Source organism: Algoriphagus sp. (assembly GCF_039969895.1).
In the GTDB taxonomy this organism is placed as follows: domain Bacteria; phylum Bacteroidota; class Bacteroidia; order Cytophagales; family Cyclobacteriaceae; genus Algoriphagus.
Genome location: NZ_JBDVMZ010000023.1, coordinates 1 through 57,671, shown reverse-complemented (window position 1 = coordinate 57,671; position 57,671 = coordinate 1). Strand labels below are relative to the sequence as shown.

At 41.8% G+C, this 57,671-nt stretch carries 53 protein-coding genes and 1 pseudogene (1 of these 54 running past the window's edge); 34 read left to right on the top strand and 20 right to left on the bottom strand.

All coding sequences use genetic code 11. The features are described from left to right. From ABJH64_RS17435 to ABJH64_RS17415, 5 genes are all read right to left on the bottom strand, one after another. Positions 1–1,368, bottom strand: partial view of a RagB/SusD family nutrient uptake outer membrane protein gene (locus ABJH64_RS17435; RefSeq protein ID WP_348276906.1) — the 5' portion only. Its footprint begins 6 nt before the window's first position; 1,368 of the gene's 1,374 nt are visible here — the first part of the coding sequence; its start codon is at positions 1,366–1,368; its stop codon lies beyond the left edge, outside the window. A gap of 4 nt (positions 1,369–1,372) precedes the next feature. Next, the gene (locus ABJH64_RS17430) at positions 1,373–1,504 is read right to left on the bottom strand and encodes a hypothetical protein (protein WP_348276907.1); all 132 of its coding nucleotides are present in this window, start codon (positions 1,502–1,504) and stop codon (positions 1,373–1,375) included. 143 nt (positions 1,505–1,647) lie between these two features. Further along, on the bottom strand, positions 1,648–4,848 hold the full coding sequence (locus ABJH64_RS17425) for a SusC/RagA family TonB-linked outer membrane protein (RefSeq protein ID WP_348276908.1): 3,201 nt from the start codon (positions 4,846–4,848) through the stop codon (positions 1,648–1,650). A 24-nt stretch (positions 4,849–4,872) separates the two neighbouring features. After that, a complete protein-coding gene (locus ABJH64_RS17420; RefSeq protein ID WP_348276909.1) occupies positions 4,873–6,588 on the bottom strand; it encodes a hypothetical protein in 1,716 nt (571 codons plus the stop codon). 266 nt (positions 6,589–6,854) lie between these two features. Then, a complete protein-coding gene (locus ABJH64_RS17415; protein WP_348358230.1) occupies positions 6,855–7,046 on the bottom strand; it encodes a hypothetical protein in 192 nt (63 codons plus the stop codon). Positions 7,047–7,435: 389 nt separating this feature from the next. Here ABJH64_RS17415 and ABJH64_RS17410 point away from each other — a divergent pair, with 389 nt between their 5' ends. Continuing rightward, positions 7,436–7,675 (top strand): helix-turn-helix transcriptional regulator, encoded by a 240-nt coding sequence (locus ABJH64_RS17410; protein ID WP_348276911.1) that lies wholly within the window; start codon positions 7,436–7,438, stop codon positions 7,673–7,675. Between the two features lie 4 nt (positions 7,676–7,679). Here the strand turns inward: ABJH64_RS17410 and ABJH64_RS17405 are convergent, their stop codons facing one another. Next, the gene (locus ABJH64_RS17405; RefSeq protein WP_348276912.1) at positions 7,680–8,192 is read right to left on the bottom strand and encodes a hypothetical protein; all 513 of its coding nucleotides are present in this window, start codon (positions 8,190–8,192) and stop codon (positions 7,680–7,682) included. Continuing rightward, on the bottom strand, positions 8,192–9,247 hold the full coding sequence (locus ABJH64_RS17400; RefSeq protein WP_348276913.1) for an XRE family transcriptional regulator: 1,056 nt from the start codon (positions 9,245–9,247) through the stop codon (positions 8,192–8,194). The genes ABJH64_RS17405 and ABJH64_RS17400 overlap by 1 nt, the downstream gene beginning before the upstream one ends. 247 nt (positions 9,248–9,494) lie before the next feature. Between ABJH64_RS17400 and ABJH64_RS17395 the strand changes: the two genes are divergently transcribed. Genes ABJH64_RS17395 through ABJH64_RS17380 form a run of 4 tightly spaced genes read left to right on the top strand, consistent with a single transcriptional unit; the run spans position 9,495 to position 13,423 of the window. Then, entirely contained in the window at positions 9,495–10,469 is a 975-nt protein-coding gene (locus ABJH64_RS17395; RefSeq protein ID WP_348334646.1) for a hypothetical protein, read from the top strand. A gap of 5 nt (positions 10,470–10,474) precedes the next feature. Further along, on the top strand, positions 10,475–12,145 hold the full coding sequence (locus ABJH64_RS17390; protein WP_348334645.1) for a ThiF family adenylyltransferase: 1,671 nt from the start codon (positions 10,475–10,477) through the stop codon (positions 12,143–12,145). Then, positions 12,142–12,606, top strand: coding sequence for a Mov34/MPN/PAD-1 family protein (locus tag ABJH64_RS17385; RefSeq protein WP_348273789.1), 465 nt, complete (start codon positions 12,142–12,144; stop codon positions 12,604–12,606). Before ABJH64_RS17390 ends, ABJH64_RS17385 begins: the two co-directional genes overlap by 4 nt. Then, positions 12,599–13,423 carry a DUF6602 domain-containing protein gene (locus tag ABJH64_RS17380; protein ID WP_348273790.1) on the top strand — a complete coding sequence of 275 codons (825 nt, stop codon included), beginning with the start codon at positions 12,599–12,601 and terminating at the stop codon, positions 13,421–13,423. The genes ABJH64_RS17385 and ABJH64_RS17380 overlap by 8 nt, the downstream gene beginning before the upstream one ends. Before the next feature lie 106 nt (positions 13,424–13,529). Here ABJH64_RS17380 and ABJH64_RS17375 read toward each other — a convergent pair whose 3' ends face one another. The 6 genes from ABJH64_RS17375 to ABJH64_RS17350 all read right to left on the bottom strand — a co-directional run bounded on the left by ABJH64_RS17375 (position 13,530) and on the right by ABJH64_RS17350 (position 22,543). Beyond that, positions 13,530–14,228: a hypothetical protein gene (locus ABJH64_RS17375; RefSeq protein ID WP_348273791.1), complete on the bottom strand. Its 699-nt coding sequence runs from the start codon at positions 14,226–14,228 to the stop codon at positions 13,530–13,532. Further along, positions 14,212–15,564 (bottom strand): dGTP triphosphohydrolase, encoded by a 1,353-nt coding sequence (gene dgt, locus ABJH64_RS17370; RefSeq protein WP_348273792.1) that lies wholly within the window; start codon positions 15,562–15,564, stop codon positions 14,212–14,214. The genes ABJH64_RS17375 and dgt overlap by 17 nt, the downstream gene beginning before the upstream one ends. Before the next feature lie 21 nt (positions 15,565–15,585). Further along, positions 15,586–17,004, bottom strand: a complete 1,419-nt coding sequence (locus ABJH64_RS17365) for a restriction endonuclease subunit S (protein WP_348273793.1) — start codon at positions 17,002–17,004, stop codon at positions 15,586–15,588. A 1-nt stretch (position 17,005) separates the two neighbouring features. Then, the gene (locus ABJH64_RS17360) at positions 17,006–18,469 is read right to left on the bottom strand and encodes an N-6 DNA methylase (RefSeq protein ID WP_348273794.1); all 1,464 of its coding nucleotides are present in this window, start codon (positions 18,467–18,469) and stop codon (positions 17,006–17,008) included. 6 nt (positions 18,470–18,475) lie between these two features. Beyond that, positions 18,476–21,709 carry a type I restriction-modification system endonuclease gene (hsdR, locus tag ABJH64_RS17355; protein ID WP_348273795.1) on the bottom strand — a complete coding sequence of 1,078 codons (3,234 nt, stop codon included), beginning with the start codon at positions 21,707–21,709 and terminating at the stop codon, positions 18,476–18,478. Between the two features lie 150 nt (positions 21,710–21,859). Continuing rightward, a complete protein-coding gene (locus ABJH64_RS17350) occupies positions 21,860–22,543 on the bottom strand; it encodes a hypothetical protein (protein WP_348299183.1) in 684 nt (227 codons plus the stop codon). 396 nt (positions 22,544–22,939) lie between these two features. Between ABJH64_RS17350 and ABJH64_RS17345 the strand changes: the two genes are divergently transcribed. Both ABJH64_RS17345 and ABJH64_RS17340 read left to right on the top strand, forming a co-directional pair. Further along, entirely contained in the window at positions 22,940–23,182 is a 243-nt protein-coding gene (locus tag ABJH64_RS17345) for a hypothetical protein (RefSeq protein ID WP_348273797.1), read from the top strand. Between the two features lie 122 nt (positions 23,183–23,304). After that, entirely contained in the window at positions 23,305–23,604 is a 300-nt protein-coding gene (locus ABJH64_RS17340) for a DUF3892 domain-containing protein (RefSeq protein ID WP_348273798.1), read from the top strand. A gap of 230 nt (positions 23,605–23,834) precedes the next feature. Here the strand turns inward: ABJH64_RS17340 and ABJH64_RS17335 are convergent, their stop codons facing one another. The 3 genes from ABJH64_RS17335 to ABJH64_RS17325 form a co-directional block, all read right to left on the bottom strand. After that, positions 23,835–24,815 carry a zincin-like metallopeptidase domain-containing protein gene (locus ABJH64_RS17335; RefSeq protein ID WP_348273799.1) on the bottom strand — a complete coding sequence of 327 codons (981 nt, stop codon included), beginning with the start codon at positions 24,813–24,815 and terminating at the stop codon, positions 23,835–23,837. Positions 24,816–25,241: 426 nt separating this feature from the next. After that, positions 25,242–25,712, bottom strand: coding sequence for a JAB domain-containing protein (locus tag ABJH64_RS17330; protein WP_348299181.1), 471 nt, complete (start codon positions 25,710–25,712; stop codon positions 25,242–25,244). 454 nt (positions 25,713–26,166) lie between these two features. Beyond that, positions 26,167–27,081 carry a helix-turn-helix transcriptional regulator gene (locus ABJH64_RS17325; protein WP_348274188.1) on the bottom strand — a complete coding sequence of 305 codons (915 nt, stop codon included), beginning with the start codon at positions 27,079–27,081 and terminating at the stop codon, positions 26,167–26,169. Positions 27,082–27,533: 452 nt separating this feature from the next. On the opposite strand from ABJH64_RS17325, the pseudogene ABJH64_RS17320 reads away from it, so the two are divergent. From ABJH64_RS17320 to ABJH64_RS17310, 3 genes and pseudogenes are all read left to right on the top strand, one after another. Continuing rightward, positions 27,534–28,514: pseudogene (locus tag ABJH64_RS17320) on the top strand (aldo/keto reductase). A gap of 10 nt (positions 28,515–28,524) precedes the next feature. Next, positions 28,525–28,914, top strand: coding sequence for a cupin domain-containing protein (locus ABJH64_RS17315; protein ID WP_348274189.1), 390 nt, complete (start codon positions 28,525–28,527; stop codon positions 28,912–28,914). Between the two features lie 10 nt (positions 28,915–28,924). Next, positions 28,925–29,974, top strand: a complete 1,050-nt coding sequence (locus ABJH64_RS17310; protein ID WP_348274190.1) for an NAD(P)-dependent alcohol dehydrogenase — start codon at positions 28,925–28,927, stop codon at positions 29,972–29,974. A gap of 242 nt (positions 29,975–30,216) precedes the next feature. Here ABJH64_RS17310 and ABJH64_RS17305 read toward each other — a convergent pair whose 3' ends face one another. The 3 genes from ABJH64_RS17305 to ABJH64_RS17295 form a co-directional block, all read right to left on the bottom strand. Continuing rightward, a complete protein-coding gene (locus ABJH64_RS17305) occupies positions 30,217–30,846 on the bottom strand; it encodes a hypothetical protein (protein ID WP_348274191.1) in 630 nt (209 codons plus the stop codon). 198 nt (positions 30,847–31,044) lie between these two features. Next, positions 31,045–31,752 (bottom strand): LytTR family DNA-binding domain-containing protein, encoded by a 708-nt coding sequence (locus ABJH64_RS17300; protein ID WP_348274192.1) that lies wholly within the window; start codon positions 31,750–31,752, stop codon positions 31,045–31,047. Beyond that, positions 31,749–32,747 carry a sensor histidine kinase gene (locus ABJH64_RS17295; protein ID WP_146915549.1) on the bottom strand — a complete coding sequence of 333 codons (999 nt, stop codon included), beginning with the start codon at positions 32,745–32,747 and terminating at the stop codon, positions 31,749–31,751. Before ABJH64_RS17295 ends, ABJH64_RS17300 begins: the two co-directional genes overlap by 4 nt. A 425-nt stretch (positions 32,748–33,172) precedes the next feature. On the opposite strand from ABJH64_RS17295, the gene ABJH64_RS17290 reads away from it, so the two are divergent. The 20 genes from ABJH64_RS17290 (at position 33,173) to ABJH64_RS17195 (ending at position 55,338) form a co-directional block, all read left to right on the top strand. Beyond that, complete coding sequence (locus tag ABJH64_RS17290; protein WP_348274193.1) at positions 33,173–34,258, top strand: alpha/beta fold hydrolase; 1,086 nt, start codon at positions 33,173–33,175, stop codon at positions 34,256–34,258. 26 nt (positions 34,259–34,284) lie between these two features. Next, positions 34,285–34,734, top strand: a complete 450-nt coding sequence (locus tag ABJH64_RS17285; protein WP_348274194.1) for a nuclear transport factor 2 family protein — start codon at positions 34,285–34,287, stop codon at positions 34,732–34,734. Between the two features lie 18 nt (positions 34,735–34,752). Further along, a complete protein-coding gene (locus tag ABJH64_RS17280; RefSeq protein WP_348274195.1) occupies positions 34,753–35,196 on the top strand; it encodes a nuclear transport factor 2 family protein in 444 nt (147 codons plus the stop codon). Between the two features lie 12 nt (positions 35,197–35,208). Beyond that, positions 35,209–35,817 (top strand): flavodoxin, encoded by a 609-nt coding sequence (locus tag ABJH64_RS17275; protein ID WP_348274196.1) that lies wholly within the window; start codon positions 35,209–35,211, stop codon positions 35,815–35,817. A gap of 37 nt (positions 35,818–35,854) precedes the next feature. Then, positions 35,855–36,283 carry a helix-turn-helix transcriptional regulator gene (locus ABJH64_RS17270; RefSeq protein WP_348274197.1) on the top strand — a complete coding sequence of 143 codons (429 nt, stop codon included), beginning with the start codon at positions 35,855–35,857 and terminating at the stop codon, positions 36,281–36,283. 84 nt (positions 36,284–36,367) lie between these two features. After that, a complete protein-coding gene (locus ABJH64_RS17265) occupies positions 36,368–37,219 on the top strand; it encodes an aldo/keto reductase (RefSeq protein ID WP_348274198.1) in 852 nt (283 codons plus the stop codon). Between the two features lie 44 nt (positions 37,220–37,263). Beyond that, entirely contained in the window at positions 37,264–38,871 is a 1,608-nt protein-coding gene (locus ABJH64_RS17260) for a carboxylesterase family protein (RefSeq protein WP_348299180.1), read from the top strand. 59 nt (positions 38,872–38,930) lie between these two features. Next, a complete protein-coding gene (locus ABJH64_RS17255) occupies positions 38,931–40,838 on the top strand; it encodes a PQQ-dependent sugar dehydrogenase (protein ID WP_348274709.1) in 1,908 nt (635 codons plus the stop codon). A 136-nt stretch (positions 40,839–40,974) separates the two neighbouring features. Next, the gene (locus ABJH64_RS17250; RefSeq protein WP_348274710.1) at positions 40,975–42,222 is read left to right on the top strand and encodes a PQQ-dependent sugar dehydrogenase; all 1,248 of its coding nucleotides are present in this window, start codon (positions 40,975–40,977) and stop codon (positions 42,220–42,222) included. Positions 42,223–42,286: 64 nt separating this feature from the next. Further along, a complete protein-coding gene (locus ABJH64_RS17245; RefSeq protein WP_348274711.1) occupies positions 42,287–43,396 on the top strand; it encodes an aldo/keto reductase in 1,110 nt (369 codons plus the stop codon). An 84-nt stretch (positions 43,397–43,480) separates the two neighbouring features. Beyond that, positions 43,481–44,371 carry an alpha/beta hydrolase gene (locus ABJH64_RS17240; protein WP_348274712.1) on the top strand — a complete coding sequence of 297 codons (891 nt, stop codon included), beginning with the start codon at positions 43,481–43,483 and terminating at the stop codon, positions 44,369–44,371. A 21-nt stretch (positions 44,372–44,392) separates the two neighbouring features. Continuing rightward, entirely contained in the window at positions 44,393–46,633 is a 2,241-nt protein-coding gene (locus tag ABJH64_RS17235; protein ID WP_348274713.1) for a molybdopterin cofactor-binding domain-containing protein, read from the top strand. 115 nt (positions 46,634–46,748) lie between these two features. Next, positions 46,749–47,207 (top strand): (2Fe-2S)-binding protein, encoded by a 459-nt coding sequence (locus ABJH64_RS17230; RefSeq protein WP_184495562.1) that lies wholly within the window; start codon positions 46,749–46,751, stop codon positions 47,205–47,207. 12 nt (positions 47,208–47,219) lie between these two features. After that, positions 47,220–49,490: a molybdopterin cofactor-binding domain-containing protein gene (locus tag ABJH64_RS17225; RefSeq protein WP_348274714.1), complete on the top strand. Its 2,271-nt coding sequence runs from the start codon at positions 47,220–47,222 to the stop codon at positions 49,488–49,490. 170 nt (positions 49,491–49,660) lie between these two features. Further along, complete coding sequence (locus tag ABJH64_RS17220) at positions 49,661–50,842, top strand: cysteine desulfurase family protein (protein ID WP_348274715.1); 1,182 nt, start codon at positions 49,661–49,663, stop codon at positions 50,840–50,842. Between the two features lie 65 nt (positions 50,843–50,907). Then, on the top strand, positions 50,908–52,092 hold the full coding sequence (locus ABJH64_RS17215) for an XdhC family protein (protein ID WP_348274716.1): 1,185 nt from the start codon (positions 50,908–50,910) through the stop codon (positions 52,090–52,092). A gap of 47 nt (positions 52,093–52,139) precedes the next feature. Continuing rightward, complete coding sequence (locus ABJH64_RS17210) at positions 52,140–52,379, top strand: MoaD/ThiS family protein (RefSeq protein WP_348274717.1); 240 nt, start codon at positions 52,140–52,142, stop codon at positions 52,377–52,379. Continuing rightward, on the top strand, positions 52,379–53,407 hold the full coding sequence (locus ABJH64_RS17205) for a HesA/MoeB/ThiF family protein (protein ID WP_348274718.1): 1,029 nt from the start codon (positions 52,379–52,381) through the stop codon (positions 53,405–53,407). The genes ABJH64_RS17210 and ABJH64_RS17205 overlap by 1 nt, the downstream gene beginning before the upstream one ends. Positions 53,408–53,537: 130 nt before the next feature. Next, the gene (gene moaA / locus ABJH64_RS17200; protein ID WP_348274719.1) at positions 53,538–54,521 is read left to right on the top strand and encodes a GTP 3',8-cyclase MoaA; all 984 of its coding nucleotides are present in this window, start codon (positions 53,538–53,540) and stop codon (positions 54,519–54,521) included. Between the two features lie 61 nt (positions 54,522–54,582). Further along, positions 54,583–55,338: a sulfite exporter TauE/SafE family protein gene (locus ABJH64_RS17195; RefSeq protein WP_348274720.1), complete on the top strand. Its 756-nt coding sequence runs from the start codon at positions 54,583–54,585 to the stop codon at positions 55,336–55,338. A gap of 183 nt (positions 55,339–55,521) precedes the next feature. Here ABJH64_RS17195 and ABJH64_RS17190 read toward each other — a convergent pair whose 3' ends face one another. Then, on the bottom strand, positions 55,522–55,860 hold the full coding sequence (locus tag ABJH64_RS17190; RefSeq protein WP_348274721.1) for a ModE family transcriptional regulator: 339 nt from the start codon (positions 55,858–55,860) through the stop codon (positions 55,522–55,524). A 411-nt stretch (positions 55,861–56,271) separates the two neighbouring features. Here ABJH64_RS17190 and ABJH64_RS17185 point away from each other — a divergent pair, with 411 nt between their 5' ends. The 4 genes from ABJH64_RS17185 to ABJH64_RS17170 form a co-directional block, all read left to right on the top strand. Further along, the gene (locus ABJH64_RS17185) at positions 56,272–56,706 is read left to right on the top strand and encodes a hypothetical protein (RefSeq protein ID WP_348274722.1); all 435 of its coding nucleotides are present in this window, start codon (positions 56,272–56,274) and stop codon (positions 56,704–56,706) included. Between the two features lie 73 nt (positions 56,707–56,779). Beyond that, the gene (locus ABJH64_RS17180) at positions 56,780–57,109 is read left to right on the top strand and encodes a DUF4134 domain-containing protein (protein ID WP_348299179.1); all 330 of its coding nucleotides are present in this window, start codon (positions 56,780–56,782) and stop codon (positions 57,107–57,109) included. 28 nt (positions 57,110–57,137) lie between these two features. Then, entirely contained in the window at positions 57,138–57,467 is a 330-nt protein-coding gene (locus tag ABJH64_RS17175; protein ID WP_348299177.1) for a DUF4133 domain-containing protein, read from the top strand. Between the two features lie 53 nt (positions 57,468–57,520). Beyond that, on the top strand, positions 57,521–57,671 hold a 151-nt coding region (locus ABJH64_RS17170), incomplete at its 3' end, for a DUF3875 domain-containing protein (RefSeq protein WP_348299168.1).

Here is a 57,671-nt window from a genome sequence, read left to right as displayed (position 1 = left end):
ATACCCCGGATTTTGCTCAAGACTATTAAGTTTAATTTCGTCCAAGGGAATTGGAAATGCATACTTATGAGAACCTGGTTCCAACATATAGCTTTGTCCATCTACCTCTCTCAATAATGTCTTTTGGAATTCAGACTCCCTATTCAGCCTTCTTAGATCAATCCATCTGATATTTCTGAATAACAGTTGCTTTCTTCTTTCCTCCAGGATAAAAGACAATAACTCATTTCCGTGTAAGCCATTGTTGGACTCATAGAACCCTGATTTATACCGCTTGGTCAGTAAACTTTCCATTATTTCTCTGGACTCTTCATCTTTACCCAGCCTTGTCAAACACTCTGCTTTAGTCAGGTACAGTTCGTCTACTCCATACCCTGCATAGCGTTCATGATTTCCGGTATAGTCTCCTTTAAAGAGCATTACTGAATCCGGACTTTCGTTGAAGAAAACTGACTTACGCAAATCTGTACTGTCATAACTTTCATAGAGTTCCCAATTCACCCCTATTCCTGTTGAGGACCAAAATCGCCTTGAAGTCAGTGTCACATTGTAAATATTCTCTTTGTCAAACTCAGGAAATGGATAAGCAGCATCTGGATCAAGCTCATTATAATCTATCAATTCGGATCCCAGGCCCAAGGCTAATTCCGATTGATCCAATGCTTTTTGATACTCCCCTTTGATCAGATAAATTCTGGAAAGCAGTGCATGTGCAGCCCATTGGGAGGGCTTCTTTCTAGTTTCATCCCGTTCGGGTAAATAGTCCAACGATTCCAGTAACCGATTTTCTGTTTCCTGATAGGATTCTTCAAGAGTACTCCTTTTGTTTAATACATTGATATCTGTGGTATTCCTCAAGGGTATTCCTCTCAATCTTAAAGCTTGTTCAGCAACATAGGGCGCAGCATAGGCCTGTAGCAAGAAATAATATGCCTGTGCTTTCACAAACAAGGCAAATCCTTTCGCATGCTTCAGCGCTATTCCTCCCTCTCCTGAATTTTCAAGTTCTTGTAAACCCTCCAAGACCAGATTTGCATTATAGACATGCTTATATAACACAGCCCACTCTCCGGATACCTCTTCGAGAAAAGGATCATATTCCCATAAATAGGAATTTCTTTCCAATTGGTTCAACTGCATAAACCCTCCTGGGCTAACCTGAAAATCATCAGTTGCCATATGCCCAAGGGTAGGATCCTGGTTCATTCCAAACCCGTTTGCATTTAACAATCCTTCCAATTCACTCACAGTTCTTGGGATAACCTGATTTTTAGATGGCTTTTCATCCAAAAAACCTTCGCATCCCAAAAGAACTATTCCGGTAAGGACTACAAGTCCTATTTGTATGTAATTTATTATCTGTTTCATGTGTTTAGAATTTGATTTTTAAGATCATAACCTGTCCCGTGACTAAGGACGCGGGATAGCCTGTCCCGTCCGCCGCGGCGGATCGGGAGAATCTCGCATGGTGAATAATCATCCCTCTTTGAGTAGTTTTCGACATGTTTGATTTCATCGCTATTGATATTTAAAATTGCAGACCTGTTTTTTTATAATGGAAAGGGTGCCGGGCAGTTCCTACCCGGCCGGTGAATGGTCAACCAAACCTATGAAGAAAGCTCACCCCCTATCCAAGTACTTATTGATTCAGAAATTCATCCGAAGACCCAGTGCAATTGACCGCAATGGTCTGGAAAACTGATTATCAGGGTCTGAAACCGCTTCACTTTTCTTCCAAAGGATTCCCACATTGTTCATGTAGGAGTAGAACTCTGTATTATTCATCCATTTCTTTTTGGAATTTAGTGCATAAGCCAAGCGGATATCCTGAAGTCTGATATGATCACCTCTTTCTATTAAGGCTGCCGATTTTAAATAAAATGATGATTGCTGGAAGTCCCGGGATTCAGGCATGGCAGGGATTTCAGTACCTAGCTCATCTCCAGGATTCATCCATCGCTTTTCATAGTCTCCATGACCGTATTCCCCACCCAATAAATTATAATAATCTATTCCCGTCCTTCTGATGAAATAACCGAGTCGATAGCTGATGTTGATCGATAAGCTAAAATTCCCGTATTGAAGGTCATTTCTCAGGGCACCAAACCAGGTAGGTCTTCCAGAACCATGAAATACAAGGCCTTCCGGCCCTGTCTGGCCAATGATGGCACTGTATTCTTTACTCTCCTGCCCTTCTAGAATTCCCATCGGTGCGCCAGTCTGAGCATCCAATCCTGCCCAGGCATAACTGTAAACTCCTGTCAGTGGCCTTCCTTCGAAAGGAAATCCACTACCCGTACCGGAACCATAATTCAGGTAATTGGACACCAATCCCCTGCCTTCATATTTGGAAACCTTCTCATTGAGGTGGCTTACGAAGAACACAGTATTCCATTTCAACTCATTCTGTAGCACGCTTACATTGATAGAAAGGTCAAAACCTTTGGTTATGGTATTTGCATAATTTCCCCGTAAGGAAGAAAAGCCTGTGGAGCTTGGAATGGAATAGTCCCCTATGATATCCTGGCCAGATTTAGCATACCATTCAAACGTGCCTGAAACCCGGTCCTTAAATAGATTGAAGTCCATTCCGATATTGGTGATCTGTATCCGCTCCCAACGTAAATCGGGGTTTCCCGGAAGATCAATCCGTGTATAAGGGAGGTAAGTAAAAAAATTTCTTGAGCCAGGGAAAAGCCTTCCACTGGGAAGGGCAGCTACTCCCTTATCCGTATTACCATTATACCCATAGGAAGCCCTAATTCTGAGAAAATCAACCATCGGCACATTGAAAAAACGTTCTTCACTGATCGTATATCCCAATCCAGCTGACCATAGCGGCACAAATTTCTGATTGGTGCTTACTCCGAAGAGATTTGATGCATCCCTCCTGAGGCTTGCCGTAACCGAATATTTCTGGTCAAGTGTGTAACCTGCATTTAAATAAGCAGATAAATACCGGTCTGTCTGACCCTCAAATGCATCCAGAAACGGAATATTGGCAGGAAATCGGTCTGGAGCTTTTCTCCATCTGGTAAGGTAATCCACAGGCTCTACCAATCCTGTTTCATCGGAATAGGCATAATTCCTGGAATTATGGGTTTCAGCCCCAAAGTCACGTACTTCAAAACCCGCAATTGCATTGATAGCATGACGGCTTTGATACACCTTGTCAAAACTTAACATTCCCCGGTAGGTATGGCTATTGGCAGAACTATAGGATGCATCGAGTATATCAGCCTGGGGAATTGGATAACTCATAGCCCCCAAATCATCAATTTGTGTATAGGTATTGATCAGATTTCTGGTGAAAAAACTTTCCAAAGGAAATAGCTGCCGGACCTTACCCTGATTTTGCCAATACTGATAAGAAAACTCAGCTGACAGCCCAGGGATTATCTGATAGGCCATCCGTGCATTCAGGCGTAAATCCTGGGAATTATTGATCAGGGGATCAAGACCCACCTCATTGAGTGGCACGTACTGCCAATCCAGAAAGCCATTTTCCTGTGCAGCTTGGACGTATCGGTTGCTCCAGGTTGAATATACGGGCATTGGGTTACCCTGACTATCAACTAGCTTTGCATAGGGATCAAGACCTCCTGTCCCCGGAGCCCCGTCTTCATTCGTTTGCCTGCTCAGGTAGATTCCAGCCATCACAGTAAGCTTATCGTTTAAAAACTTCCAGTTGTTCTGGCTGTTAATCGTAAGCCTATTCCGTTGGTTGCCGATATCTGAAAACATGTTTTTGTCATATCCCAGGCTGAACGTATGGTTGGATGCCTTTCCTCCCCCAGAAATATTCAGGGCATACTGTTGGTTAACAGCTGGCCTTAAAAGGTGTTTTGTTATTTCAGTCCGAAGATCAGTCGAACGATAACTGTCCATCTGCTGCTGGGCCTCTGATTCTGAGATCTGTCCGTTCTCTAAGGCGTATAAAGTTACTACTACCGGGGAGACTAATGGATTTCGGTTAGAATTGTACCTGCTACTGTAAAACCCTTGGTCAAACAATAGTTCTTCCACATCAACAAAATCAGAAACGGTCATTTGTGGGTTATGAAACAGATCAGGTTTTTCGCTCACCGTAATATTGGCATTGAAAGAAACTTTCATTCCCTGCCCGTAGCTGGCAGATTTGGTGGTGATGACAATTACCCCGTTACCTGCCCTTGCTCCCCAGATAGAAGCAGCAGCCGCATCTTTCAATACTGTGATGGATTCCACATCATTGGGATTGATGTTGTCGATGGAACCATCATAGGGAAAGTTGTCTATGATGATGAGAGGTTCACTGTCTGCAAATATGGTACTGGTTCCTCGGATACTGATGCTGTTGCTCTTATCACTCCCATCCTTATTGAAGATCAGTCCGGGGGTGACGTTCTCCAGCCGCTGAAGTACATCCGTTGTGACACTTCGGTTGACCAGTTCATTGTCCAGCTGCACAAAAGAGCCGGTAACACGTTCCTTGGGAAGCTGCTGATATCCAGTGGAGACAACCTCTACTCCTTCCAGATCCATATCCGAAGCCTGCATTTTTATTTCCAGCCCTTCCGAATTGGATGTTCCCACAATCAGATCCAGTTCATAGGTTTCATAGCTTAGATGGGAAAAGACCAGCACTTGCTCCCCTTCAGGAACAGTCAGTAGAAACTCACCTTGGTCCCCGGTAACCTGTGTAATTCCAGCTGGGGTCAGCCGGATTAAAATCCCGGGTATAGCCTCCCCTGACTCCTCATCGATCACCTTACCGGATACCTCATGGCGGGATTGTGCGATTGCTGAGGAAATTCCTACAATCAGGAAGATCCCCAGAATTAGTAGATCATATATATATTTTCTCATGTTATTTCTATTTGATGATTGAGTTTAGCGGCCCACAGAGGCTGCACTTTCTATTTGAGAAATAATGGATTCTGTACTTTCACCGAGATAGAATATCTCTGAAATCTTTCCTTCAGCATCCATCATCATCAGCTGGGGGTACATGTTGATATTGTAGTGCATCTTCCACTTCTCAGAGTCTTGCCCCATATACAGGTTCAAAAGTTTGTCTGAGGTATATTTGCCGGAGGACAATCCACTTGCCCATATTTCCTGATCAGGAGAGGCGTTTACTGCCACCAACTCGACCGCTTCAGAGCCTAAAAACTTATCTGCGATCCTGTCAAAGCTTAGGTTGTAAAAATTTTCACTGGCACCACAGCCTGTACTCCAGAAGTAAAATACTACCACCTGATCCTGAAAATCATCTTTGGAATACATCTTCCCATTTCTGTCCTGAAACTGAAAGTCCCAAACGGGAGCCCCTGCCAATTTGGAACGGTACTCCTCCAATTGACCTTTCTGGTCAGCTGTTACCATATATGGGGCAATTCGATCAATAAATGCTGCCTTGGTTGGAATCTGCCGGAACTTGTTGACCAATAGTTCCAACAGAATCTTTGCTCTCAGATCACCGACATACTTATCAATTACCAAAGCGCTGAACGATGTTTCAGAATCCAACGCCTTCAGGTAGGCTTTTTCATAACTGAAATCCAACCAATAACTGGATATATCCATTGCTTCTGCTGAAAGTTCAGCTATTCCCTCATCCGACAATAAAATGCTGACTGCCTGTCGGACTTCATCTAAAATCACCGTGTCCTGACCTAGAACTGCAGGTTCATACAGTTCAATCCTAAACTTTTGAAGAAGAGTTGCCTTATGCTTCCCAACCAGATCCGCCTTCAGTACTTGATAAGCAAGTGGGGATAAGTGGCTACGGTACGTCTCCAATACCTCAAACCCGGGAAGTTGCTCCATAGGGATGTTCCACTGATCCATATAGTGATCCAACTGCTCCGGCCCGTAGCTGATAAGTTGCATAGAACCTCCAAAGGTATTTTGGGCTTTATTGTAGAGCATCCGGTAGTCATCTCTATCTAACAGTGCTTCAGGATCTGTAGTTATCATTTTGGAAGGCCTGGAAAACCGCTCTTGCTCTATGGCAGTAATCAGCTCATACTGGCAGGCATATAAATCCGCATCCGGACCCGAGAACAGAATTCTGTTCCCCGTATCATCTATCCTTATTTTGACCGAATCACCAGGAAAAACCAGATACTTATCTATCAGTTTTTCTTCTCCATGCTTAATACTGAGGTACCCAGGCTGCGTGAACTCCTGTGTAGAAAAAAGATAAAGCTTGTCATTGCCAGGATTGATCCCCTCAAAGAAATTGCCCGTTCTGCCTGTAACAAAGGCCTCTTTCTGACGGAAATTTGGATACAACTGAGACACCTCAAAAGGAATAGTCTCAAAGGTCAAGGTATCCACCGCTCCCCTCTTTGCCAGTTCCAAATAAATCAGAACAGTATGCTCCCCCACTTGGGTATCGGAGTTATCAACCAAATCAACATGCTCCGGCAATGTATCGGGACGGGTCTCCCCGCCCCGATGGGTGTCCCGCAATTCATGCGGGACGGTGGAGCTAGACCTATGAAGAAAATCCGCCCCAGGTGAATCAGCAACCTGTGCTGTGAGTGTGCTTCCAACAAGACAAAGCAGTCCCAGGAAGCATGTGTATAGAATTTTTTTCATGTCATTCAATGCCTTGGAAGCCGGCAGAACAGGACAAACCTCTCCCACCAACCCCCAAGGGCTTTTTAACTAATAAGAAATAACTGAAGTAATGGAGCTGATGACCTGCTGCAGCAGATGATCTCCATTGTTGTCGTCACTGCGAGCTGAGCGAAGCAGTCTCATAATATGCTACACTCAGCCGATGACGATAGACATCACTCCCTGATCTTAAATAATAGTCCCGTAAACACAGAAGCAGTCAGAGAGAAAAAGTGCCCTAATCCTCAGATCGGATTCTTGGGCTTCAGAGGATACAGGCGATCTACCGCGGCGATGCCGAGTTCCTCAGGTAATGAATAATAGGTAATAGGTAATGAGTAAAGTGAGCCAACGTAAAAGCGCGCAGACAGATCTTCCTTCCAGAATACTGATCCCGGGAAGCAACTTAATCCAGAAAAAATCACAATCTGTACCATGATACTTGGGTTATTACTAAGTCATTTTGAGACATACCCTAAAGGAAATATCTCAATCATCCGTAAAAGAAAAGGCTTCAACAAAATGTAGCAAAAGTGAGCTCACGCCGTAGCGTGAGCATTTTCACTTCACTTCTACTGTCTATATTGAAAGTTGGCAGTTTCCTAAGACGAGACTATAAAGTGCAAATGCATTTGAAGATATTCGCCAAATCTTCACTTAGAAATCAAAGTTTGATTATCATTGATTATACCAAAAATATAAAAAGATTTCATAAAACGATAATATTTTTACTTTAAAATATATTTAATACCTTTTTTATGAAATTAAAATACTGAATACTGTAAGTTTACCTTTACTTATATTTGGGAAACTTGGCAGTTTTCAAATGAAAAGAGAGATTTTTAATAGAATTAAGGCCGTTTTGGCTGAAGAAGGAAAGAAGAATATTGATTTAGCTAAAAAATTGAGCGTTAAAGACACAACCGTTTCTCGATGGGTAACAAATGATTCTCAGCCTTCAATTGAAAGACTTTTCGAAATAGCTGATTTTTTAGAGGTTGATGTGAGAACTTTGTTGGTTTCAAATAAACCAAAGAATAAACCCACTGAATCGGAAGAACTTTAAAACCCTACTCTTCAGTCCATTTTCGGATTCTTTTATCCACTTCCTTTTTGATCAAAGTACCATTGTACATCTGGTTGAGAGAAAGCAGGTTTCTAAGCATACTTGCGGCCACTTCCTTTGAAATGACCTCTTGCCTGACCAGCTCATCAAATATCCAAATCAAACCATGACATTCAAGTGATTGATTGGCAGCAAAACTCCTTACCAATTTATCACTGCTAATGACCAGGGCTTTATTTAAAAATAATGCCAGATAGATGACGGTCTTATCTTCTTGAGAGAGTCCTTTGGGAAAAGGAATTTTAGCCATTTCATTAAAATCCTTTTCTTCCAGATTATGAATGGTTAACAGCTTTCCTGATTCATATGCTTTTAAAAGCTGCTTTTGCTCAGGAAATAGTTCATTCACCACATCCACCGTAGTATGCAGCTGTATATCAAGTTTAAAAAAGGACGCTATCAGATCCAATTCAATCAGATCTATAAAAATACAGGCATCCGTGACAGCTACCTTCATCAGAAAACAAGATTTTCTTTTCTGAATTGGGCCAGCTTCTGATTTTTTAAGGATGCTGCTTTACTTACTGAAATGAAATTCTCGGCAAGTGCTCTAAACAAGAGTTGTGAAAAACGATTGGAATGCTCTGCCCCTTCGTATTCCACAGGTTCATTTACTCTATAGCCCAACTGGGTAAAGGTCACATAAAACTGCCTCAAGTAATTATCAGAGATCAGCCCTAAATCTTTTGCTCGGTACACTAAAGCCTGCATAGAAATTCCGTATTGCTGCTTTATCGCGGTTAATTCCTGGATGGACAATTTGCTCCTTTTTCCACCGAGTTCTTTCTGTAAGGTATCCTTTGAAATAAGCATGGCGGTGGCAAAAGCATGACAAAACTTTTCTTTTTGTCTTTCTGGAAGATGATTGACCTTCAAAAGCAAATGCGCCAGTTCATGAAAAGCAGTAAAGCGCTTTCTATCCAACTTATCTTTGAATTTTGCTTTGTTCAATACGATCAGCGGAATGCGGTTATCATTTACCCAAGTACAGAACCCATCAAATTCTTCTGAAGATTCCAGTTCCAGCACCTTAATATGGTGATCTTCCAACAGCTCTATTACATTGGCTACAGCTCCCCTACCGAGCTTCCATTCATCTCTTAGCTTTTCTGCCGCATGCTCAATATCTTCTTGAGAACTAATAGTCATCTCTGCGAGGGGATTATGAAAGGCAGTTTCTATTCCCAGAATTTCTTCCAGTTCCAGATATCTCCGTAACTCATCTTTGGCAATCTCCACTATCCGAACCCGCTCTTTGGCCGGGTAGTCCTGAAGCTTACGGAACTCTATCTCTCCAAACTCAACAGCAGTAGAAGTATAGAAGTAATCAGGTCTTACTTGCAGTGCATCCGACAAGATCCCGATCATAGTACTATCAGGCACCACCTGTCCTTGCTCGTATTTGCTTAGGGATTGTTTGGTGACACGGTTATCGATTTTGTCAGCCAAGCCTTGCAATGAAAGTCCATTCATCAAGCGTGCTGACTTAAGGCGTTCGGCAAAATAGTTCATACCAGTATAAATGAGGGTTAATAAAAGTAAACGCAAAGATACAGCACTAGTTTACAAAACAATACAAAATTACACAGTTGACAACTAAATATGACAAACGGTCACTGACAGATGAATGTTAAAGTACAGACATAATGACAGCATAATCTCTGATTTTTAATACTTTATGTAAATATCTTTACATAATCCAATCCAATTGACGAATTGGATTAAAATTTGACATCTTGTCAACCTAAACTTAGAAAATATGGACAAAAGCAATCACTTAGATTCCGTAATCAAAACTCATCAGATTACCAAAGAGGAGAATCTACTTAAAAAGCATCTCGAAAAGAAGGATGAAATCAAAGAAGCATTGAAGGAAAAATATGGATCTAATATCTATTCACCTTTTAATTCAGGCTCTTACGCCAAAAACACCGCCATTAACACCAAATTTGATTTTGATTTAGTATCCCCATTTAAGCGAAATGCCTTTGGCTCTAATGGAACACTAAAAGAAATGTATGAGGATGTCTTTGATTTTCTTTATGAGAAATATAAAAATGATGCGGAAGTTAAAAAGCAAAAAGTATCAATTGGTTTAGAGTTTTATACCGATAAAGATGGTGACCAGATCAAAGTTGATGTTGTGCCTGGTAGAGAGTTCAATCAAGATCAATACCTAAGTGATGAAAATCTTAATCTGTATGTTTATTATAAGTATGGAAATTTTGATGCCGGCAGTGAAAGAATCAAAACCAATATTAAAGCGCAAATCAGCAATATTAAAGATAGAGCAACTAATGAAAAAGATTCCATCCGGAAAATCATACGTCTTCTGAAAGTTTGGAAATCAAACAAAGGGACTTACCCTACTAAATCTTTCTTCTTGGAGTTAATCACTATCAAAGCCTTCGACAATTGCGAAATCAATGGGAACTTATGGGAGAGGCTAAAAACAATACTAGAATACATCCGGGATAATGTCACCAATGAAAGTTTTAATCTTAAAGACCCAGGAAATAGCTCAAATGATTTGACAAGTACTTTGACGACATCTGAAAGACAACAATTGTCAGATGACATGAAAAACATGCTTAAGAGAATAGAAGAAAACGACGAAAACATAAAAACGTACTTCCCCGAAAACACAAAGTTCATAGACGAAGATTCAAATAAAAATGGAAATAGGACAAGTGGAATTATGCCTGTTCCACCACCTAAACTTAACTTTGGATAAGTGAAATGAACGACAGAGTCAATGAAATCAATACCACATTAGACAGTTTAACCGGTATCGAACTTATAAAGCCTTTCGAACAAGGAAAGTTTGACGCGGAAGGAAAAATATCTGTTTACGTTGAAGAATTGGAGGAGGCATTAACATTTGATGTTTCAATTAGTCCACAATACCCATTTAAAAGTCACGATTCAGAGACTATTAAATTTTCTAATGAAAACTTATTAGAATATAAGCACATCATGGGGAATGGCTCAATTTGCATTCATACAGCACACAGCCCTGTATTATCAACGAAATTGGGTTACGACATTGACTCCGTAAAGGCTTGGATCAAAAAATATTATGTAAATCAAGATACAGATGAACATTACGAACATTTAATTGTACCTCAAAAGACTTTTAAGGAAAGTCATTTTGCTTATTTTTTCATTGAAGTTGATTATGAGTTCAATAAGAATCAATTTGGGTTTGTAGAGTATTCTAAAATTGGCAGCGGGATTTTAAACAGGGATAAAATCGATAGCAATATTATTCAAAGATTCAAGGGCATCGATAACAAAGAACTAGTTGGTATAAACTGGAATTTTCAGTTGAAATCTTTACCAATACATGTTGGATTGTTTATTTTCCTAAAGGATGCTCCTTCCAACAATCAACGGTGGGTTTTTGCACAATGGAAAGACTTTGAACAAGTTTTACCACAGAGTTTTTTAAAATTTCTTTACATAGTTGAAAAGGATCACCAAAAATATAAAGGTAAAAGTCTACCACTACTAGTTGGGTATAATATATCCATGACGGAAATTCATTGGCAAGTCATAATGTTAGAAATTGGAGACTTTCCAATTTATGGCCAAAAAGAAAATCAGCAATGGCTCACAATGATAGATGGTAATAAAACCATTAATTGGGCTATGACAAAAAATTGCTCTTACAAATATTTTTTTGGGCGAGGTGTTTTAAATGAAAAGCTAACTAACGGAAAGATATTGATCATTGGTATTGGAGCTATTGGAAGTATAGTCGCAAAAACTTTGGTAAGGAGTGGTTGCAAAAAAGTTGATTTTATTGATTACGACCATAAGGAACCAGAAAATGTCTGTAGGGCGGAATACTCTTTCTTTTCAGGAATAAGCAACAAAACTAATGATTTAATAAATGAGATGTGCTTAATTTCTCCTTTTTTTGAACCTAGACATGGTGGTTATGAATTTTCAGAAGCATTTGATTTTTACTTAAAATCTCATTTAAAAGATAAGACTATAAAAAAGGAATTAGAAAAAAGACTTAATGAATATGATGTGATTTTTGATTGTTCTGCCGATAACGATTTGCTTTTCATATTAAGTCAGTTGAAAATTAATCCAAAACATTTTAGCCTATCCATTTCAAACCATGCCAAACAATTAGTTTGTGGAGCTGAACAAAACCGATATGAATTTATCAACACACAATTTAACGGAAATGTATTAAAGTTTGATATTCAGGATTTATACAACCCAACAGGCTGCTGGAATCCCACATTCAAGGCTTCATACAACGATATAAGTACCCTAGTACAGTTTGCTATTAAGCATATCAATTTAAAATTGGCAAAAGGAGGAGAATTTAGAAACTTTGTAATTGAAACAGAAGACACAGACTGTCTTACCATTAAACTGAATGAGTTTTGATTCTAAAAGTAGAGAAAATAGGGTTAAGCATTGAAGTTGGCGATGAATTATTAAACAGCCTAATTGTAAAAGGAAAAAGTCATTACCCAAATGAGTTTGGTGGTTTTTTGATAGGTCATTATAGCGACGACCAAAAACATTTAAATATAACTAACACTATATTCCCTATAAATTTCAAGGCATCTAAAAATTCTTTTGAAAGGAATACTTATGGAATCGAAAAAAAACTGGCTGCTTATTATATAGAAACTCCTAAAAAAATTTACGTTGGCGAATGGCACACCCACCCTGACAACAGCCCTGTTCCAAGTAATATGGATATCTTAGCCGTAAACTCAATTACAAATTATCCAAATGCATGTCTTTCAAATCCTGTATTGCTGATTATAGGCTATTCAAAAACAGAAGTTGACTTTGGATTTTACGTTTGGTTTGAAAATAAATTAAACAAATATGCCTGAAGTAGATTTAAAACAGTTGTTCAATGGACTGCAGAAACAAATGTCTGCACAACTCAACACAAACAGAGAATTTATCGAACACCCTGGATCAAAAGGTGATGCCTTAGAAAACGCATGGATCGAATGGTTACGAAAATACTTGCCCAACAGGTACTGTGTTGATAAAGCCATAGTGATAGATCATGAAGGCAATACAAGCCAACAAATGGATATTGTGATCTACGATAATTGGTTCACTCCTTTTATTTTTAATCAAAATGGATTTTACTACATACCTGCAGAAGGAGTATATGCAATTTTCGAAGTAAAACCTGATATCAAAGGCAAAGTTGGAGATATAAATTATATCGAATATGCAGGAGAAAAAATAGAGAGCGTGAGGATGTTAAAAAGAGAAGCTGCAAGTTTTATAAATGGTGGAATAAAATTTAACCCACGCCCATTAACCAAAATTGTTGGTGGTATTTTGTGTAGTACTAACTCTTTTACACACGAAAATAATAACACACTTGAAAAACACTTCAAATCACTTTGCAATCTAAAAAGTATTGATTTGGGTTGTATTGCTGATTATGGCAGTTTCTATATAGACTATAATCCAAATGAGGAAATTACTCATATCGGGCAAGACGGATACTTAGAATTTTACTCTAAACGAAGGTTCAACAAAATAAAATTTAGTAATGCAGATCATTCTTTTGTGACTTTTTTCATGCAATTAACACGATACTTACAACAGGCTATAGGAACAATACCCGCAATAAACCTAAATGCATACTTGAAAAATATAGGTGAAGAAGTTGATGAACAGATATAAGAGAATTAATAACTTCAAACAGAATTAAAGCCTTTTTGATGATGATTGAAATCTCCAATTGTATTTTGAATATATTTATGGATAGACCAAAATAAAGGATAAAAAATTAGTTATATACCAGCTTTTTCTCAAGATATCCCTGAGAATATAAAACTTCTCCAAAGTGTTTAAGCTGAGCTTTTTCTAAATCAAATTTATATTTTTTCTGCCATCTGTTAATTAACCTATATAATCTTGGCGATATCGTTAGACTATATTTTTCTGAATAATAAATTGAATTCACAATACATAAATCCTTTTTCAAATTTTCCCTAAAAACATAATCAATCTCTCTAGTTTTCAAAAACTTAAGAAAATCTTCAGTGTAATAAAACTTTTTATCATTTATTGAATAGATAATCGATGAAAAATTGAAAAACACACTTTTAGGCAAATAAGAAAACAATTTCCAATCAATCTTCTTTTCAACATTTAATGCCCAAGTATTTTCCACAACCCATAGATCAAATTTTTTAGAACCAAGCTCAAATTTATATCCACCAAAAGAATTAACACTGAATGTACTGTCCTTCAAAATCTTAGGAATATCCACTGAAGTACCTACCACTAAATCAACATCCCTTATGAGATAGTTATGTAGAAAATAGTTCCTAATTATACCACTAAACAAATAAACGTTAGTTTCAAGGGTGAGGCCTTTGATAAAATCAAAAGCCTCACCCTCTAAGGCATCTTCAAGATAACGAAGAAACTTAGAAGCCTTAGAGTCTACCTCTTCAGATATTTTATTATATTTTTTGACCACTTATTCTTTGATATTGATCCAAAGCAAATCGATCAGTCATTCCTGAAATAAAATCTACTATAATTTGCAATTTATTATATGGAGTAAAATCATCAAAATCATCAATTGAAGCATTAATTTTCATTGATCTTATCAAACCTCCAGAAATCATCCCTTTAGCTCTTTTCTTATAATGATTATCTTTTTCAAAAATAAAATCAATATAATGATCAAGTAATCCTGATATCACTGAATGACCTGTAACTTCCAATTGCAAAATCTCTCTTTTTGGAAAAATCAATTCATCACAAATTGCCTTTAATTTTTTAGACAATAAATTATCCTCAAGCAATTCGGTATGATAATTACCATCACTAATACTATCTAGATTATCAAGAAACTTTTTTAAAGCAGCCTCAACCAAATTGGCTATTACTCCTATTCTCAATTTAACCATTCTAGTTATCTCAGTACCCTCACCTTCAATTTTATCAAGATATTTAAATAAATCCTCTATTTCCGGAACATCCTTTAAGTACTTTTTAATTTCTAAATAATCATACCAATCTTTATTAAATCCATCTTCAACATCCATTATCCGATAGCATATGGTGTCTGCTGCTTCCATTAAGAAAGATAAGGGATGCCTAAAATATCCCCCTTTTTTTTCAAGCTTACAATTATCAACTATCAACTTAAAATAATCGATTTCTGACTGAAACACGCCTCTTTTGCTTGTTGATATTTTACTTTTATCAATATCACCATGATTCGGGTATTTCAGAAATGCCCCCAAGGTTCCATATGTTAGGTTTAATCCTGCTTTTTCATTCAGAGTTTGTAATTTAGTTAAAACTCTTAACCCTTGAGAATTTCCATCAAAAAGCATGAAATCCTGCTTTTCTTCTAATTTCAATTTATCGTCCCAAAATTTATCTTTAAACAAGTTTTTGAAGTAGGTAGCTATAACTCTTTCTCCAAAATGGCCAAATGGAGGATTACCTATATCATGGACTAAACACGAGTTCCTTAGAATTACTGGAATTGATCGGGAAGCCTCGTATTCAGTTTTACCAATTTTTTCAAGAAATTCCTTATTAGTACACAATCTCAGACCAAGAGAAAAACCAATCTCAGAAACTTCCAAGGAGTGAGTTAGCCTAGAGTGGATATTGTCGTCTGTCATAAGCGGAAAAACTTGAGTCTTGTCATGCATTCTTCTAATGGCAGGACTGAATGCTATTCTCCCAGAATCACTTTCAAATTCATTTCTTGGATCATCACCTATTGTTCTTGATGATTTTTTGACACGGTCTGGAGACAAAAAACGATCCCACTTCTTTTTTAACTGGTTCATATATAAATTTTTAGACAATCTTTATTTATTAAAATTACCCTCCGCCACCATCCCCAATTCTCCAACTTCCCTCACATACTCCTTTACTTCCTGATCTACCAACTCCCCCCGAAAAGCCTTTGCCAATACCGCCTGTGGCAATTGGTCAATCTTTGATTTAAGGCTTTCGAATTGGTCCTCAATCCTATCTACCAGATTAAACAGAACTTCTACACATTTCACAATTTCAGTTTGTTCTTCGATAGTAGGGAGCGGAATCGGGAATGATTTAAACATTGTTAGGTCTATTCTCAATCTTGTCATTCCAAACGAAATATTTGCAATAAATTCCTTACAAATACTAGAATTAAAAAAATATGAAACATATGCTGGTAGGGCAAAATTTTCATTCAAATCTGATTTCATTACATCAGGAGTTATCATAGCAATTCCAATATCTTTTGGATAAACAGTAGCTTCACCTGGAGGATCACCAAGTTTAGTTACAAGAAGTTCTCCACCACTAACTGAATATTCTTTATGAAATTTTTCCCAAACCACTTCATCCATGAGTTTTGGCTTGTTTTGATTAAATCCTTCTTTCTTGACATGTCTTAAGAATATAATTGGAACACCTTTATCCCTAAAATCTTTAGCTTTAAAAATTGTCCCAAAAGGACCTGCTGAAATTGAATTTGCCCCATCTTTGACAATTTTTAATTGAGGAATCCATTTCCACTCTTTCGGAAGTTTAAATAACGAAAGTTTTTCATCCAAACCCTTTTGTCCTCTTGCCTTTACAGGTTTTTTCTTTTTAAGATTATAATTTTCAATTTGTTTGTAAAACGCGAAATCTATATTATTCCCCTCTCTCCACTCTTTCGTCAACTCCCCCGTCACCGCCTGTGTCAGCACCTGCTGACGGAAGTTTTTAAGTAGTTCAGGTATCCGTTCCAGCTTCTCATTCAACACATCCAAATACCCAAAAATCGCATCTAATTTGGCTACAATACGCTGCTGTTCAGGGAGGGGAGGAATAGGAAGATCTAAATATTCAAATACCTTGAAATGTCTACTATATCCGAAAGATGGAATCCTTAAAGCTTTTAAATAAAAAAAGAAGAAGCGTGGATCATTTTCTTCCTTTGGTTTAAGAATTTTTGTTCCATCAGCTCCAACAGCAAACTCAAAATCAATGAATTTTATGTTTCTTGTATGATCTCCAAAAATTACAACTGGTAATTCTCCGTCGTACAAATGACCTTCCTCATTTGTAAATCCAGCAATGAATTTTTCGCCTTGATCAATAATTGGATAAGCTCCGATTTCTAAATATGCAGATGAATTCAGTTTTGGGTATTTCCCTCCTTTATCTAATCCTTCTTTAAAGGGGATAGCTTTCCAATTTTTTGGGAAAACGGGTTGAATTTCTGATTTACGGATGTCTCCTTTATTTGCCATACTATTTCAACAAAGCCATTATCTGATCCAATTCTTTTTTAATCGCATTCAATTCCTGAGCTGCTGCTTTGGCGATATCAATAGGATCTCCTAAATCTGCGTTTTTTGAAATGCTTTCATCTTCTATCAATCCTATATCCAGAGAATCGTTTTTGGCAGCGACCTGCTCCCTGGTAAAAATCTGCCATCTTGGATCTTGGATTGCTTTTCGCTTTTCCTCATTGATATCTCCTTCATAAGCATCCTTTACCTGATCCAGTGAAATCCCTCCGGTATAAGCTTTTACAAAGTCGGCAAAGGCTTCCCTTGTAAAAGGTGTTCGCTTGCCATAGCTTGGCGCATTAGTTCGCATATCATAGAACCAGACGCGTTTGGTATTGCCTGTTTCTTTCTTCCCTCGGGTAAAAAAGAGCACATTTGTCTTCACTCCTGCCGCATAGAAGATTCCCGTTGGAAGTCGAAGAATAGTATGCAGATCACACTTATCTAGTAAGTCACGGCGGATTTTTTGCCCATCTCCGTCTTCAAACAACACGTTATCCGGCAAGACTACTGCTGCTCGTGCTGTGCCAGTATCTTTTCTTAAGGATCGATAGATATGCATCAGGAAATTCAGCTGCTTATTGGAGGTCTTGATGGTAAAGTCATCCCTCGTCGGTCGCTCTCCCCCCTGCTTGGTACCAAAAGGCGGATTAGCCAGGACCCCATCGTAGTTTTTGAATTCCTTGCCCAACTCCGTAAGTGTATCCCCCATTGCAATTCGGCTTTCCAATCCGTGCAGCTTGGCATTCATCAGAGCCAGTCTATGTGCATCCTGAACGAGCTCACAGCCTGAAAATGCCTCATTCACCTGAAAAGCTTTTTCTTTGGTGCCCAAAGCATAGTAATCGTCAGTTTTCCGCTTTAGGTATTCATCCGCAGCGATCATAAAACCAAATGTCCCCGCTGCAGGATCATTCCATTTCTCTCCTATTTTCGGAGCCAATAGCTCCACCATCACATTGATCAGCGGGCGAGGCGTAAAATATTGCCCGGCACCGCTTTTCTTCTCCCCGGCATTTTTCTCCAAAAGCTCCTCGTAGATACTTGCAATCTTATCCTGCTCCTCATCTTCAAACCAATCGATCTGATCGATATTGGTAATCAGCGTCCGCAGGTTGACCGGCTTGCGCAGAGTAGTCGAGGCATTGGTATAGATCTCGGTAATGGACTCGTTGGAGGACATCGCTCCCAGATTGGCAAGCAAGTCTCTGTACGTATCAAATAGCTCCTTATTGTCCTTGATCTCCTTCAGTTTAGACCAGCGGTAGTTTTCAGGAATATCCTGATCAAACTTCTTGACTTCGGACAATCTCAAAAACAGGATATAGGTCAGTTCATTCAAATATTGGTGATAGGTCACCCCATCATCCCGAAGGACATTACACAATTCCCACAGCTTCTTAGCAATCTGCTCAGCACTCATAATTTATTACGCATATAGATTTTGATTCAGCTGGGCAATTACCTGCTCCAGTCGATCCTCAAATAATTTATTCAATCGATCAAAGCCTCCCTGCTCACTAAAGGGAGGTTGATCCAAATCCTCTTTTCTCAGAATGGTTTCTTTCAAAAGTTGCAACTCAAATCGATCTATCCACTTCATCTGGATTTTATTCCATCCTTTCATCGTACGGATAGCATCAACAGCCCGCCTGATTCTATCCTCATGGCTGATCAAAGAGCTTCCCAAGGATAGGGTGCGGATAAACGAAATAATGTCCGCAGCGATGTCCTCATTTTTGGTTTCCTTCCAGGCAGATTTCAGCATAGGGGCATTAAAACCAGCTTGATCCAAAGCCAACAGCAATTCCTTCAGGGACTTTCTGTCCAGCTCGGCAGGACGACTGGTGACTATTTTCAGCGCCTCGATCCGGTTCTGATTTTCCTGAATGAACCGGGCAAAGTTATCCAAATAATCGGCGGGTTTTTGGGCTTTTCCATAGCCCCGCTCTATTCCCAGCAGTCTATCCTCATGCTCTGAAACCAAAGTGCCACCTGGCGAAGGTTTTAACTCATCCAGAAATTTCCACAAGCCCGGCAGTGATTTGATTTTCAGTACGGAGTCCAGCGGCTTAGTAGTCTTCAGACTTTGGATCAAGGTATCCGGATCTTCTCCTTTGGCATTGTAGAGAAAAGCTTCCTCCTTTCCATTTTGGATGTATTTCTTTTTCCGCTGAATCTTAGCAATCAATGCGTCAATCTGGCGCTGTACCCGATCCTCTTTTTCTATATGCTCCAGCTCTTCCACCAACTGTCGGAAACTCGCCTTGGGGTTGGCGACGATAGGTTTCATCTGGGTAAAATCCTCCAGCGTTTCGTAGATGCGCACTGCATCGTATATCTGGAAAACCTCCTTACCGATCTCGTCACATCTTCGTGTTGCCCTACCGAGCATCTGCTCATATAAGATTCTGGATTTGATTCTTCGTAGGAAAACCAAATTACAAATCGAAGGAACATCCACTCCCGTGGTCAGTAGATCTACGGTGACGACTATATTGGGGTATTTTTCATTTTTGAATCTGGCCACCTGCTCTTCAGGATCGTAGGATTTTCCGGTGATTTTCTGGATGGAACTATCAGGAACCTCCACCCCAATGGCTTCAAATTCCTCCTTCAGATACTGAACCACCCGATCTGCATGTTCGTCAGTTGCGGCAAAAATCAAGGTCTTTTCTTCTCCGTCCGGATCCAGTTCGGTCACCAAATGCTGGATCACGGTACGGTTGAAGTTCTCGGTAATCACTTGCTTATTGAATCCCGCAATGTCTATTTTCAGTTCATCTTCCAGCTGCTCTAACTCCTTAATGGAATTGGATTCCTTGTCATAAACCTTAGGCTTTTCGCCTTTCTCCCATTTGATCCCCTCCTCTCCCAGCTGGGTTTTGATCAGGATAGGAGGTTCATGATCGATCAAGAATCCATCGATGACCGCCTCTCTGTAGGAATAGGTATATACTGCAGATCCAAATATCTCGGTGGTATGCAAGGCCGGAGTTGCTGTCATCCCTATCGCATGTGAGTCAAAATAATCCAGCACCATCCGGTATTTGCTGACATAATCCCGCTGATCCCGGAATTCCAGATCATCCTCATCCAATTCCCTATCCAGCAGATATCCACGGTGTGCTTCGTCCACAATGATACAGTCATATTGATCTACAGCAGGAATATCTTCTCCATCATTATAAAATAATCTCTTGACCATTCCCTGCACTGTGGCAAAGTGTAAACGGGTGTCCAGTTCAGGTGCCACTTGCTTAAGTTCTTTGACATCGTAGATTTCCGCAAAGGTATTCAGCCCTACAATCTTATTGTCCTTGAATGCATTGATTGCCTGGCGTGCAAGCAACCTTCTATCTACCAGAAAGAGAATTCGCTGGAATCGATTTGACTGGATCAGTCGGTAGCAAAGTCCTATGATTGTCCGGGTTTTTCCTGTCCCGGTAGCCATAGTGATTAAGGTCCTCCGATCTTCCGGGTTAGCAATCAATTTCTTTTCAACCGCCTGAATGGCATCAACCTGGTATTTTCTTAGTCCTAAGCCAGTTGCTGCCTGAAGAAAATCAATCTGCTCAGCCTGAAGTTTCGCTTCGGAAGCTGTCCTATCCTTTTCAAAAAGTTTGACCAATCCTTCTGGACTATACCACCCTTGAAGAACCCTTGCTCTGGAATATGGATTTCTTAGATCCAGAAACCATACACCTGATTTGGTTTTGATTTGCTCTAAATATGGCCTCCCATTGGTAGAGAAAAGGAAGGGAACATAATAGTCTTCCCATTTTCCCACCAATACAGCTTCATGTTTGGAACTTAGCTTCTCTGCATAAATCTTAGACTGATGCAAGTCTGTAGAAATATCAGAAGCATATCGCTTGGCCTCCACGATTCCGTAAAGTTCAAACCCGACGAACAAGGCATAGTCTGCCCATTTTTCTCCACATGGCCATTCTGCAATTGCCAAATTTTTGCCCCGCTGGGGCAAGGTCTTTGATTTTCTAAAGTTGATCGTATTGGTATCCACTTCCCATCCTGCCAGCTTCAACTGTTCATCTATCAGTGTTCTCGTCTCTGCCTCAGACATTTCTATTTTGCTGGCAGCTTTTTGGGAGCGAACCCTGATTTCCTCCTGCTTTTCTACCGGCAAGGTAGATTTATCCCGCTCTTCCAGAAGTTTGTTAAAGCTATCCTGCAAGTTTGCGTATTCTTTTTCCAGTTGGTTAAGTGCGTGTCTGGCATCCAGTTTTGGAGGCAGATTAAATTTGACAGCAGCAAGGCTGGCATTTTCCTCTGAATAAGACTGGTAAAACCATCGGGCGACTTTGAAAGTGGAAAAAAGCAATTCCTCTGCCTCCCGTTGATTGCCTTTGTTTTGGTGTACGGCAATGTTTCCTTTATGCTTGATGGAATTTAGCAAATCCCGTACCTGAGCGGGAATTACACCCTCCAATTCCAGGTTTTTAATTCGATTATTAAAGGTATTGTCATAAGGGAAGTCCATATGATGCTCTTCAAAAAGGTATTCAGTAACCCGCTCCCCAAATTGTCGAAGTTTGAAAAGGCAGGTTACCGGATCCTGATGGAGATTGAATTCAGCGGATTGGCCTATATTGAAAAGTATGGGGAATTCAGGTTCTAAAAAGGAAAAATTGGAGTCGGTCATCAACCAAAATTATGGGCTTAATGCGGTTTATTAAATATCTAAAGTAATAAGTCAATAAAATCTCAGTTTTGAAAGGGATTTGTGATTAGAGACGAGTTAATAGGCCAATTTCAGACAAAATCAGCCCTATCCGTTATCGGGTTAGATAAATCATTTACTCAACGCCTTAACAATCCTCTCCTGATTGATTACCACATCCCGGAAGAGCACATGGGGGAATGTCATATACTTGGAATTTTTAAATGCTTCGTAAATAGCGATCAGAGTTGATGCGGTCAGCAGCGAGAGATTCATATCCACGTCCATTTCGCAGTCTGTCACAAAATCATCGCTGAACTCTGGAGCTACCAGCAGAATCTTCACGATCCGGAGGTTGTTTTTCAAAGCTATATTCTGGTAAGATTTCAGCTGCCGGGAAACGGTACTGAATTTATTGTATCCGCTTTCTTTGCTGGTTTTGCACTCCACAATAATTACTTCATGATTACCAAGATTAATCAGGATATCCATAAGGTCTTTTTGGGTATTCAGCTCCTGACGGTACTTTTCATCCTTCATTTTCATGATTCCGTTTGCAGCTCCTTCTTTTCCGTGGGATAAAATCTGGTGGATGATCATTTCAGTCGCCTTTTGGGATTTCATCTTTTCCAATTCTTCTACAAACTTTTCTTTCCCCTCGATCTTTCTGTCACCGATTATATCCCAAACAATGTCATCGGTTACACTTTCAGTTACAAATTCCAAATCCCCCTTTGCAAAGGCCATATTAAGTTGTTTCAGAAACTCCATCTTTGGTGAGTTCCCACAGTTTGAGCTGGAAATAATTTTAGTCATTTTGTAGAGTTTTAATTGTAATACAGTGCTTTACAGTCTGCCTGTAACCAAATTAACAATTCCATCAATTCGGTTAAACCGGATATGTATATTTCTTGGACACAACGGTCGATTTGTTTAGGTCCATTTATTTCTACAGGGATTATAACAAGATTATAAAACCTACCTCGCCTACACCTAAAATTGCTTGGCTCTCAGGACTGGCTCCTCCCACCAAATCCCTCCTAATATCGCATTCACCCTTTAAAAACTATAGGTTGAATAGGTGTTATACACCAAAGCCAACTTCTCACCAAAATGCGACAGTTTGGTTTAAAAATTGGCCAGTTTTTATCAATAGCTTAGGGCTTTCCCTACATAGCATGATATTGCATCCGATTTATCCGTAAAAACCACATGTACAACTGGGCAGAAATATGCAGTGAGCTTAAGGTACTGGAGAAAAAGGCAAAAGAAAAAATTGACAAGTTAACTTTTGAGACCCCTTCGCTCCCGTATGACCGCCTGCGGAAAGGCAAGGAAATCATCGCCTTATCCAAAGCTATCCGCTTGCTGATGGATCAGGATTTGGATAAAGATGCTGAGATGATTCTGAGGATCCTGTTAGAAAAAGGAGTCAAGCTGAAATCTGTGGGGTAATAAACAGCAAAGACTCAGATGACGTATGATTTTTAGAAGACAGAAATTAGTCAGGAAATATTAGTTCACTTGCCAGCACCTCCATACAATTTCACATATTTGCAGCAGAGAAGTAGAGACGCATGAGAAAATTAACCGTCCATTTTATAGAAAAGGACAATAAAAGCAAGGAAGCTATCAAGATCCTAAAGATCGGAGGAGTCAATAATACCGGTCAAAGATGGGCAATCAGTACCAAAGAGGCCGTTGAAGGAATCCGGTCCGGGCAGTGGGAGCTGTTTGTATTAGCCAACAAAAATGAAATTCCGGTGCGGATCAGGCAGGAAGAAAATCAAAACCCGGAATTGATCGCCCATGGAGACGGCTACCTGCATAACCTGTTGGAAGACCTTCCGGAAATCAATTCAGAAGAGCCTGTTTAAGAAATCAGTTGGGGAAGTTCTTCGTATTCCTCTTTCGCTGCCAATTCGGCCACATTAGAGTTTCAAATTGGGAAGTCATCAGCCTGCTGAAGGTATGGGCTTTCATCCTGGACATCTCAGCAGGTTTCATCAAACCTTCAATAGCTTCATTTTTAAATCCTGGGCTTTAGCAGAACAAAAGCTATTCTGTATTTTACCATGACCAAAAAAAGGGGATTGCTCCCCTAATTCTAGAACGGAGGTTCCATCAGGATGTAATCCACCGCTTTTTGTGCTTTGCTGGCAGCCTCTATCAGTAAGTGCTTGTCATTGCGAAGTTCGTTTAGCCAGTTTTGAATGTAAGCTGCCGAGTTCTCCAGTAGGTACTGATCCAATATCCCGGTGAGGTTGTTTAGGTATCCTGCTCCCATCTCGGCGATCAACTCCTCACGACTGTAAAATTCTGACGCAAATTGCTGAGGTTCTGAAACTCCTGCCCTATTTAATCTGGAAGGGTGTCCTGTGCTGTGGACTAGCTCATGGTAAAATACCCCAAAATATTCCTCAGTGCTTGAGAAAAGTTTCTTTTCCGGCATCGTAATCTGATCGAGATCTGCTCTGTAATATGCGGATGATCCCTGATGGGTTAATTCAGGTGCCCGCAGCATCTCCTCATAAATCTTTTGGCATTGCTCATTTTCGGGTAGCGGATCTGTGTGCCCTATTTCAGGGAACTCCCATTCTATTCCCTCAATTTGTTCTATTGGAAACACTTTGAACTCCTTGAGAAAACCGGATTTACTCACCAGTTTCAGATCATATTCCCCTATTCTATCTTCTGGAATCACCTTTCCTGTCTTCTTATCCCGAAAGGCAAAGTTCCAGTAGCAGATCGGAAGAGCCTTTGCACCTTTCTTGATCTTACCTCCCATTGAATTAGCCTGTTTAAAAGTCAGGTAGTAGGGATACTGATGGCCACAGGATAATAATAGCCACAGATTAATTCCCTTGTAGGGTTTCTTTGTCAGGTAATTGGATGGCATTCCCATCTCATGCCAAGGTTGCTTCCAGGGAATCACCCCCTGCTCCAGCTTCTCAATAATCAGGTCGGTAACCTTTTGATAGATATCCGATAATCCCTTTGCGGTTTGTGTCCCCTTGTTTCTTGCTAAATCATTTCGGCTTTTTCTCTTGGCCGGTGTCGTTGCTGATGATTTTGTTTGCGTCTTCATAGTCTTTTGTGTTTTGGTTTTACAAATACTTATGAAGCTGCACCAGCCTGAGACCGGCACTTAGTGCAAGAGGAATCGGAATAAACCAGCAAAGGCAAGCGCGTGGGCTTTATGCCGAAGTCTCTTGCCTCGTGTGACGGGATCAGGCTAAATTGGCGGAAGAAGGAATGGAAAAAATAATAAGTCCTATTGTTGGCTTATTTGAAATATCAAAAAGTCTGAATGATCGAATTGTATAAATTCCATTTGGAACAGCTAAAAACAACATTCAAATGGCTATAGGATCATGAAAGGTTCATTAGTAGAAATACCCATGTATAGAAATCTGCAATCAATCGAGATTTTATAAAAATGAATGCCTACAAATAGCTTCCATGGATTTCCCGAAACGGAAAGTTCATGGAAGCTAAAAAAAGAAGAAGAGCCCTAAAGCTCCCCTTCATCTGCGAATGAATAGTATCCTTCAGCAGTCATAATCAAATGATCCAGTACCGGGATATCCAGGATTTCACCCGCTTTTTTAATCCGCTGGGTCAATCGCTTATCCTGCTCTGAAGGCAAAAGATTTCCACTGGGATGATTATGTGCCAGAATCATCGAACTACTTGCACTTTTCAAGGCAGCCGCCAGCACTAATTTGACATCCACTACGGTACCTGCTGTCCCTCCAGAGCTGATGGTTACAATACCCAACACCCGGTTTGCTCTGGATAACAGCATAACCTTAAAATCCTCTACAAACTCTATCCTGTCCTGATCCCAGGCTTGGGCAAACACTTCATATACCTGTCTTGAGCTCGCAACTTTTGGACGCATTGATGACTTAACTTTTACGCTGTAGCTCAGCTTAATCTCAGCTACTTCAAACAAATCAATTTTTCTTTCGGAAGTCTCCATAATCTTTTTCGTTTTTGTGGAACAATGAATTATGAAGCTTCATCAGGCCGTGGGCGACAAAGACCGAAAGGAAAAGGAATAAAAAGCGCAGCGCAGCAAGCGGCTTTATGCCGGAAGCTTACGGTCGCCCAGAGCCCTAAGGACTAACTTTGTGAGGAATTCAGGGGCAAAAAATCATCCCTGCTTAACAAGCCTCCTTCATGAAAATATCTAGAGATCATTCTCCCTTTTACTAAAATCACACTGAAATTGTTAAAATCAGAATACTACAGAAGTAAGCTGTCTTATCCCAGGCTGCTAAACTCCCGTTAGGGATTGAAAAGTAAATCCTCCGAAGGAGATTGAAATGAAAAGCCCGGCCGCAGGAACGGCCAAACAACTTAAAATTGATCAGTCCTAAAAAAACCAAGCCCACTTGAGCTTGGACTTTCTTGTTAACTAACCTATATATGTTCTACTTTTCGGAAAGGGCTGATTTCCTGAACTGTGTGGGGTTTTTTACCGTGTGCTTTTTAAAAAAGTTATTGAAATGTGTCACTTCTGAAAAACCTAAAGCGTAGGCAATATCAGATATATTCCAGGTGCTGTATTTCAATAACACCATCGCTTCCTGCAGGACACGTTCGGCTATTAGTGCAGTGGTTGTCTTTTCGGTAACCTCTCTTAAGGCCCGGTTCAAATGATTAACATGGACATTTAACTGACCTGCAAAATCAGAGGCCGTTCTTAGTTTTAAGCTGGTATGTAGGTCATCTATAGGAAATTGCCTTTCCAATAGCTCTAAAAACATGCTCGCTATCCGTCGGGAAGCGGAATTGAGCTTATTTTCAATCTGGGAAGCCGGTTGCAATTTCAGTCCAAAGTGGATCAGTTCAAAAAGCAGGTTCTTGATCAGATCGTATTTATACTTGTAATCCGAATTGAATTCAGATTCCACTTTCTCAAAAACAGAACTCACTTCAGTCACTTGTTCATCAGACAATTCGAACACATGTGTACCCTGACTTTGGAAAACCTCATATTGTTGGAACTGCCCAAACTGATCAAAGAAATCAGTACTGAATATACAGTAAACTCCCTCTCGGTGACGATCCAGATGTTCCCATTGATAGGGTATCATAGGGTTTGAAAACGACAAAGCCTGCTTTTTTATCTCTACCTCCTTATCTGCATATAGCACTTTACTATTTCCCATCACCAGCATGATTTTATAAAAATCACGTCTTCTGTAAGGAATTACCAAAGGCTTCCCCGGCTCTAGAGGCTTTAAATGAAAAAGGTTGAAATGCTTCACCTCATTTTGAAAATCCTCAGGAACACAATCGTTTTTTCGTTGATATACCTCATTTAGCCTTGCGGAATTTTCCATTGTTTTTAATTTTCCACTAACAGGAAGAGCATTTCCTGCAATACAGTTAGATGACCATTACAGATACAAAATTGCGAAAACACCTCTTAAAGAAACAATAGAATTCAAATCAAAACTTACGATTTTCAAATATTAATCAATCAAAAAGCTCATTTCCTCACCTCAACAATCGACTATGCTTGATTTGAATAACTAAAGTAAAAAATACTATCAACTGGCAGACTTCAAATAACTACACCCCAAAAACAGCATTAGCAATAGCCAGCAAGTATCTAGAGAACATGCCGATTGTTTGAATAGTATAAGCTATTGTTTGATTGGAGTTATTCTAAAAATTACGAATCCGCAAAATTTGTAATGTAACACTTCAGCAAGGAATCTCTTGGATTTTTATGATTCGATTCCTCTTCAAATTAGCTGAATTGGAATCATTGAATTAAAAAAAGCTCATTATGGAAAAGCGAAAATTAGGAAACAGCGGACTGGAAGTTTCAGCCTTAGGATTAGGCTGCATGGGTTTAACATTTGGATACGGACCAGCCACTGACAAATCTACAGGGCTTAAACTCATCCGAGCGGCGGTAGAAAAGGGTGTCACATTCTTTGATACTGCTGAGGCTTATGGTATTGCAAATGAAGAACTGCTCGGTGAGGCATAGGCTCCATTCCGTAAAGACGTGGTCATAGCGACCAAATTCGGGTTTAAAAACGGTGACTCTAAGCAAGGCCAGGATAGCCGTCCTGAGCGAATCAAGTTAGTTGCAGAAGAATCTCTGAAAAGATTAAAAACAGATGTGATCGACCTTTTTTACCAACACAGAGTCGATACAGAAGTCCCTATGGAAGAGGTAGCCGGAGCAGTGAAAGATCTGATTCAGGAAGGAAAAGTGAAGCATTTTGGAATGTCTGAAGCCGGAGTCCAGTCCATCAGAAAAGCACATGCGGTTCAGCCCGTCACAGCTTTGCAAAGCGAATACTCACTTTGGTGGAGAGAACCTGAAACGGAAATACTTCCTCTTTTGGAAGAACTAGGAATCGGCTTTGTTCCATTCAGCCCATTGGGGAAAGGATTTTTAACCGGAGCTATTAAGGCACACACCCAGTTTGATGCTTCGGATTTTAGAAATATTGTCCCTCGATTTACCGAGGAGAACAGAACGGCCAATCAGGTTCTGGTGGAACTTCTACAGGAAATTGCAACTGAAAAAGAAGCAACTACGGCACAGATCGCATTAGCATGGCTGTTGGCTCAAAAACCTTGGATCACCCCTATTCCCGGAACCACCAAACTGCATCGATTAGAAGAAAACCTGGGCGGAGCGTCGGTTAATCTCAACTCAGAGGATCTGGAAAAAATAGACGCTATTGCATCAAAAGTTGAAATTCAAGGAGCAAGATATCCAGCACATTTGGCGAAAAGAGCGGGAAATTAAATTTCAAATCATGAACTCATTTAAAGAAAAAGGAGGTAACGCTCCATCAGCATACTTCACCGGCACAGTCAATGTCAACATGTTACTTAATCCGGCAGATTACAATACCATTATGGGAATTGTGTCTTTTGAAGCTGGAGCCAGAACAAACTGGCATACCCATACCAATGGGCAAATTCTTATTGTCACTGATGGGATAGGCTATTATCAGGAAAAGGGAAAAGCAATTCAGGTTATCCAAGAGGGTGATGTGGTCCAAATTCCTGTAGATGTGATTCACTGGCATGGTGCTTCAAAAGAAAAAGCGATGCGGCATATCGCCATCGTTCCCGGAAGTAAAACGGACAGGACAGAGTGGCTAGATCCTGTCACAGAAGAAGAATATAGCTCGGAATTTTAAAACCAAATCAATGGAAACAACCACTAGTAAAGCATACGGATCAGAAGCAGAGGGCACACCTTTGCATGAAATGGAAATCAAACGCAGAGAACTTCTTCCTACTGATGTAGAGATGGAAGTCCTTTACTGCGGAATCTGCCATTCGGATCTACATCAAATTAAGAATGACTTCGGCGGAACCATGTTCCCAATTGTCCCAGGGCATGAGATTCTCGGAAGAGTAACCCGAGTTGGGGCTCAAGTAACTTCTTTTAAAGTCGGGGAACTCGCGGGAGTTGGCTGCATCGTTGACAGCTGTGGTCACTGCGAAAGTTGCGAGGAGGATCTTGAAATGTTCTGCGAAAAAGGCGTGACTTTCTCCTTCAATTCACCAGACAGACATCTTGGAGGTGCCACATTTGGGGGATTTTCCAAGTCTTATGTATGTGATCAGAGATACATGCTGCACATGCCAAATTTTGAAAATCTGGGGGCAGCGGCACCCTTACTTTGCGCAGGAATTACCGTTTACTCTCCTTTGAAACACTGGAATGCAGGACCTGGAAAAAAAGTAGGGATTTTGGGAATCGGCGGTCTTGGCCATATGGCTATCAAGATCGCCAAGGCCATGGGTGCTGAAGTCACAGTTTTTACTACCTCCCCTTCTAAAGTTGAGGACGCAAAACGTCTTGGTGCCGACTATGCTGTCCTTTCCAGCAATTCTGAGGAAATGTCAAAATACACTGCACAGCTACATTTTATCATTGATACTGTTTCTGCAAAGCATGATGTGAATTCCTATCTGAATTTATTGAAACATGACGGTACAGTAGTATTGGTCGGACTTCCTCCTGAACCACTGGAAGTCGGTGCTTTCAATATCATCATGGGAAGAAAAAGTTTCGCTGGGTCAAATATTGGAGGCATTGCAGAGACGCAGGAAATGCTGAACTTCTGCTATGAACATAACATCACGGCAGATTCTGAGATCATTGCAATGCAAGAAGTGAATGAGGCATTTGAGCGATTGGAAATAGGCGATGTCAAGTATCGCTTTGTGATCGACATGGCTTCACTCTAAAATCTTTAACCTATAAAACCTTCTCTTTAGGAACCTAGTCAGATGAAATTTTGCGAGACATACTGATTCTCCATGAAAAAACTTCCTAGAAGTGGAACATAAGTCCTGCAAGTTTAAAGATAGGCTGATTAAAAATCCTAAATCAGTCATTGGAAGAACAGAAAAATAACTGAAGCCGAATAAAAAGTTAAAACTTAATGATTTGGCTTCAGTTTCTTTTTAAATGTAGTTATTCTTACCTCCTATTCCGCCGGTGCCACGGCACCATTTTCTATCCAGGTCAGCCAGGCTTGTTTGAATTCCTCATAGCTCAATGGTGGTAAAGCTCTGTCTCCACCCATTGTCCAACCTTCTTTCACCAGTCCATCATCTGCGTGAGCTTTCAATGCCTCCATATCCTTATGCCCATTTCGCTCAAGATCCACCAATTGAAGTGCAAGCTCTCTTGGAGATCTTCCTTCAAACACCATTTTCATATCTGCGGGAGGCAAGTGCCATTCAGGGTTTCCGGGAGGAGTATGCTCTCCGGGAACACCTTCGGGTGCGTGACAAATGGAGCATTTGAGTGTCAATATACCTTTGCCGTCTACACCTCTCATTGGCGACATAGCATGTAGTTTTTGTTCATCCCCCTGCAGCGGAATATCTCCTGCCGGGTGGCAGTTCATACAGCGAGGGCTCATCAGGACTTTATAGACATCCTCAAAAGCCTCTAGAGACATAACCTCCTCAGCTTTCAACTCGGTTGATGTAATGCTTAGCCTATTTTTAAAGGAATATCCTGAGAAAATCAACAATCCGACCAGGACTAAATTTGAAAGTAGCAGCAGCCTTTTCTTGGCTATTCTACTGAAATCTTTGAAGTTTTTCATAGTAAACAGTGGTTTATTACAGTTAAATTATACAATAGTTATTCCTAGTAGAATATTCAGGTTTACAGTATTTTATCCTGTAAAAACCCAAGTGTCAATCCTATTTACAGGGAGAAACAATCGCTAACAACGAAAACATTTCCCCAGTTTAAAACTCAATAAACCAGCCCATTAGTCATAAAAAAGCATCCAAGCCACTTACAGCAACTTCCTGTCTCCCAATTTTTTGAAAAACTCATCCTTATAATTCCTGCTGATCGGATAAAGCTCCTTTCCTATCAAAACCTCATTGGATTGCACCTCATCTATATGCCGCATATTGATAATGAAGGATCGGTGAATACGCACAAATTCCCCTGGCAGCGCATTTGCTATGCTGGTCAGGGACACCAGTGACATCACCTTCCGGGTTGAGGTGATGATCTTGATGTATTCCCGCTGGGCTTCTATGGCCTGAACTTCTGCAAACAGGAATTTCACGATTCGTGTATCCGTTTTGATAAAGAAGTAATCGGGTTTCTCTCCTGTTTCCCCAGCCACTACTTGCACTGAAAGGTATTCTACCGCCTTGTCAATTGCTTTCTTAAACCGCTCAAAAGAAACCGGTTTCATTAGGTAATCTATCACATCCAACTCATACCCCTTCACCGCATATTCTTCATAGGCAGTCACAAATATGGTGAGCGGTTTATCTTCCAATTCATTCAGCACATCCATGCCCGTCATCAGTGGCATCCGGATGTCCAGTAATAGGATATCCACCGTATTTTCCTTCAGGAAAGCCAAAGCTTCCTCCCCATTGCTACACACTCCTGCCAGCTCCAGACTACTTACTTTGGACACATAATCCGAAAGCAATTTCCTTGCTGGTGGTTCATCATCCACAATTAGGATTTGGTAGTTCATTTTAGGTTTATGGTTAGGTTCACTTCAAAAGAGGTGAGTTGCTGATCCATGATCAACTCATGTTTACCGGGATAAATCAGATTCAGCCTCTTTTTCACATTAGACAGCCCTACCCCACTTTCCTCTTCGGCGGTTTTGCGGGCATCGATCACATCATTTTTAATATGGAAAAACAACTGATCATTGGCATCGACATGTAGCTTGATTTCTATTGTTCCATCAATGGTATTTCCGTGTTTGAAGGCATTTTCCAAGAAAACCAAAAAGATCAAATGGGCGATCTGATGACTGTCTCTCACTCCCTTATGTTTGAAAATGATTTTGGGTTTCTCATCCAGCTTGAGTCTCCAGAGCTCTATGAAATTCTCCATAAAGGAGATTTCTTTGGCAAGCGAAACAAACTTTCCCTGATCCTCATAGAGCATATGGCGCATCATCTCGGACAGCTTCATGATTGCAGGAGCAGTATTGCTGTCACTGAAATAAGCCATAGAATAAATGTTATTCAGCGTATTAAACAGGAAATGCGGACTCAGCTGAAGCTTGAGAAACTTCAGTTCAGAAGCCAGTTGGCTGTTTCGGAGTTCTATCGCATTTCTCTGTGCCGAAATCATACTTGCAAAAAACCAGATCACCGTAGTAATGAGATAAAACCCAAGAGCCGGAACTGCCCTGATAAAATACGTGTAGGTTACAGACATATGGGTCATACCCAGAAGGCTCACCCTCAAGAGGACAATGATTACCACCAAAGCGATAGACGCTAAAATATAGGCCGAATACCTTCCCTTTTTATAAATACGCGGCAGAAGTAGATAATAATTGATGTAGGCTATAGATGAAGAAGTCAGCACATCAGAGATCACAGCTTTCCACACATCGTTGGGTGATCTAATCCAGTTGCTCAGCGAAGCAAATAATATCGCCCCATAGCAAAGCCAGAAGAGGACATGCAGCGCATAAAAAACCGGACGCGATACGAGATTATGTTTCATTATCGAAATTTAGGATTTTAAATAACACCAAATCCCAGAGATCATCCAACTGACACGTGTGATCTACAGAATACCTTTTTTAACCTATAAGTGGTAAAATATTCCGATTTAGTTACCGGGAGAAAACGCACTCGGTACTGACTTTTCTGTAAAGGTGCTGATGCAATACAGACTATAGTAAACACTAGTGGGCAACTTATAGGAACTGCCCCAGAAAGGGCAGAAATCAAAAAACCACTTTTCATTCGTAGATCAAATCTGTCATTTGGGTGATTGATCTCTGCTGTCTGTTGATTTTCCACAAACCGTAGGAATATTTTTCGTCTCTTAGTTGTGTATAAAAAGGTTTACAAGATCCGGCAGAGTCATTATAACATCCGATACAATGCCTACTACAAGATTCAGAAACATACCGACTTATAGTCATGTTCAAAATTAGAATTCTACATTTCATCCTTGCACTTAGCACTGTTTCCCCAGCTTTTGGTCAGAAAGGTTCTATTGTATTAGAAGACCAAGGAAGTTTTGCAGTGGGAGGAAAAGTAATAACTGCTCCGGGTACGTTTGACCCTATAGAAGATGGGGCTTTTAATCCAGGCAATCAAAGCTCAGACGGGCAGACCCTCCATGGAGACCATGCCTATGTATTTTACCAAATCCCTGAAAAATCAAAGGAACTTCCTTTAGTGTTTTGGCACGGCTACGGTCAGTTTTCCAAAACCTGGGAAACAACCCCTGATGGAAGAGAAGGCTTTCAAAACATCTTCCTACGCAAGAATTATCCTGTTTACCTCATCGATCAACCCAGACGTGGACGGGCTGGACGTAGTACTGTACCTGGCTCTATTTCTGCAGCCCCAGACGATCAACTTTGGTTTGGGATTTTTCGCCTGGGAGTAGGCACCGAATTCTATCCGGGAGTTCAGTTTGATAAAAGTCCTGAAACCTTGGATCAGTTTTTCAGACAAATCACCCCGGATACCGGACCTATTGATTTTGATGCAAACACCAAAGCTGTTTCTGCTCTCTTTGATAAAATCGGTGATGGGATATTAGTCACCCATTCCCATAGTGGCGGGCAAGGATGGCTTACAGCATTAAAGTCAGAACATATTAAAGGAATAGTATCCTATGAGCCAGGAAGCAATTTCGTCTTTCCGGAGAGCAGTGTACCAGATCCAATCACTTATGTAGGAGGAACTTTGCGTGCAGTTGGTGTACCAATGGATGAATTCGAAAAGCTGACCCAAATCCCTATTGTAATTTATTACGGAGACTACATCCCGACCGAACCGGTAGAGAATCCAGCCCAAGAACAATGGCGGGCTGCCCTGCAAATGGCGAAACGCTGGACAGAAACAGTAAACGAACATGGTGGAGATGTCACCTTGGTACATCTGCCGGAAATCGGCATCAAAGGAAATACCCACTTTCCATTCTCTGACCTAAACAATCAGCAAATAGCCGACTTGATGTCCGAATGGCTCAAGGAAAAAGGCTTCAATAAATAAACATCAACTAATTAAAAAATAAAACCATGAAAAAGTACCTATCCATCCTTACTCTCCTCCTATTGAGTGTTTCATACACTTTTGCCCAGTCCGCCGAAGAGCAGGAAATCAAAAAACTCTCCATGGACAAGTGGCAATGGATGGCTGATAAGGATGTAGCCAAACTGGAGAACCTCTTTGACGACAAAGCCAAATTTGTCCACATGAGCGGAAGCTGGAAAAAAGACCGTGAACTGGAAATCATCGAGTCTGGAAGTATCTGGTACAAAAACGCAGAAGTCCATGATACAGCCATTGAGATTTCTGAAAACACCGCGGTGGTCTGGAATAGAATCACTTTGACAGCCCATGTTAGAGGCAACGATGTGGTCACAGAATTTACGGTGACCGAAGTTTATCAAAAGCAGGGTGAAGACTGGAAAATGTTGGTTTTGACATTCAGTAGTGTTAGAGACACACACGAGATTGAGCATTAATCCCATATCCAAACAACTATGAAAAAGACAATTCTAGCATTCTTCTTATTGTTCTCCGCAGTACAAATCTCCTTTGGACAAGAGGCGACCAAACAAGAAATCATCGAGCTTTCTAAAACCAAATGGCAGTGGATGGCAGATAAAGACGCCGATAAACTTGCAGAGCTTTTTGACAACAAATCAGTCTTTGTCCATATGGGCGGTGCCTGGGGCAAAGAGCAAGAAGTCAACATCATCCGCAGTGGCGGGATCTGGTATAAGAAAGCGGATATCCATGAAGTTTCGGTTGAAATTATCGATAACACCGCCATTCTACTGAACCGCATCACATTGATCGCCGAAGTTGGTGGAAATGAGGTAAGCAATCCATTTGAAGTCACTGAGGTTTACATCAAAAAAGCAGATGGCTGGAAATTGGGTTCCCTGTCTTTCACAAAACTGATGGGACCTGGGGATCGGTAAAAATAAAAATCCATGAAGTATTTATTCCTTTTCATTTTCCTCTTTAGCTCTTTGAGCTGCACCAGTCAAACTCAAACTGAGGCTGTTGTTAATCCGGTTGAAACAGACTCGGATAAAATCCTCATTGTTTACCTCTCCCGTACCAAAAACACGAAAGCGGTGGCTGAGATGATTCAGAAAAAGGTAGGCGGAACTTTGGTAAGTCTGGAGTTGGAGACTCCTTATCCTGAAGGTTACGGAGCAATTGTAGCACAGGTTGCCCAGGAAAATGAGACGGGTGTCCTACCTCCATTAAAAACCAAAGTTGACCTCTCCCAATACGAGACGGTGTTTGTAGGATTTCCGACTTGGGGAATGCAGTTACCGCCACCGATGAAAACATTCCTGAGTGAAAATGACCTAAGCAGCAAGACTGTCATTCCTTTCAATACCAATGCAGGTTATGGAATAGGAAGCAGCTTTGACTCCGTTGAGGAGCTTTGTCCGGAAAGTGACATTCTCGAAGGCTACTCCACTACAGGTGGAGTAGAAAGAGACGGGATATTATTTGTCATGGAAGGGGAAAAGGAAGTAGAAGTTAGAACGGCCGTGAATAATTGGCTGAGTGATTTGGGCTACTAAGCGATCATCCACGCAGCAAAAAAGATTAGAATAAGCTATGATTCAGACAGCGAATAAAAAATGTGTAAAGATTAATACTGAAGAACATTCAAATTCTGCAGCAAACAGGATCAGTGGAGATTTTATGGAACTGCTGGAAAGCCAATTTCCCATTACTGATCTACGCAATACACTTAAGCTTAGAACTGCATCAGATTTTGCACAAAAACTGGATATCCATGTAAACCATCTCAATAGATCGGTCAAAGCAATAAACAACAAACCAACTTCAGTGATTATTCGCGAGAGAATTCTTGCTGAATCCAAACGTCTTTTGAAGCAAACTGAGTGGAACGTGTCTGAAATAGCCTATGCATTGGGATTCACAGAAGTGACTCATTTCAATAACTTTTTCAAAAAAGCGATGAATATGAATCCTTCCCAGTTCCGCAAATCATTAAATGAGAACAGGAAACATAAAACATAGATTGGGTTACAAGAAAGAAAGTCCAGGTCCATGTGGGCTTGGCTTTTCTAGTTCATCTAATCACACACAAAAAAGAGAATTGACATGCAAAACATAACATTAAACAACGGAGTTGAAATGCCCATTTTGGGCTTTGGGGTTTTTCAAATCGCCGATCAGGCAGAATGTGAAAGAAGTGTAATAGATGCAATCGAAGTTGGTTACAGATTATTGGATACTGCTTCTTCTTATAAAAATGAGGAAGCAGTAGGTAAAGCAATTAAAAACAGTGGAGTTGCACGGGAAGAATTGTTTATCACCACCAAGCTTTGGATTGAAGACACAGGTTTTGACAAGACTAAAGCCGCAGTAGAGAAATCCCTGAAAAAGCTCCATCTGGATTACCTGGATCTCTATCTGATCCATCAGCCATTTGGGAATGTGCATGAATCCTGGAGGGCGATGGAGGAACTGTACAAGGAAGGTAAAATCCGTGCGATTGGCATCAGTAATTTTCAGCCTGACCGGGTTGTAGATTTGATGGCATTCCATGAGGTCGTTCCTGCTATCAATCAGATCGAAACGCACCCCTTCCACCAACAGATCGAGACCCAACAATTTCTAACTGAAAACAACATTCAAATCGAATCTTGGGGGCCATTTGCAGAAGGAAAAAATGGACTTTTTAGCAATGAGCTTTTAGCATCTATTGGCACCAAATACCAGAAATCCATCGCGCAAGTTGTGGTAAGATGGTTGACCCAGCGGGGGGTGATAGCAATCCCAAAATCAGTCAGAAAAGAACGGATGGCCGAGAATTTCAATGTTTTCGATTTTGAACTCAGTCCTGAAGACATCAAGCAAATCGAATCGTTGGATCAAAAGGAAAGTTCCTTTTTTGATCATCGGGATCCAAATATGGTCAAATGGCTGACCAGTAGGAAATTAGAGGAATAGTCATCAATCAAGCAATAAACTTCCAATCCCAACCTTAAATCAAAATGAAAAGACTCCTATTATTCAGCTTATTTTTCCTGATAGTAATGTCAGGATTTGCGCAGGAACCCATCGTAAAAATCAGTTCCGGTTCACTCCTGGGTGCGACACAGGGTGATGTCACCAGCTTCAAAGGAATTCCTTTTGCAGCACCTCCTGTCGGAGAGTTTCGTTGGAGACCTCCCCAGCCTGTCAAAGCATGGGAAGGTGTCAAAAATGCAACAGAATATTGTGCCGATTGTCCGCAACGAACCTGGCCGGGATCTACTGCCAAAACATCAGAGGATTGTCTATTCCTGAATATCTGGAAACCAGCTGATGCCGTAAAAGGAGCAAAACTACCCGTGATGGTATGGCTTCATGGAGGAGGATTTACAGGTGGAAGTGGCGCAGGTCCAGGCTCAGCGGGAGATGCATTTGCGAAGCAAGGGGTTATTTTGACAACCATCAATTACAGGTTGGGTAGATTGGGTCACTTTGCGTTTCCGGCTTTGAGCCAGGAGAATCCTGACGAAATGAAAGGAAGCTATGCCTATATGGATCAAATTGCTGCGCTCAAATGGATTCAGGAAAACATTGAAGAATTTGGTGGAGATCCTGATAATGTGACCATTTTTGGATTTTCCGCAGGAGGAGTTGCTGTGCATTCCCTGTTAAGCATTCCATCGGCAAATGGACTTTTTCATAAAGCCATCAGCGAATCCGGAGGTGGACGTGATGGGGTTTTAACCGGAAGACCTATCAGAGAAGATAATGCTGATGAATTGTACCCAGTTTCGGCAGAAACCATCGGGATCAACTTTGCAAAAAGATACGGCATTCAAGGAACTGGTAAAGCTGCATTGGATCAGCTTCGGGCATTGAGCGTCGATGAAATTTTAGATGGTGGTCAGGAAAATGACAGCACAGGAGCCAGAACTTATTCAGGACCTATTCTGGATGGAGAACTCGTAGTGGAAACAGCGGAAACCGCCTATCAAGCCGGAAGACAGGCAAAAGTTCCGTTGATGATCGGAAGCTCAAGTGCAGAAATCGGTGGCGGATTTATCAATGCCAGTCAAACCAAGGAAGAGCTATTTTCACAATTCGGTGAGTTGGAAGCAGAAGCAAAAGCTGCTTACGATCCAGATGGCAACAAGGAATTCAATGAAGTCCTGACCAAGTTTACAACAGATTGGGGTTGGGGCGAGCCGGCTAGAATGACCGCTAGAGCATTCGTCGAAGAGAACCAACCGGTTTACGTATGGCAGTTTGGATACGTCCCTCCTGCTGCAAGAGAGCGATCTCCTTATGGAGCGGGGCATGGTTCGGAAACTTCTTTTGTATTCAACACGCTGAATGCAAGATGGGGAGCCCAGGGTGAGCCAACAGAAGAGGAAAAGGAGTTAGCAAGGATCATGAATACCTATTGGGCCAATTTTGCCAAAACCGGAAATCCTAACGGAAACAACCTTCTTGAATGGCCTCAGTACGACGTTCAAGAAGCAGAGATTTTGGATATAACGCTCGACGGAAAAGTGACCAGCACCCCCGATCCTAGAAAAGCACGATTCGATGTGTTGGAAAAAGCATTTAAGAATCGCACCCGACTGCAAACTAGACTCGGTTTTTAAGCCTTAATATCCATAGTCTATAACTGCATAAACTTTTCCAACTATAAAGCCTATTAAATATGAGTGTATACAAAACATTATTAGCATCTCTAACGCTATTCGCCACAGTCACCCTCTCTGTTCAATCGCAATCGTCGCCTGAATCCTTGGCTGAGGGGAAAAGTCTCTACGATGTCAATTGTGCGAACTGTCATGGAGATGCTGGTCAGGGGGCAAAAAAGGCAGGCTTTGAGATTTCCATTATCGCCGAACGCGGGGGGATACAACCTCCCGACTTAACTGATTCTGTATGGGATCACGGTTCGACTGATGCTGAGATATTCAAGGTGGTCAAAGAAGGAATTCCTGCCGGGATGATGCCTTCGCTAATTGGTAGACTCTCCGACAACCAAATTCAAAATGTCGTTGCTTATCTCCGCTCATTGGCTTCATCTCAGAAGGACGTTACGTCGGCAGTTTCAAACGCGACTGATACTTCAGAGATCACGCTTGAACTTGAAGATTATTTCGAAATGCCTATCACTGGAGACATGTCAACTGATCGTGTTTCCGGGGTATTGGCGAGAGGCAGTATCATGTTAGATGAACCGGGAGACAAACAACGCTTTTTCCTGAACGATTTAACAGGCCCACTTTATATTCTGGACAAGCAGACAAAAGAGCTGACAACCTACCTAAATTTCGCTAGTCTGTTTCCAAATTTCACAGCAGGGTTTGGATATGCGGCAGGTATGCTGAATTTTGTCTTTGATCCGGAGTATGAGAAAAACGGAATATTTTATACGCTCCATATGGAGAATGTTTCTGACTCAGAAAATAGTGCGGCTCCAAAAACTGATGTGGTATCTGGACTTGACTTGGAAGGTTATGAGCTTACAGAGCCAATTGCGAAACCTGAAACAGTCCAGGATACACGATTCGCCAGAGAGTTGGTCATTGTGGAGTGGAAGGATGAGGAGATTGGAAACACGACTTTCGAGGGATCGGCACGCGAGGTATTCAGACTTTTTGTGCCAGGGTTATTTCATCCATTCAATGAAATCACATTTAACCCGGTGGCCAAAGCTGGCGACGCAGACTGGCGTGTCATGTACCTGGGAATTGGGGATGCTGGTACCGGCGAACGACCAGGCCCAATGCGGATGCACGCCCAACGTTTAGATACCTATCAAGGGAAGGTTCTTCGTATAATCCCTATGCTGAATGAACATACATCAACTAGTACAATAAGCGAAAATGGTCAATACAGAATTCCAAACGATAATCCGTTTGTTTCTGTAGAAGGTGCACGAAAAGAGATCTGGGCCTACGGCCTAAGAAACCCACACCGCCTAACCTGGTATATTGACCCTGACCAGCCTAGTGATCCTGTATTGCTTGCGTTCAATATTGGTTTGGTTAGCTGGGAAACCGTGGCAATCATCAAAAAGGGAGCAAATTATGGATATCCCCTCCGGGAGGGTAACCTTGCTATGTCCGAAGGTAATGGGATGAGGCCCATACCCGCTGATGATACAATACCAATTCTACTTTCTGACACAGATACTATAGGAACTGTAAAACCTACCTATACGGTAATTAAATATCCTCATGCACCAGGCGGAGGTGATGCGATTGCAAATGGTTTTGTTTATACAGGCACACGCCACAAAGCCTTGCAAGGAACAATCGTATTTGGAGACATCACTACCGGGCATATTTGGTATGCTAAAATAAAAGACGTGCTGGCCGCTGATGACGGGGACCCACAAACTTTTGCGACGATAATTGAACTAAAAACTAATCTTAGAGAACTATCAGAAGAGACCTACCGAAAAAGAGGCGGTGGTTCTGGGGGACTTCCGGGTCGGGGTGCAATCGCAGGGGCAGGTCGCTTGGACATTCGATTGGCACAGGACAGCGAAGGAGAATTGTACGTTATCACTAAAGGAGATGGTATGATCCGAAAATTTGGAAGCATTAAATAGTTGAAGGAGGGAAGATTCAGCCCGCCTTGAAATAGTGATTTGAAGCACATAAGAGTCGAGTTCAACTGAAATCTTAAGTTTGTTTTTAACTCGCTTAAATCTTTATAATCTGGAGTACAACTTAAACTACAACCACATGCAAACATCAAAATTTATTCTTCTCTTTTCCATCATCAGTTTGGGGCTCCATGTGAGTTGTACCGCAGATGATGACCTGATCGATGATCAAGACACTGGTCAGGAGCAGGAAGTAGGTACTCCCGTGGAAACGAATTCGCCAAACTCAAACTTTCAGCCAGCTTTTGAAGGCCAAACAAGAATTGGAAGTGTGACTACTGAAACCCCATTCGAGGCAACTGTTATATCATCTGATTTGACAGCTCCCTGGGGTATCACCAATCTCCCAGATGGAAGGTTGTTAATCACCCAAAAGGCGGGCCAGATGCGAATTGCTACCACCTCAGGCGAACTGAGTGAAGCGATCACTGGTCTGCCTCCCGTCAATCCTGCCGGGCAAGGAGGGTTACTGGGGTTATGTGTTGACCCAGATTTTGGCAATAATAGAATGGTCTATTGGGTTTTCTCAGAGCAAACTTCCGGGGGAAATTTAACAGCAGTTGCCAAAGGAAGACTTGCAGACAATGAAAGTACCATCGAAAATCCGACAGTGATCTATCGTGCCAATCCGGCAGATAACAGCAATGCACATTATGGTGGAAGAATCCTTTTTGATGCAACCGGAAATCTGGTAGTGAGTACCGGAGAACGAGCTTGGCCAGCCACTAGAGCTCTGGCCCAATCGGTGAGTACCGGATTGGGGAAGATCGTACGGATCACTACAGATGGCCAACCTGCTCCCGGAAATCCAACTTTTGAGGAATCCGGAGCTTTGCCGGAGTTATATAGCTATGGACACAGAAACCCGCAGGGTTTGGCCTTCCATCCCACAACAGGTGATTTATGGCTAAGCGAATTTGGACCCAGAGGAGGTGATGAAGTAAATCTCATCACACCGGGAGCTAATTACGGATGGCCAGTGATTACCTATGGCATTGATTACAGCGGTGAGATTATGGGTGATGGAATCCAGCAACAGGAAGGCATGGAACAACCGGTTTACTACTGGGATCCGGTTATTTCACCAAGTGGTATCACATTTTATTCAGGAAATCGAATTCCGGAATGGGAAAACAATCTATTTATCGGAGCCTTAAGCGGTACGCATATAGCTAGACTGGTAATCGACAGTGACAATAAAGTGGTTGGAGAAGAACGATTGCTGGTAGGCGAAAGCCAACGGTTCAGGGATGTTATTCAGGGTTTGGATAATGCCCTTTATGCCATTACAGATGCAGGAAGATTATATAAAATCGACAGGCAATAAGTAAAATATCCCCTTGAGATGGATCATCTATAGGGAATTCAGAATTTAAAGTAAATAGAGAAACATGACCAATAAAATAAAATCCAACCGACGGGAGTTTTTTAAAAGTGCTGCATTGGCTGGAGCCAGTTTGGTAATGACCCCTACTCTGGCAATGAGCTCAGGAGACAAACCACGCCTAAATGCATCAGCCGCTCTCCCAACCCGAAACCTTGGAGCATTAGAAGTTTCAGGGATCGGACTGGGATGCATGAGTATGGTGGCAGGCACTTACAATCCTACTCCGCCAAAAATGGATATGATCGCACATCTCCGCAAAGCAGTAGAGCGCGGAGTCAGCTTTTTTGATACGGCGGAAGTTTACGGGCCTTATGGTAGTGAAGAAGTGGTGGGAGAAGGTTTGGAACCATTCACAGGTCAAATCAAAATCGCTACTAAAATCGGTTTTGAAATTCAAAACAGCCAACGAATGGGGCGAAATAGCAGCCCAGAATCACTCAAAAGAGTGATCGATGGTAGCTTAAAAAGACTTCGTGTGGAAACCATTGATCTCCTTTATCTGCACAGGTGGGATCCACAGATTCCGATTGAAGAAGTAGCAGGAGCATTTAAAGAAATCATCGCAGCAGGAAAAGCAAAACACTGGGGATTATCAGAGGTTGCGCCCGATACTTTGAGAAAAGCTCATGCAGAATTACCTGTTTCGGCTCTGCAAACCCAGTACTCCTTAGGTGAGCGATTTCCTGAAAACCAAATTCTGGATACGTGTGAAGAGCTTGGAGTAGGTTTCGTGCCTTGGGGACCGACATTGAGGTCCTTTCTGACGGGTAGGTTTAATGAGTATAGCCGATTTGACGAATTGGACAGACGTTCTCAGTTGCCATTTTTCTCTGCTGAGGGATTGGAACAGAACATGCCGTTTTTGCGGATTGTGCAGGAATGGTCGCAGAAAAAAGGAATTACCATGGCGCAATTTTCGCTTGCCTGGCTCCTCTCCCAAAAGCCTTTTATTGTACCTATTCCTGGAACAATCAGCCCGCAGCATTTGGAAGAAAACCTAGGGGCTTTAGAAGTGAAGTTTACGGCTAGCGAGTTAGCTGAAATTCGATCCGAAATAGAAAAATTCGATTTGTTGGGTGTCCGTTCTAAAGAATCTGCTTTAGATGATCAGTAATTTCTAAATCACTCCAAGACATATCCTATTTTAAATCAGTAAATTAAGCAGACATGTTTATTGAATAAGTATTTCAACCAACCTATGAAAAAACTCATCCTAGCCATTCTGTTTATTCTTCTTTCGGTTTCTGGATTTTGCCAAAACAACCGGGTAATGAATCTTTTCCCAGAGGGAACAATCCTTCATGGAAATATTCCCTACCAAAATGACACACTAAAGAAGCATCTCCTGGATATTTATTTACCAGCAAATGCTAAAGGCAAGATCCCTTTGGTGGTATTTATTCATGGGGGTGGTTGGCTGAGTAATGATAAATATGCCGACATGGGTTATATGAAGGAGACAGTTTCGGAAATTCTTGAAAGCGGCTATGCACTGGCTTCCATCGATTATCGATTCAGCACGCAGGCTGTTTTCCCAGCCCAAATGCTGGATTGCAATGCTGCCATTTCCTATTTGGTGGATAATGCTGACAAGTATGGATTTGATGTTGATCGTATGGCGCTGATGGGATTTTCTGCGGGAGGTCATCTGGCTTCCATGGTGGGATTGGCCAAAAACAATGACGTAGATTCATTCTTTATTCCAGGCAGTACTAAAAATTTCAGCTTCAAAGGAGTGGTTGATTTCTATGGCCCGGCAGATCTGACGCTATTTCCATGTGCAACTGATGCGAAATCTCCCGAAGGAATCTTGATTGGAGCAGCTCCTTTGGACAGACCTGATCTCGCGAAAAATGCCAGTCCAATAAGTTTTGTAGATGAAAACGATCCTCCTTTTCTTATCATTCATGGAGAGAAAGACGACTTGGTGTCTCCGAGACAATCCCAATTATTAAGTTCTTGGCTCACTGTAAAAGCTGTATCCAATGAACTGATTATTGTCAAAGACGCTCCCCACTTCGGACCTATGTTTGATGTGGAAGAAATCAGAACGAAAGTGATGGCTTTTTTACAAAAAAGTCTGGATTAAAAAACTGCGATACTATAATTCATGAAAACTGCAAGCACTAAAATTAATCGTCGCTCATTTCTCAAAGTTTCCGCACTTACAGGAGGTGGGATGCTACTTAGCCTCAACTGGCTGGCGGCTTGCCAATCTAAGGAAGCAACTGCTTTGGGGATGCCTAAGGAATGGTTCCAGTTCAATGGATTCATCAAAATCGGCGAAAACGGGCTGGTAACTATTATGTCCCCAAATCCGGAAGGAGGACAAAATGTAAAGACGTCCATGCCGATGATCGTTGCCGAAGAACTCGATGTGGATTGGGAAAATGTCGTTGTACAGCAAGCAGATTTGGATACCAAATACTTCACGAGACAATTTATAGGTGGAAGTCAGGCAATTCGTTCTGGCTACACAAATTTGAGAACTGCTGGAGCAACTGCCCGTGCGATGTTGGTAGCTGCCGCAGCCCAAAACTGGAAGGTTCCCGCAAATGAAATAACTGTAAAAGCAGGCACCATTTCCCATAAGGGATCAGGCAAATCAGCTGGTTTTGGAGAGTTTGCTTCTTTGGCAGCCACCATGCCCGTACCTGAGGAAGTTCCACTTAAAAGTTCTGACAATTTTGAAATTATCGGAACCTCCAAGAAAAATGTAGAGGCTAAAAATATAGTGACCGGCAAACCTCTTTTTGGAATAGATACCAAGCGGGAAGGAATGCTCATCGCCATGATAGTTCATCCTCCTGCTTTTGGCAAAACACTGAAATCTTTTGACGATTCTAAGGCGCGGAACATGCCGGGAATTGCAGATATTTTCCGGATCAAGTCCATTAAGGACGATTACAAAAGGACTTTTTTTGATACTGTGCAATTCACCGATTTAATCGCGATTGTAGGAGAAAGTACATGGCAGGTCTTGCAGGCAAAGAAAGCTATAGAGGCAGAATGGGAAATTCAGGAAGCCTATGAGGAGAAGCGCGATATGTTTGGCAGAGAAGGGATAAGAGTAGTCCCAAAAGGTCTGGAAAGTATTGCTTCTCAAGAACAGGCAATGATGGTAGCAGCACAAAAACCCCAAACCCAACGGAAAGATGGCGATCCTGAAGCAGCATTTGCCCAAGCCGCAAAAGTCATAGAAAGAAGTTACACAGGCCCATTTTTAGCACACAACTGCATGGAGCCGATGAATTTTTTCGCCCATGTAAAAGGTGATAAGGCTGAATGCGCAGGTCCATTGCAGAAACCAGAACTGACCGAGCAGGCGCTTTCTTCCAGATTGGGAATTCCTCTGGAAAATATAGAAATAGCAATGACCCGACTGGGTGGTGGCTATGGTAGAAGGTCTTACGCGCATTGGCTGATCGAAGCGGCTGTGATTTCGCAAAAAATGAACGCCCCGATCAAGCTGATCTACACCCGGGAAGACGATATGACCGGAGGAGTTTATAGATCACGCTACCAGGCAAAATACCGTGCTGCATTGGATGAAAACAATCAAATGATCGCATTCCATGTCAATGCTGGAGGGCTTCCCGAGAATCCTCTGTATCCGGACAGGTTTCCTGCCGGTGCTGTAGCCAATTATCTGGCTGAAGGCTGGGAAGTTCCTTCCAATATCACCACAGGTTCATTTCGTGCCCCGCGATCCAATTTTATGGCTTGCGTAGAGCAATCATTCTTGGATGAAGTCGCAGAGGCGGCAGGAAAGGATCCTATTGATTTCCGCTTGGAATTATTGGCAAAAGCCAAAGCAAACCCTGTGGGAGAAAGAAATGATTACGATGCGGAACGCTATGCAAAAGTGCTGGAATTGCTTAGGGAAAAGGCTAACTGGGGAAGTTCCAAAGATGGGATTTCCAGAGGAGTATCGGCCTATTTCTGTCATAATAGCTATGCAGCCCAGGTGTTGGATCTGAGAATCGTTGATGGTGAAGTGAAAATCGACAAAGTGACCAATGCGATTGATTGCGGGCTGGTGGTGAATCCCGACGCTGCCAAAAATCTCTGTGAAGGAGCAGTAGTGGATGGGATAGGAACGGCAATGTATGGAGAATTGAAATTCGAAAATGGGGTAGTCAACAACTCCAATTTTCATCAATATCGTCAAATCCGGATGAAAGAATCCCCAGATTCTATAGAAACTTACTTTGTAGAAAACGGAGAGGATCCCTCAGGACTGGGTGAACCTGCCTACCCTCCTGTTTTCGCTGCTTTGGCAAATGCTCTTTATAAAGCAACCGGAAAGCGATTTTATGATCAGCCCTTTATTAATCAGTTGAACAGTTAGTGGAATTTAGAATCCTTTTAAATAGCAATAATTCTATGGGAGAAGATACGCTTAGTTTGAATTTCGTAAGCAACACTCCTTGTAAATAATTAATTTAGAGATAAATACAACACATATGGCACAGTATAATTTAAGCATCAACGGAAAATCAATGAATGTAGACGTAGATCCAAACACGCCTTTGCTTTGGGTTTTGAGAGATCATCTGGATTTGGTCGGAACCAAATTCGGTTGTGGCATCGCCCAGTGTGGCGCATGTACCGTCCACATAGACGGCGAGGCGGTAAGATCCTGCTCCTACCCTGTTAGTGTGATTGAAGACAAAAAAGTGGTTACCATAGAAGGCTTGTCCGAAAAAGGTGATCATCCAGTGCAAAAAGCCTGGCTGGAACATGATGTGCCACAATGTGGTTATTGTCAATCAGGACAAATAATGACTGCAGCCTCACTTTTAGCTGAAAATCCCAATCCTACAGATGAAGAAATATCCTATGCAATGAACGGGAATATCTGTCGCTGCGGTACCTATACCCGAATCAAAGCAGCCGTAAAAACTGCTTCCAAATCACTCTAATCCGCGCAAATCATGACATTAATTGATAAAAAATTAAACAGAAGATCCTTCCTGAAAGTCTCTACACTGGCAGGAGGAGGAATGATGCTGAGCTTTAGCTGGCTGGCAGGATGTAAACCTACCACCGAAGAAGTTCTCACCATGCCAAAAGAATGGTTTGAACTAAACAGCTACATCAAAATAGGTGAAAATGGAGCGGTGACGATTTTTAACCCGAATCCTGAATTTGGCCAAAACGTCAAAACTTCCTTGCCAATGATCCTTGCTGATGAGTTGGATGTGGATTGGAAAAACGTCTTTGTAGAGCAGGCAGACTTCTATCCAGAACGATTTGAAAGACAGTTTACAGGGGGAAGCAATAGTGTGCGTTCGAGTTGGAAGCCCCTTCGAACAGCCGGTGCTACAGCCAGACATATGCTTATAAATGCTGCTGCCCAAACCTGGAATGTACCTGCAGGGGAAATAACCACCAGTACAGGAACGGTAGAACATACAGGTTCTGGAAAAAAAGCCACTTATGGTGAACTGGCATCGCTGGCAGGAACCCTTGAAGCTCCAGATCCCGAGGCAGTGAAACTGAAGGAAAATGCAGATTTCAAGATCATCGGTAACTCCAAAAAGAACGTGGATGGAGCTAAAATTGTGACAGGAAAACCTCTTTTTGCTTTAGACCATAAAGTGGAAGGGATGAAATATGCTGCTATCGTCCATCCTCCGGCTTTTGGGATGAAGCTCAAATCCTTTAATAAGAGCTCTGTTACTTCCTTGCCAGGGATTCAGGATGCCTTTGAAGTGAAAGTTTTCAAAGATGATTATGGACGAAACTTCTTTGACACTACCACTTTCCCAGAGATAATCGCCATCGTTGGTAATTCTACCTGGGAAGTGATGCAGGCAAAGAAAAAACTGAATGTGGAATGGGAAAAAGCTCCTGACTCCACTTTCCCTATGGCAGGAAGAGGTGGACAAACGATGGACATTAAAGTGCCTGGAGGCTTGGAAAACTCTGCTGCACATAAAGATAAGATGGCTGAGTACATCACCAAACCGGGAAATGTGCAAAGAAAAGACGGAGATCCTGAGGGAGCTTTTAAAAAAGCTGCCAGAATTCTAGAGAGGACTTACTCAGCACCATTTTTGGCACATAATACCATGGAGCCAATGAACGCTTTTGCTGATGTAAAAGGTGACAAGGCAGTAATCTATGGCCCAACCCAAGCGCCGGAATCCATTATGAATGCCCTTTCCAGTAGCCTGGGCCTTCCTAAAGAAAATATTCAGATCAACCTTGCCAGAATGGGCGGTGGTTTTGGTCGAAGAGCCTATAGCCATCATTTAGTAGAAGCAGCTTTGATCTCTCAAAAAATCCAGGCTCCTGTGAAAATGGTGTATAGCCGGGAAGATGATATGAGTGCCGGAGTGTATCGACCTACTTATTCTGCCACTTACAGAGCTGCTTTGGATGAAAACAATAACCTACTTGCTCTTCATATAAAAGCAGGGGGAATTCCCGAATCCCCTCTCCATGCAAATAGATTTCCTGCCGGGGCGATTGACAATTACCTGGCTGAAGGCTGGCAGATCGAGTCCAATATTACAGTCGGTGCCTTCAGAGCACCACGATCAAATTTCATCGCAGGAGCTGAACAAAGCTTCCTCGATGAACTGGCAGAAGAAATGGGCAAAGATCCGATCGAATTCCGACTGGAATTGCTAAAAAGAGCAGAGACAAATCCTGTAGGGGAAAGAAATGATTATGATCCTAAGCGGTATGCCGGAGTACTGGAACTGGTCAGGGAAAAATCAAATTGGTCTTCTGTACCGAATGGAATATCTCGCGGAGTTTCTGCTTACTTCTGTCATAATTCTTATGTAGCCGAAGTCATTGATGTGAGCATCAAAGACAATCAGCCTGTGGTAGAAAATGTATATGCCGCTGTTGATTGTGGTATCGTAGTTAATCCTGATGCAGCAGCAAATATGGGCGAAGGCGCGATTGTCGATGGAATCGGCAATGCTTTCTATGGGGAAATGGCATTCGAAAATGGAGTTCCTACCAAGACAAATTTCGATAAATACCGTATGATCCGCCACAGCGAAGCTCCAAAGAAAATCGAGGTTCATTTCGTTGAAAGTACTGAAGATCCAACTGGATTGGGGGAACCACTTTTCCCTCCTGTTTTTGCCGCACTGGGGAATTCACTATATAAGGCGACAGGCAAACGGTTGTATGATCAGCCTTTCCAGCCGCAGATTATGCAGATGGAAAATCTGAGAATGTAATCTGCTGGATTAAACTAAGGAATATGGTTCTCCTATCCAGGGAGAACCATTCTTTCTTTAAGAAAGAAAAAAGAATATCCACTTAGGATATAAAACCGGAGCAAAACAATACACTTCGGTAATTTTTATTCTTATCGATATATACAGAAAAATATATCGGAATAAAATTTATGAACCTGCAAAACAGTATCGTATTGACCAGTAATAATAAGATATACCTCGACTACAATGCCACTACACCCTGCGATCCGCGGATAGTAAGCGAGATGCTGCCCTATTTCAGTGAAAAATTCGGGAATTCATCCAGTTCCAACCATACTTTTGGATGGGATGCAGAAGAGGCTGTAGATTTGGCACGGATGCAGATAAGCGATCTTATCAATTCAAAAAACAACCAACTCTATTTCACTTCAGGAGCTACAGAAGCCGTCAATCTAGGATTGATCGGAACCTGTGAAGCAAACAGAATGAATGGAAACCATGTCATAACCTGCAAGACCGAACACCGGGCAGTACTGAGTTCCTGTCAGGAGCTTGAAAAAAGAGGGTTTCGTGTTACCTATCTGGATGTAGATAAAAATGGAACTATAGATCTAGATAAATTGGAAGATGCCATTTGTTCCGACACTATTCTGGTATGCATCATGTATGCAAACAACGAAACAGGGCTCATCCATCCCATCCACAGCATCTCCCAAATCGCACATGCAAATGGCGTAAAAGTCATGAGTGACATCACCCAGGCAGTCGGTAAAATCCCCTGTGATGTAGAAAAATCAGGAATTGATATTGCTGCATTTTCAGCTCATAAGTTCTATGGACCAAAGGGAATAGGGGGATTATACCTTCGCAATAGGTCAGTAGATACGATAAGCCCCGTTCTTTTTGGAGGAGGACAGGAAAAAGGGCTACGTCCCGGCACACTGAATATACCTGCAATTGTAGGTTTTGGAGCTGCATCCAAACTTTGTAAGGAAACTATGCAACAAGAGAGTCTCCAACTGATGGAATTGAGAGATCTGATAGAGCATGAGTTAATGCAACTGGAAGACACCAAAATCAATTGCGCTGTAGCGGACAGACTACCCCATGTGTCAAATATCACCTTCAGCGGAATCGACGGCAGTAAACTATTGAGAAGGATGGGTAACCTGGCTCTTTCGCAGGGTTCAGCCTGTAACTCCGGTATCCTAAAACCTTCCCATGTTCTGCTGAGTTTGGGGCTTTCCAAGGAGGAGGCTTTGTCTTCCATCAGAATAGGCTTAGGCAGATTCACCACTAAAGAAGAGGTGGAAACAACAATAAACACGGTCACATCCGCAATTAAGAGCCTAAGAGAAGTTTTGATATGAAATTCACGAGAAGGGCGAGACTTACCTAACGCTTTCCATACGCCCTGTAATACACAACAAGAGAGATGAAAGAACTTGAAAATATCATTTTCGCCTATCAAAATGTCCAGTCCCAGGGATTGGACTGCGTCCTGGCTACGGTGGTCCATGTGGAAGGATCTGCGTATCGGCGTCCGGGAGCCAGGATGCTGGTAGATGAATATGGCCGGATGACCGGTGCAATCAGCGGAGGATGTCTTGAAGGGGATGCACTTAGAAAATCATTGCATGCCATCCATCAGAACAAGAATAAACTTGTCACTTATGATACCAGCGATGAAGCTGATGCAGTAATAGGTGCACAACTTGGCTGCAACGGAATTATTCAGGTCTTGTTTGAGCCTATTGATTATTCAGATCCGGAAAATCCTGTTGAGCTATTAAAGAAAGTGGTGGAAAATCCGGAAAGCTCAGTAATTGTATCCTTGTTTAGCATCGATAAAATTGGGCCGCAGCCTGGCACTTCCCTACTATATCATGCTAAAGAAAAAACCTTTGGACACCCTAAATGCCCTGCACCGTTTGACCTGATAATTACAGATGCGGATTCTACTTTAGCAGCTCGGCAATCCTGCTTCAAAACCTATAGCTTGAAGACAGGTCAAATTCAGGCTTTCTTCCAATTCCTACCACAGCCGGCTCATTTGGCAATCATTGGAGCAGGCAATGACGCACAGTTATTAGCCACTATGGCTGACAACCTGGGCTGGAAGATTTCTGTAACCGATGGACGTGCTACACATGCAAACAAGGAACGGTTTATTGGCTCCTGCCAGATTAGCGTAACAGCCCCTGAAAAAGCATTGGATGGGCTTCACATAGATCAAAAAACCGCATTTGTGCTGATGACCCATAATTACCAGTATGATCTAGCCGTATTGGAATTGCTCCTGCAAAATCCAATCATTCCCTACATCGGTATATTAGGCCCAAAAAAGAAATACAACCGGATGCTTGACGATTTGGCATTAAAAGGCACAGTACTTAGCACGGATCAACAGGACAAAATCTACGCTCCCATAGGATTGGATCTACATGGAGAAACACCGGCAGAAATTGCGCTCTCCATCATATCTGAAATTCAAAAAATCCTGGTTGGTTCCACCGCAGATCACTTGAGAAACAAACAGGAAAGAATTCATTTTGATGAACCAAATGAATTCGAGTTGGTCCACCTGGAAGAAGTTCATTCCCAATTATCAAGTGGATAAATCCTAAATAAAAACTAACCCACACTAGCCTACACAGTAGCTGAAAGATGAACATTACAATAAAATACTTTGGCGTCATAGCCGAACAGGCAGGCATATCCATAGAATCAATGCGCCTGGAAAAGGAGCAGGCTGATTTGGCAGAAATAAAAGCTGTATGTTTTAAAAAACACAACATTTCTGATACCGACTCGATCCAGACTGCCATTAACAGGGAGTTAAAAGAAAACGGTTTTTTGCAATCCGGGGATGAACTGGCTTTTCTACCACCATTTGCCGGCGGATAATGAAAGAGCAACAGAGGTATTCCAGGCAGATCCTACTTCCAGAAATCGGCTCAATCGGCCAATCAAAATTGGCCCAGGCCAAACTACTTATTGTAGGCATGGGTGGGCTGGGATGTCCTGCTGCCCTGTACCTGGCGGCTGCGGGAATCGGTCACTTAGGTTTGCTGGACCATGACCAAGTGGATGAATCAAATTTAAACAGGCAGATCCTATACCGTGAGTCTGACATAGGTCAACCTAAGGTATTGGCTGCAAAAAGATTCTTAAGCCAGCAGAATTCACGGATAAACATCAGATGCCACAATGAGCAATTGACTATAGAGAATGCAGCTACACTATTCCGTGACTACGACATCATTATTGACGGAACGGACAATTTCCCGTCCAAGTACCTGATCAATGATGCCTGCTTATTGACCAATAAACCTTGGGTTTATGCTTCCATCTATAAATTCCAGGGCCAGGTTTCAACGTTCAATTATGAAAATGGCCCAACCTACAGGTGCCTGTTCCCCCAACCTCCCAAACAACAATTAAATTGCGAAGCAACAGGAGTTGTTGGCGCTTTGGCGGGAAATCTGGGAATGCTACAGACTATGGAAGCACTGAAGATCATACTCGGTATGGGTCAGGTCCTTTCCGGAACCCTCAAATTGATAGACATGCTAACCATGCAGGATCAATTGGTGAATTTCAACAGAAAGCAAGAAGGTATAAATTCCATATTGAATGAGGGGCTTAAGCGGGTCGAGCTTACTTGCGAAGTTAGGGAACCGGATAAAGTTTATCTGGATATCCGGGAAAAGCACGAAATACCCCAACTGTCAGGAGAAAAGATAATAAAAATTCCTTTGGGACAAATCCCTAACCGAATCGAAGAAATCCCGAGAGATATCCCTGTTTATGTGGTTTGCCAATCCGGCATCAGAAGTCAAAAAGCAATCAATCTTTTGGAAAGCAACTTTGGATACATCAACTTAATCAACGTGTCCAATGGAGTTGAATCCATTATCCCCCGACAGACCTAAATATTCATGGGTTATCCCAAATACATTACAGTGAAAAGCCCTCTCCAATTGACTGTCACTTCATACAACAAATCCCCCATTGTCAGCTTACGGACTGAAAATTCAATTCTACAACTTTAAACACAATCAAATGGAAGCTCAAATTAAAGATCAGTTCGGAAGACCACATACATACCTGAGGATTTCCCTGACCGATAGGTGCAACCTCAGGTGTTTTTACTGCATGCCGGAGAATGGAATCCAGTTAATGGAGAAATCCAACATCATGAGCCTTGAAGAGATCATCAGGATAGCACAAATCTATCAATCATTGGGTGTAAACACCATCCGTCTAACAGGCGGCGAGCCTCTTGTCAGAAAAAACATTGATTACCTCATCAGACAACTGGCGAATCTTGGTGTAAACCTAAAGATCACGACCAACGGCATACTGTTGGACAAATACCTTGACCTGTTTCAGGAAGTAGGATTAAAACAGATCAATATAAGTCTTGACACCCTGGATAAAGCCAAAGCTCTTTTCATCACCAAACGGGATTATTACCACCGGATCATGGACAACATCCAGTCTGCAGTAGATTCTGGACTTCATGTAAAATTAAATGTGGTACTGATCAAGGGGGTAAACGACCAAGAGATCAATGACTTCATTTCATTGACCAAAAACAATCCTATCGCCATAAAATTCATTGAGTTTATGCCATTTAAAGGCAATCAATGGGACTGGGAAAAAGGAGTAAGCCAGCAGGAAATTCTGGATACCATCCGAGAGAAATTTAAAGCCGTCGAAGCGGTCGACAACCCGGCCCATAGCACTTCGGTCAACTTCAGGATCAAAGGCCACTTGGGATCTTTTGGCATAGTCAGTACCATCACCAACCCCTTTTGTTCTGAATGCAACCGAATTAGGTTAACCGCTGACGGAAAGATGAAAAACTGCCTGTTTGCCAATTCTGAGACAGACCTGTTGACTCCGTTGCGGGAAAACAAAGATATCAGAAGCCTGATCCTGGAAAGTATCAAAACGAAAAAATTCTCCCGTGATGGGATGGAGGGGAAGTTAGATCCATCAGTTTATGAAAAAAACCGGTCTATGATTTCAATCGGTGGATGACCCTGATTTTGTTAGACAAACTTATCCCCAAATCCCCAGATTCATCCTGTAGTTGATCAACATGACACTCGATTACCTTCCTTTTCTATTTTCCCTGATAGCCCTATTTTACAGTTCGGTTGGCTTCGGAGGGGGCTCTAGCTACCTGGCAATTATGAGCCTGTTTATCACAGATTTCTTCGAGATCAGATCCACAGCCTTGATATTGAATATCTGTGTGGTAACCATTGGAACACTCGGGTTTATCCGCCACCACGTATTCAACCTAAAGTTATTCTGGCCTTTTCTTCTATCCAGCATTCCTTTGGCCTATTTGGGCGCACAGGTGAAATTATCCCAGACTGGCTTTTTTCTCATCCTGGGCTCTTCACTGATTATTTCGGGAGGCTTTATGCTTCTTCGATATATGCGGGCTAAACTGTATTCCAAAGAATTTACACTGACCAAAAAAATGGCATTAGGAGGAAGTATAGGCTTATTGGCAGGCGTATCGGGAATTGGAGGGGGAATATTTCTTTCCCCTGTACTTAATTTGCTTAACTGGAAGGATCCGCGTACAGTAGCTTCCCTGGCTTCGGTGTTTATTCTAATGAACTCCATCGCAGGATTGGTTGGACTTACCGTGGCAGGTACTTTCCAATTAGACGGAAATTTGATCTGGAAACTTATTCTGGCAGTTTTATTGGGCGGAGGTATGGGCTCCTACCTATCCAATAGAAAACTGAACTTAAGGATTTTGGGTGGCCTTACCGCAATTCTCGTCATCTATGTAGGAGCAAGACTTGTGTTAGTGCATGGCTTTGGGATAGCCATTTAATTCCAGCCATATCTTTTCTTTTTTGCTACTTCCCTCCTACTAAACCTCCCATACTTTTACGATCAACTTTACTTTGAGAATAACACCTGAATGGAAGACAATTCCCGTATCCATCGGGCAGGTTTTTTATCTGCTGGTGCAACAATCCGAAATGGTTCCGGCCCGGGCGGAGAGGATCATTTTCTAAATGAGGGACAAAAGCTCCCTTTCTGAATCTTTCAAATTAATCAGCTTATTGTTCAACTCCCGGAATCTTTTTACAATCTCTTCTCCCTTGGCTGTCAACTCCGCTCCTCCTCCCTTTCCGCCTCCTTTATGGGAGACAACATAAGGGGCTTGCCCTCTGGTATTGAGATCAGTCACCAAATCCCAGGCCTTTTTATAAGACATGTCCATCTTTTTTGCTGCCCCTGAAAGAGATCCCTCACTTTGAATCAACTCCAAAAGTCTGGCTGGACCGGGACCGAAAAATTTTATCCCGTCAATCTCAATCCAGCAGCGTACACGGATTTCTTTGTTCATGCTTAATTAGGCCTGTTTCATTTGAATTATAAGTTAAATTTAACCTGAAGTATTTTTTGGCAAAAAGATTCTATCCACAATTTGAGAAAACGCTTCTTGCCAAATCAATGATTGTCATTACATCTGCTTTAAACTAAAAAGATCCACTTAAAGTCCTCTACAAACTCTATCCTGTCCTCATCCCAGGCATGTGCAAATACTTCATAGACTTGTCTTGATGTACCCACCTAAGGGAGAAGTGAGTTTTTAACTTTGCACTGTAGCTCAGCTTAATCTCAGCTACTTCAGGCAAATTAATTTCAAAACTTTTTTTTGGTAGCTACCACAACGGTGTAAAAAATAGGGACTTACACCATACAAATTTGCTTCTGTCAGCGGGAAACAAACCCGCATTAACAAAACAGAAACCCCATGTTGGAAGCAATTACCTGGAACAGCTACTTCAGCACTTTGGCAATAGGCATCACAACCTATTACCTCATCATAATCGGACTATACTATCCCAAAGAACTCCGCAGCCTGATTTCCGGAAAATCAATGCAGTTCAATCCAAGCGGTCAACAGGAAAAGGAACGGCATCTGAGCAGGACTGACCCAAAGGAAACTGATCGCTTTGAAGAACTGGAGCTCACGGTTGCGGAACTCCAAGGCATGCTCGGAAGAGCGGGAAACATAACAGACAAGAAACTTCTGCTTAAGCAGCTAAGCGAAGTCTTGTCCAGCCACCCCGGGCTTCGGGATCCCGCCTACCGGGTTGCCATTGGTAATTACCTCTCAGAAAACATCCCCAAACAAACCCGCCACAATATCAGCGAATCTGAACTTGAAACGATCTGGACGGTATAAACCGCCATTCAGATTTCCCTTCCCAATACGCTTTCAAAATATACACATACCAACACTTCTAAATTTCCTTCCAATGAAAAAGCCAACAAACCGCGTCAAAGCAAGCAATCGAAAAGCTTTCTCCTCCGCTTTCCTCCTCTTACTAATTTCTATTTCAGCACAGGCCCAGGATGGCCTGGCAGGAATAGCCGAAGCAGACCGACAGGTGAGAAGCTACTTCGCCGCAGGCACCAGTCTGATGTATGCTATCGGAGCCATTCTCGGACTGATCGGAGCGGTCAAAGTCTATCAAAAATGGAATGCAGGTGATCCGGATACCGGAAAAGTCGCTGCCGCCTGGTTTGGCAGCTGTGTGTTTCTGGTGGTAGTAGCCACAGTCATCCAATCCTTCTTCGGAGTCTAGTCAACCAACCTTCCAAATCTCCAATGCCATGGCCAACAGCATCTACAAAATCAACAAGGGGATCAACAAGCCCATAGAATTTAAAGGATTAAAAGCCCAGTACATCTGGTATCTCGGTGCAGGTGTGTTGGCACTACTTATCCTATTTGCCATCCTGTATTTTCTGGGAATAAATCCATTTGTGTGCCTTGCAATTGTAGTGATTTCAGGAGCCATTCTGGTCATCCAGATCTACCGGCTCAGCAAAACTTATGGGGAACATGGACTGGGTAAAAAACTGGCCTACCGACAAGTTCCCCATGCTATCCGGCTAAAATCCAGAGGAGTTTTCCGAAAGGTTACAACCACAAGCAAGTAAACTTTCTCTCTCCCAAAACAAATCTATCCTTCATCTCCAATCCACGAAATTCCATGGAACGACTACTGGAAAAGCATTTTCCGATATTGAGTATAGAGCAGGACTGTATCCTCTCCAAAATGGGGGATATCACAGTGGCCTATCAGGCAATCCTTCCTGAAATCTTTACGCTCAGTGACCGGGACTATGAAGCCTTTCATCAGG

Excerpts from the sequence above, each read along its gene's own strand:
- ABJH64_RS17430 (WP_348276907.1), bottom strand. The coding sequence starts at position 1,504 with ATGTCGAAAACTACTCAAAGAGGGATGATTATTCACCATGCGAGATTC.
- ABJH64_RS17425 (WP_348276908.1), bottom strand. The coding sequence starts at position 4,848 with ATGAGAAAATATATATATGATCTACTAATTCTGGGGATCTTCCTGATT.
- ABJH64_RS17420 (WP_348276909.1), bottom strand. The coding sequence starts at position 6,588 with ATGAAAAAAATTCTATACACATGCTTCCTGGGACTGCTTTGTCTTGTT.
- ABJH64_RS17415 (WP_348358230.1), bottom strand. The coding sequence starts at position 7,046 with ATGGTACAGATTGTGATTTTTTCTGGATTAAGTTGCTTCCCGGGATCA.
- ABJH64_RS17410 (WP_348276911.1), top strand. The coding sequence starts at position 7,436 with ATGAAAAGAGAGATTTTTAATAGAATTAAGGCCGTTTTGGCTGAAGAA.
- ABJH64_RS17405 (WP_348276912.1), bottom strand. The coding sequence starts at position 8,192 with ATGAAGGTAGCTGTCACGGATGCCTGTATTTTTATAGATCTGATTGAA.
- ABJH64_RS17400 (WP_348276913.1), bottom strand. The coding sequence starts at position 9,247 with ATGAACTATTTTGCCGAACGCCTTAAGTCAGCACGCTTGATGAATGGA.
- ABJH64_RS17395 (WP_348334646.1), top strand. The coding sequence starts at position 9,495 with ATGGACAAAAGCAATCACTTAGATTCCGTAATCAAAACTCATCAGATT.
- ABJH64_RS17390 (WP_348334645.1), top strand. The coding sequence starts at position 10,475 with ATGAACGACAGAGTCAATGAAATCAATACCACATTAGACAGTTTAACC.
- ABJH64_RS17380 (WP_348273790.1), top strand. The coding sequence starts at position 12,599 with ATGCCTGAAGTAGATTTAAAACAGTTGTTCAATGGACTGCAGAAACAA.
- dgt (WP_348273792.1), bottom strand. The coding sequence starts at position 15,564 with ATGAACCAGTTAAAAAAGAAGTGGGATCGTTTTTTGTCTCCAGACCGT.
- ABJH64_RS17365 (WP_348273793.1), bottom strand. The coding sequence starts at position 17,004 with ATGGCAAATAAAGGAGACATCCGTAAATCAGAAATTCAACCCGTTTTC.
- ABJH64_RS17360 (WP_348273794.1), bottom strand. The coding sequence starts at position 18,469 with ATGAGTGCTGAGCAGATTGCTAAGAAGCTGTGGGAATTGTGTAATGTC.
- hsdR (WP_348273795.1), bottom strand. The coding sequence starts at position 21,709 with ATGACCGACTCCAATTTTTCCTTTTTAGAACCTGAATTCCCCATACTT.
- ABJH64_RS17350 (WP_348299183.1), bottom strand. The coding sequence starts at position 22,543 with ATGACTAAAATTATTTCCAGCTCAAACTGTGGGAACTCACCAAAGATG.
- ABJH64_RS17345 (WP_348273797.1), top strand. The coding sequence starts at position 22,940 with ATGTACAACTGGGCAGAAATATGCAGTGAGCTTAAGGTACTGGAGAAA.
- ABJH64_RS17340 (WP_348273798.1), top strand. The coding sequence starts at position 23,305 with ATGAGAAAATTAACCGTCCATTTTATAGAAAAGGACAATAAAAGCAAG.
- ABJH64_RS17335 (WP_348273799.1), bottom strand. The coding sequence starts at position 24,815 with ATGAAGACGCAAACAAAATCATCAGCAACGACACCGGCCAAGAGAAAA.
- ABJH64_RS17330 (WP_348299181.1), bottom strand. The coding sequence starts at position 25,712 with ATGGAGACTTCCGAAAGAAAAATTGATTTGTTTGAAGTAGCTGAGATT.
- ABJH64_RS17325 (WP_348274188.1), bottom strand. The coding sequence starts at position 27,081 with ATGGAAAATTCCGCAAGGCTAAATGAGGTATATCAACGAAAAAACGAT.
- ABJH64_RS17315 (WP_348274189.1), top strand. The coding sequence starts at position 28,525 with ATGAACTCATTTAAAGAAAAAGGAGGTAACGCTCCATCAGCATACTTC.
- ABJH64_RS17310 (WP_348274190.1), top strand. The coding sequence starts at position 28,925 with ATGGAAACAACCACTAGTAAAGCATACGGATCAGAAGCAGAGGGCACA.
- ABJH64_RS17305 (WP_348274191.1), bottom strand. The coding sequence starts at position 30,846 with ATGAAAAACTTCAAAGATTTCAGTAGAATAGCCAAGAAAAGGCTGCTG.
- ABJH64_RS17300 (WP_348274192.1), bottom strand. The coding sequence starts at position 31,752 with ATGAACTACCAAATCCTAATTGTGGATGATGAACCACCAGCAAGGAAA.
- ABJH64_RS17295 (WP_146915549.1), bottom strand. The coding sequence starts at position 32,747 with ATGAAACATAATCTCGTATCGCGTCCGGTTTTTTATGCGCTGCATGTC.
- ABJH64_RS17290 (WP_348274193.1), top strand. The coding sequence starts at position 33,173 with ATGTTCAAAATTAGAATTCTACATTTCATCCTTGCACTTAGCACTGTT.
- ABJH64_RS17285 (WP_348274194.1), top strand. The coding sequence starts at position 34,285 with ATGAAAAAGTACCTATCCATCCTTACTCTCCTCCTATTGAGTGTTTCA.
- ABJH64_RS17280 (WP_348274195.1), top strand. The coding sequence starts at position 34,753 with ATGAAAAAGACAATTCTAGCATTCTTCTTATTGTTCTCCGCAGTACAA.
- ABJH64_RS17275 (WP_348274196.1), top strand. The coding sequence starts at position 35,209 with ATGAAGTATTTATTCCTTTTCATTTTCCTCTTTAGCTCTTTGAGCTGC.
- ABJH64_RS17270 (WP_348274197.1), top strand. The coding sequence starts at position 35,855 with ATGATTCAGACAGCGAATAAAAAATGTGTAAAGATTAATACTGAAGAA.
- ABJH64_RS17265 (WP_348274198.1), top strand. The coding sequence starts at position 36,368 with ATGCAAAACATAACATTAAACAACGGAGTTGAAATGCCCATTTTGGGC.
- ABJH64_RS17260 (WP_348299180.1), top strand. The coding sequence starts at position 37,264 with ATGAAAAGACTCCTATTATTCAGCTTATTTTTCCTGATAGTAATGTCA.
- ABJH64_RS17255 (WP_348274709.1), top strand. The coding sequence starts at position 38,931 with ATGAGTGTATACAAAACATTATTAGCATCTCTAACGCTATTCGCCACA.
- ABJH64_RS17250 (WP_348274710.1), top strand. The coding sequence starts at position 40,975 with ATGCAAACATCAAAATTTATTCTTCTCTTTTCCATCATCAGTTTGGGG.
- ABJH64_RS17245 (WP_348274711.1), top strand. The coding sequence starts at position 42,287 with ATGACCAATAAAATAAAATCCAACCGACGGGAGTTTTTTAAAAGTGCT.
- ABJH64_RS17240 (WP_348274712.1), top strand. The coding sequence starts at position 43,481 with ATGAAAAAACTCATCCTAGCCATTCTGTTTATTCTTCTTTCGGTTTCT.
- ABJH64_RS17235 (WP_348274713.1), top strand. The coding sequence starts at position 44,393 with ATGAAAACTGCAAGCACTAAAATTAATCGTCGCTCATTTCTCAAAGTT.
- ABJH64_RS17230 (WP_184495562.1), top strand. The coding sequence starts at position 46,749 with ATGGCACAGTATAATTTAAGCATCAACGGAAAATCAATGAATGTAGAC.
- ABJH64_RS17225 (WP_348274714.1), top strand. The coding sequence starts at position 47,220 with ATGACATTAATTGATAAAAAATTAAACAGAAGATCCTTCCTGAAAGTC.
- ABJH64_RS17220 (WP_348274715.1), top strand. The coding sequence starts at position 49,661 with ATGAACCTGCAAAACAGTATCGTATTGACCAGTAATAATAAGATATAC.
- ABJH64_RS17215 (WP_348274716.1), top strand. The coding sequence starts at position 50,908 with ATGAAAGAACTTGAAAATATCATTTTCGCCTATCAAAATGTCCAGTCC.
- ABJH64_RS17210 (WP_348274717.1), top strand. The coding sequence starts at position 52,140 with ATGAACATTACAATAAAATACTTTGGCGTCATAGCCGAACAGGCAGGC.
- ABJH64_RS17205 (WP_348274718.1), top strand. The coding sequence starts at position 52,379 with ATGAAAGAGCAACAGAGGTATTCCAGGCAGATCCTACTTCCAGAAATC.
- moaA (WP_348274719.1), top strand. The coding sequence starts at position 53,538 with ATGGAAGCTCAAATTAAAGATCAGTTCGGAAGACCACATACATACCTG.
- ABJH64_RS17195 (WP_348274720.1), top strand. The coding sequence starts at position 54,583 with ATGACACTCGATTACCTTCCTTTTCTATTTTCCCTGATAGCCCTATTT.
- ABJH64_RS17190 (WP_348274721.1), bottom strand. The coding sequence starts at position 55,860 with ATGAACAAAGAAATCCGTGTACGCTGCTGGATTGAGATTGACGGGATA.
- ABJH64_RS17185 (WP_348274722.1), top strand. The coding sequence starts at position 56,272 with ATGTTGGAAGCAATTACCTGGAACAGCTACTTCAGCACTTTGGCAATA.
- ABJH64_RS17180 (WP_348299179.1), top strand. The coding sequence starts at position 56,780 with ATGAAAAAGCCAACAAACCGCGTCAAAGCAAGCAATCGAAAAGCTTTC.
- ABJH64_RS17175 (WP_348299177.1), top strand. The coding sequence starts at position 57,138 with ATGGCCAACAGCATCTACAAAATCAACAAGGGGATCAACAAGCCCATA.